This window comes from Rahnella sp. AN3-3W3, from assembly GCF_003263545.1.
Lineage (GTDB): Bacteria > Pseudomonadota > Gammaproteobacteria > Enterobacterales > Enterobacteriaceae > Rahnella > Rahnella variigena.
Genome location: NZ_JYDG01000051.1, coordinates 1 through 40678, shown reverse-complemented (window position 1 = coordinate 40678; position 40678 = coordinate 1). Strand labels below are relative to the sequence as shown.

The following is a 40678-nucleotide window of genomic DNA, read 5'->3' as shown; positions in this document are numbered from 1 at the left end:
GTCTTGCAGTTGGTGTGCAAGCCACATGCAATAAATGATTTAGATTTGGTGGGCCGTGCTGGATTGACTCGGTTTCACCTCGCCCTGCGGGCAACGCTTACGCGTTGTCGTCTCGCTTCGCTCGGCTCGAACCTGTGGTTCTCATCCTGCACTGCTTCACTACGTTTTCCACTTTAAAAGTGGTGGGCCGTGCTGGATTCGAACCAGCGACCAATTGATTAAAAGTCAACTGCTCTACCAACTGAGCTAACGGCCCTTCTAAACCTACTGCATATTGCCTAAATCTCTGACAGCGTTAGCCGTTTGGAGTTGTCTGGGCAACGGCGGCATATATTACTTATTTAACTTTTCAGTGCAACTTTAATTTTCAGAAAGAGTGCTAACTGATGGCGTTTCACACACTCAAGCCCAGAAAATGCACGATATGTACATTTTCCAGACCTGAATGAGGAACTACTTTGCAGATAAACGTTTTTGAGCTTGTTTTGCCGCATCGGTATTTGGGTACTGTTTTACAACCTGCGTGAAGACGGCTTTGGCTTTATCAGCCTGACCTTTCTCCTGCATGATCACCCCAACCTTAAACATCGCGTCAGAACTTTTTGGAGACTTAGGGTAATTTTTGACCACAACTGCAAAATAATACGCAGCGTCGTCTTTTTTACCCTTGTTGTAATACAACTGTCCTAACCAGTAGTTGGCGTTAGGCTGATAAGTTGAATCGGGATATTTTTTGACGAAACTCTGAAAGGCAGCAATTGCCTCATCATACTGTTTCTTTTCCAGCGCCAGTGAAACCGCAGCATTGTAATCGCTGTTCACGTCACCGGTGCTTGCAGGCGCTTGTGCAGCACCCGCGTCCGGCGTTGCGGCAGCAGAACCGGCTGCGTCACCTGTGGCTGCTGCAGCGCCCGTACTGGCGGCTCCGGCATTGCCCTGGCTTAAGCTGTCCAGTTGATTAAAAATTTGCTTCTGGCGATCACCAAGCTGACTCAACTGATACTGGTTCTCCTGGATTTGACCACGAAGAGTATCCATATCACGTTGGGTATCAGAAAGTTGTTGCTGGAGTTGAGTTAATAGCTGGCTGTGAGCGTTAGAAATACGCTCCAGAGAGGTGACCCGATCTTCAATCGAGCCTGAGCCGACATTACTGATTGGCGCTTGGGCAGTAGCGGCCCATGGGACCGCTACGCCAACCAGTAACGACAGACTCAACAAGTGAGTTCTGAAGTTACTGCTCATACTATTCTCTTAGTATACCAGTACTGCACGACGGTTTTTAGCGTATGCCGCTTCGTCATGGCCCAGTACAGCTGGTTTTTCTTTACCGTAAGAAACGATAGAGATTTGGTCGGCAGAAACGCCTTTGCCTTGCAGGTACATTTTAACAGCAGTAGCACGACGTTCGCCCAAGGCGATGTTGTACTCTGGCGTACCACGTTCGTCAGCATGACCTTCTACAGTCACTTTGTAAGACGGGTTGCTACGCAGGAATGCTGCGTGCGCGTCTAACATCTGAGCGAATTCAGAAGACACATCGTATTTGTCCAGGCCAAAGTAAACGATGTTGTTTTTCTGCAGTTCTTGCATCTGCAGACGAGCTTGCTCTTCTGAAGACATGTTTGCGTTTTCAGTGCCTGCGCCAGAGTTCAGACCCATACCATTAGATTGGTCGTTGTCTGCGTTCTTGTGAGAACTACAAGCAGCTACAGCCAGTACAGGCAACGCCAGCATCAGCCCTTTCAGCACTTTATTCAGTTGCATCTATTCGATCCTTTTATAATTTTTTGCCATACATAGTTTTCTATGCATTACAGATACGGCGACCAGGCAGGGAATTTGACCTGTCCATCAGTTGCCGGAAGACGCGCTTTGAAGCGCCCATCAGTCGATACCAACTGCAATACGGAACCCAGGCCCTGTGAAGAGCTGTAAATTACCATGGTGCCGTTTGGTGCGAGGCTAGGCGTTTCATCCAGGAACGTGTCCGTCAATGTTTGAACGGCTCCCGTTGCCAGATCTTGTTTAGCGATGTGCTGTGTACCGCTGGCGCTGCTCACCATCACCAGGAACTTACCATCTGCACTTACGTCAGAGTCCTGGTTCTGCGAGCCTTCCCAGGTCAGACGCTGAGGCGCACCGCCATTAATATTGACTTTATAAACTTGCGGACGACCGCCCTGATCCGATGTGAACGCCAGATTCTGGCTGTCCGGGAACCAGGTTGGTTCAGTGTTGTTGCTGCGTCCGTTGGTCACCTGACTAATCTGACCAGAAGACAGATTCATTACATACAGGTTCAGGCTGCCGTCTTTAGACAGAGCGAAAGCCAGTTTGCTACCATCAGGTGAGAACGCCGGTGCACCGTTGTGACGCGGGAATGAAGCAATCTGTTTGATCGCGCCATTAGCCAGAGTCTGAACAACCAGTGCTGAACGACCGCTTTCAAACGTGACGTACGCCAGTTTGCTGCCATCCGGCGACCAGGCCGGAGACATCAGTGGCTCTGGTGAACGGTGAACCACGAACTGGTTGTAACCGTCATAATCCGCTACGCGCAGTTCATACGGGAATTTACCGCCGTTGGTCTGCACGATATAAGCGATACGGGTACGGAATGCGCCTTTCACACCGGTCAGCTTTTCGAAAACTTCGTCACTGGCGGTATGGGCGGAATAACGTAACCACTGTTTGGTCACTTTGTACTGGTTTTGTGCAAGCACGGTACCTGGTGCGCCAGAGGTATCAACCAGCTGGTAAGACACCACGTAGCTGCCATCGGCTGCAGGCTGAACCTGACCGATAACAACCGCATCAATGCCCAGCGCAGTCCATGCAGCAGGAGTCACTTCTGCGGCAGAGGTCGGCTGTTGTGGCATACGTGATGCATCAATAGGATTGAACTTGCCGCTGTTACGTAAGTCAGCTGCAACGATACCACCCACATCTTCAGGTGGTGTACCCGGGCCAGCCCATTTGAATGGCACAACGCCAATCGGGCGAGCTGTATCTACCCCTTGGGTAATTTCAATGCGAACTTCTGCATGAACCACAGATGCCCACATCATCAAAAGGCCGAACGCTACTCGAAATGCCTGCTTCATTGTATCTCCCTTATCTGGACGTATCTGCCCGCGATAATTTAGCAGAATTTTAACAAACCAACGCATACAAAACTAGAATTACACCCTGCAATCTATCGTAAAATTCTGAAAAGAAATTATTTTCGTCTTTCTACGGTTTAAAATCTATCGGAGCATTTTTAAAGACTTCATAGACTGCTTCAGAAGGTGGTTTCGGGAACTTCGCCTGTCGGGCTGCGGCAAGCGCTGCCTGACAAAGTGCAGGATCCCCACCTTCCGCCGACACGCTGATAAGCGAGCCATCCGGGTTCATTTTAACGCGCAACGAACAAGTTTTACCCGCATACGATGACGCGTCATAGAATCTGCTCTCGATAGCTGCCTTAATCTGGCTGCCATAGTTAGCAATATCGGCACCTGATGCGCCTGCCTTTTTCTGAGTCCCCTTCCCTGCCGGAGCAGAAGCGCCGCCACCTGTTGCGCCTTTCGGTGCATTTTTGGAGTCAGCAAGACCATCAAATAAGTTATTCGCATCAGCTGCTTCTTTCGCAGCGGCGGCAGCGGCAGCTTTTTTATCGGCTGCGGCTTTCTTCGCTGCAGCTGCAGCTTCTGCTTTTTTCTCAGCGGCAGCAGCGGCTTTGGCATCAGCAGCCGCTTTCGCATCCGCTTCAGCCTGAGCTTTTGCATCTGCAGCGGCCTGCGCTTTGGCTTCTGCAGCAGCTTGTTTCTTCGCTTCTGCAGCCGCTTCTTTCTTCGCGTCAGCTTCTGCTTTTTTCTTCGCAGCGGCAGCAGCGGCGGTTGCTTCAGCCTCTGCTTTTTTCTGAGCATCAGCAGCGGCTTTTTTCTGCGCATCAGCTTGTGCTTTAGCCGCTTCTTTCGCGGCATCCGCTTTAGCCTGTGCCGCCGCTTTTGCTGCTTCGGCTTTCGCCTGTGCAGCGGCAGCTTCAGCCTGCTTCTGTTGTTCTTTCGCCTGTTCAGCGGCTTGCTCAGCTTGTTTTTGCTGCTGAGCCTGTTCCTGAGCCTGCTGCTTCGCATCCTGCTGCGCTTGCAGACGCTCTTTTTCAAGTTCTTTCAGGCGCTGTTGTTCGGCGGCCTGTTTCTGCTGAAGCTCTTCAGCCTGTTGCTCTGATTTTTTCTGACGCGCTGCAGCAGCGCGTTGGGAATCAGCCTGTTGCTGTTGCTGACGGTTGTACTGATCGACCACGGCACTGGGATCAACCATTACGGCAGAGATATCGCTGCCGCCACCGCCACCACTCATGCTGGTATCTTCGTCCAGCGATCCCAAAATCAGCAGGCCTATAATGATGATATGCAGAACGACCGAAACAATAACGGCGCGTTTGAGCTTATCGTTTTGTTCAGTTGCAGTTGCCTTTACCAAAATAGATTTCCCAAGACAGGATTACTAAAAACCCGGTTTCCTGTATTGCCTGTCATACTTTTAACAAGCCAGAGAATGCCGGGTTTCAAATAAGTGTTACAAATTACCTATCCTCAGATAGGTTGTGTCATCAATCCGACAGACTTCACGCCAGCCTGATGCAGCATATTCAGCGCCTTAATGATTTCATCATAAGGTACATCTTTTGCGCCGCCGATCAGAAATACCGTCTTCGGATTGGCCTGGATTCGGCTGGTCGCTTCCGCGATAACCTGCTGTTCAGGCAATTGTTCCATACGCTGATGATCCACCACTATGGTGTACTGACCCACGCCGGAGACTTCCACAATCACTGGCGGGTTATCATCGCTGGATACCGTTTTGGAATCCGTCGCGTCTGGCAGATCCACTTCCACGCTTTGGGTAATGATGGGAGCTGTTGCCATAAAAATCAGTAACAGAACCAGCAATACGTCCAGCAGCGGAACAATGTTGATCTCCGACTTACCTTCGCGACGGTTACGACGACCTCGTGAACGAGCCATACTCTCCCCCTTTAGTTACTGCTGGTTTCGCGAGAGAAAGCCTGACGGTGCAGGATGGCCGTAAATTCTTCCATGAAGTTATCGTAGTTTTGCTCAAGCTTGTTCACACGCTGGTTCAGACGGTTATACGCCATCACCGCAGGGATAGCAGCAAACAAACCAATCGCGGTGGCGATCAGTGCTTCTGCGATACCCGGCGCAACCATTTGCAGGGTAGCTTGTTTTACAGAACCTAAGCCGATAAAGGCGTGCATGATCCCCCAGACCGTACCAAACAGGCCGATATACGGGCTGATGGAACCGACGGTACCAAGGAAAGGAATGTGCATTTCAAGAGATTCGAGTTCACGGTTAAAGGAAATACGCATCGCACGTGAAGAGCCTTCAATCACCGACTCAGGCGCATGGCTGTTGGCACGATGAAGACGCGCAAACTCTTTAAAACCGGAATGGAAGATTTGCTCTGCCCCGCTCAGGGTTTCGCGACGGCCCTGGCTTTCCTGATACAAACGGGAAAGCTCAATACCGGACCAGAATTTATCTTCAAATGCTTCTGCCTCACGGGTGGCGGCATTCAGCACTTTCGTGCGTTGAATGATGATCGCCCAGGACGCGACAGAGAAGCACACCAGGATAAGCATAATCAGCTTAACCAGGATGCTGGCCTTTAAAAATAAATCAAGCATGTTCATGTCAGTCACTGCTTAAACTCCGCGACAATAGACTTAGGAAGCGCACGTGGCTTCATTTGGTGTGGATCAATGCACGCAATCAACACTTCTGCAGAACTCAGAAGGTTTCCATGCGAATCAAGAATTCGTTGTGCAAAAGTAAGAGAAGCTCCGCGAATGGACGTAATCTCACTCTGAACATCCAGCAGGTCATCTAGGCGAGCTGGTGCAAAGTATTCGACCGTCATGCGGCGGACAGCAAAAGCGACATGTTCTCCCAGCAGTTGTTGCTGGTGAAAATTGCGTTGGCGCAACATCTCTGTGCGAGCCCTTTCATAAAAGGCGACGTATCGGGCATGGTAGACCACACCTCCCGCGTCTGTGTCTTCAAAGTAGACACGAACCGGCCATCGGAACAACGAATTACTCACTCTACATCCCGTAATGCAATTTGACGGCACTACTATACTCAAGTGAGTTGGGGTTGGGAATGGGTTGCATTGCTGGAACGAAAATAATTATGGGCCAGAGCGGCCCATAGGACGATTACTGTAAATTTGTCTTTTATTTCAGCAAAGAATCAGCTGAAAAAGTAAAAAAGTCCTGCGGCCAGCGCAATCATGGCAAGTATCGGAGAGAAGAATGCCTTCCATACCGATTTATGCGGACGAAAGCCAAGGCCGTGGATCACACCGGCACAGACTGCCCATATCAGAATGATGCCGTGCCAGACTTCCAGCTGGCTGGTTGACGAGGCAAACAGGCCCGGTTTCCAGAATACGCATCCGGCAAGCACCAGTGACATCACAAGCGAAAGGGCCCGCAAGGGGCCCTTGTCTGTGATGGCGTAGAGTTTATCCACGATCACACTCATTATTACTTCTCTTCTTTAGCCGCTTTATTGGCTTCGCTGTGTTCAAACGCCAGCGCGGTAATGATACCGAATGAGCAAGCCAGTAAGGTGCCGAGGATCCAGGCAAAATACCACATGGTGTTCTCCTTAATACAACGAATGCTTGTTGTTCTCGATGTAGTGTTTATCGAGGCGACCGAACATCTTGTAATACGCCCATGAGGTGTAAATCAGGATGATTGGTACAAAGATACAGGCAACAACGGTCATCACTCTGAGCGTCAGCAAGGTGGATGTCGCATCCCACATGGTCAGGCTGGCGTTCGGCTCAGTGATTGACGGCATCACGAACGGGAACATAGTGATACCTGCAGTCAGGATCACACAGGCGATAGTCAGTGAGTTACTGATGAATGCCAGCGCCGCTTTGTTCATGCGTGAGAACAAAATGGTCAGCAGCGGCAGAATCACACCCAGTGCAGGGATCGCCCACAGACCCGGAGTCTTGTTGAAGTTAGCCAGCCATGCACCGGCTTCATGAGACACCGTTTTGCGCAGCGGATTTGACGGGCCGGCGTGATCCATAACAGACGTCACGGTGAAGCCATCAATCCCTTTCACTAACCAGATACCTGCCAGCAGGAAGCACACCATCATCACCAGTGCAGAAATCTGCGACGCGGTGCGGGTACGCAGGTGCAGTTCACCCACAGTACGCATTTGCAGATAGGTGGCACCTTGCGTGATAAGCATGGTCAGGCTGACCAGACCGGCCAGAATGCCGTAAGGGTTCAGCAGGCCAAACAGGTTACCGGTGTAGAACAGACGCAGGTCGCTGTCGATATGGAACGGAACACCCAGCAGCAGGTTACCGAACGCCACACCGAACACCAGCGCAGGGACGAAGCTGCCGATAAAGATGCCCCAGTCCCACATGCCACGCCAGCGCGGGCTCTCGAGTTTTGAACGATAGTCAAAGCCCAGCGGACGGAAGAACAAGGCGCACAACACCAGCACCATCGCGGCGTAGAAGCCGGAGAATGCCGCGGCGTAAACCATCGGCCATGCTGCAAACAATGCACCACCGGCGGTGATCAGCCAGACCTGGTTACCGTCCCAGTGCGGGGCGATGGCGTTGATCATCACGCGGCGGTCAGTATCGGTTTTACCGATAATGCGCACCAGAATCCCCACGCCCATATCAAATCCATCTGTGACTGCGAAGCCGATAAACAGCACGCCAATCAACACCCACCAGATGAACCGTAAAACTTCATAATCAAACATAAGTGGACTCCCTATTACCGAGCTTGCTCAAGTGGCGCTGAAGTTTGTTCATAATGATAACGGCCAGTTTTCAGGCTGCTTGGGCCCAGGCGCGCATATTTGAACATCAGGAACATTTCAGCGATCAGGAACAGGGTGTACAGGCCACAGATGAGGATCATCGAGGAGAGTACATCACCCACAGTCAGTGAAGAGTGCGCAACCGCAGTCGGTAACACCTCACCAATCGCCCAAGGCTGACGGCCATATTCGGCCACGAACCAGCCCGCTTCGACAGCAATCCACGGCAATGGCAGGCCGATGAATACCGCGCGGTGTAACCAGCGTTTCTGACCAATCTTGCCGCGCAATACGGTATAGAAGGACAGCGCAATCAGCACGAACATCAGAATGCCGCAGGCAACCATGATACGGAATGCGAAGTAAAGCGGCAGAACGCGCGGGATAGAATCTTTGGTCGCTTTCTGAATTTGTGCGTCAGTCGCACCCGCCGGGTTGTCGGTATAGCGTTTCAGCAACATACCGTAGCCCAGATCCTGCTTAGCATTTTCGAAATCGCTGCGTACTTTCGGGTCAGTGTTGCCCGAACGCAGTTCTTCCAGCAGGGTGTAGGCTTTCATACCATTGCGGATACGCACTTCGTGTTGCGCCATCAGGTCTTTCAGACCGGTGACCGGCGTATCAACAGAACGCGTGGCAATCAGGCCGAGCAAATATGGGATCTGAATAGAATATTCGTTCTCCATTTTGTCCTGGTTAGGCATACCAAACAGCGTGAAGCTGGCCGGTGCAGGTTGGGTATCCCACTCTGCTTCGATAGCTGCCAGTTTGGTTTTCTGCACATCACCCATTTCATAACCGGATTCATCACCCAGCACGATAACGGAAAGTACGGCAGCCAGACCAAAGCTTGCAGCAATCGCAAATGAGCGTTTCGCGAAACCGATGTCACGACCTTTAAGCAGGTAGTAAGAGCTGATAGCCAGGATGAACATCGCGCCAGTCACATAACCAGACGCTACGGTGTGAACGAATTTAACCTGCGCAACCGGGTTCAGGACCAGCTCAGAGAAGCTGACCATTTCCATACGCATGGTTTCGTAGTTGAAGGTGGAAGCAATCGGGTTTTGCATCCAGCCGTTCGCCACCAGGATCCACAAGGCGGACAAGTTTGAGCCAAGCGCCACAAACCAGGTCACTGTCATGTGTTGAACTTTAGAGAGACGATCCCAACCGAAGAAGAACAGGCCGACTAAAGTGGATTCCAGGAAGAACGCCATCAAACCTTCGATCGCCAGAGGCGCCCCGAAGATATCACCGACGTAATGTGAGAAATATGACCAGTTAGTACCGAACTGGAATTCCATGGTTAAACCGGTTGCAACGCCCAGTGCAAAGTTAATTGCAAAGAGTTTGCCCCAGAATTTGGTCATATCTTTATAGATTTGTTTGCCGGAAAGCACATAAACCGTTTCCATAATTGCCAGTAAAAACGCCATACCCAGCGTTAATGGGACAAATAGGAAATGGTACATGGCTGTTAAAGCAAACTGTAAACGCGACAGTTCAACGATATCAAACATCTTGACCCCTTGCTCCTCGGAGGAAGACCCCAAATTGCGATCTTTGACGAACCGGTTGCCGGAACGCCTCTTGACTACCAATATTCAAATGTGTGTAGAACAGAAATGCCCGCGGCAGGCACTCTGAACCCGGAAAGCGCACGGTCAGTAAGCCTCTAAGAGGCTGATGAGCAGGCGAAATCACGGGGAAAAGTAAACATACAAAAAACTGATGTTACAGGACCAATATGTTACGCCAGTAATCCCACACATTAAATAGGTTTTTTAGTGACCCAAAGCGGATTTCCGTGTACAGGTCAATTTAAGAACAAAACAGTGAAAATCGCTGTAATTGATCTGCCGCAATTTAAGCCTATCTCCTTGTTTATTTCTATATTACCCACATCAATTTCTGAAAAAATATTTCAGGATGTTAATCATTGGTTTCATTGGGCTTTAAGGGTGGACTTAATGTTAATTAATTGTGCTTATATGGTTGTCATTAATATCTATTTTGCTACCTGTTGAAACCTAATTATTAACCTTTTATTTCCAATGAACCTATCGTGCTGTGTTAATAAATATAGCTCAATTCAGCGAATGTTAAATATTTCGCTTAAAATAAAAAAGGCCACCCGAAGGCGGCCAACATGTCGAATCAGTTTCTTAAATAAATCGACTTACATCGCACCGGATTTTTTCCGGCGCGACGGGTATTACTTATTGCGGCAGAACAGATTTCACGGCTTCGCCGATATCTGCCAGGCTGCGAACGGTTTTAACGCCGGCCGCTTCCAGTGCTGCAAATTTCTCGTCTGCAGTGCCTTTACCACCGGCAATGATGGCGCCTGCGTGGCCCATACGCTTGCCTTTAGGCGCAGTCACACCGGCGATGTAGCCCACAACCGGTTTAGTCACGTGTGCTTTGATGTACGCAGCAGCTTCTTCTTCTGCGTTACCACCGATTTCACCGATCATGACGATCACTTCAGTCTGTGGATCTTCCTGGAACAGCTTCAGAATATCAATGAAGTTAGAGCCGGGGATCGGGTCACCGCCGATGCCGACGCAGGTAGACTGGCCGTAACCGTAATCAGTCGTCTGTTTAACCGCTTCATAGGTCAATGTACCGGAGCGGGAAACGATGCCCACTTTGCCTGGCAGGTGAATATGGCCAGGCATGATGCCGATTTTGCATTCGCCAGGAGTGATAACGCCCGGGCAGTTTGGTCCGATCATCACGGCATCGCTCTGATCCAGTTTCACTTTAACCACCAGCATATCCAGCGTCGGGATGCCTTCAGTGATACAGATGATCAGTTTGATACCCGCATCCAGCGCTTCCAGAATGGAGTCTTTGCAGAACGGAGCCGGAACATAAATTACAGACGCCGTTGCGCCGGTAGTTTCTACCGCTTCACGCACGGTGTTGAACACGGGCAGACCCAGGTGCTCGGTGCCGCCTTTGCCTGGCGTAACGCCGCCAACCATTTTGGTGCCGTAAGCGATGGCTTGTTCGGAGTGGAAAGTCCCCTGGCTACCGGTGAAACCCTGGCAGATAACTTTGGTGTTCTTGTTGATTAAAATCGACATTATTTCCCCTCCACTGCCGCGACAACTTGTTGAGCCGCATTCGTCAGGCTGGTCGCTGCAATGATGTTCAAACCGCTGTCTGCCAGTTTTTTGGCACCCAGCTCTGCATTGTTACCTTCAAGACGTACCACAACCGGTACGCTGACGCCTACTTCTTCCACCGCGCCGATGATACCGTCGGCGATCAGGTCGCAACGTACGATACCGCCGAAGATGTTAACGAAGACGGCTTTCACTTTTTCATCAGAAAGAATGATTTTGAAGGCTTCAGTCACGCGTTCTTTGGTTGCACCACCGCCAACATCCAGGAAGTTAGCCGGTTCGCCACCGTGCAGTTTCACGATGTCCATGGTACCCATTGCCAGACCGGCACCGTTCACCATGCAACCGATGTTGCGTCGAGGGCAACGTAGTTCAGTTCCCACTGCGCTGCCTGTGATTCACGGGCATCTTCCTGGCTGTAATCGCGCATTTCGCGCAATTCTGGCTGACGGAACAAGGCGTTGCCGTCCGCACCCAGTTTGCCGTCGAGGCAGATCAGGTCGCCAGCGGTAGTCACCACCAGCGGGTTGATTTCGATCAGCGCAAGGTCGCGCTCAAGGAAGATATTCGCCAGACCCATGAAGATCTTAGTGAACTGCTGAACCTGCTTACCGGTCAGACCCAGTTTGAAAGCCAGTTCGCGACCCTGGTAAGGCTGCGGACCTGCCAGCGGATCCAGTGCCACTTTATGGATCAGGTGTGGCGTTTCTTCTGCCACTTTCTCAATTTCCACGCCGCCTTCGGTAGAGGCCATGAACACCACACGACGGGAGCTGCGATCGACTACCGCACCGAGGTACAGCTCCTGATCGATATCCGTTGCCGCTTCAACCAGGATCTGGTTAACCGGCTGACCGCTGGCGTCTGTCTGGTAAGTCACCAGACGTTTACCCAGCCAGTGCTCAGCAAAAGCGCGAATTTCTTCTTTGCTTTTAACCACTTTCACGCCGCCCGCTTTACCGCGGCCACCGGCATGAACCTGACATTTCACCACCCACGGACCGGCACCGATTTTCGATGCAGCCTCTTCCGCTTCACGCGGGGTGGAACAGGCGAAGCCTGATGGTGCTGGCAGGCCGTAGCGCAGGAACAGCTGTTTCGCCTGATACTCGTGTAAATTCATGATGTTCTATCCATTCTTATTCGGTAAGTAGGAAGGCTTATCAGGGCACAGCGAACTGTGCCGCAGATTTTTCGATCTCTAATCTTTCGCTGCGCCGGGACTAGACGTCCAGCAGCAGACGAGCCGGATCTTCCAGCATTTCTTTAATGGTCACCAGGAAGCCGACCGATTCACGGCCGTCCACCAGACGGTGATCGTAGGACAGTGCCAGATACATCATTGGCAGAATCACTACCTGACCATTAACCGCCATAGGACGATCTTTAATGGCATGCATGCCGAGGATCGCACTCTGTGGTGGGTTGATGATTGGCGTGGACATCAGGGAGCCGAAGACGCCGCCGTTGGTCACGGTAAAGTTACCGCCGGTCAGTTCTTCCACTTTCAGTTTGCCGTCACGACCTTTGATCGCCAGCTCTTTGATTTGCTTCTCGATATCAGCCATGCCCAGCGTATCTACGTCACGCAGAACTGGCGTGACCAGACCACGTGGAGTGGATACCGCAATGCTGACGTCGAAATAGTTGTGGTAAACCACATCTTCGCCATCAATAGACGCGTTCACTTCCGGATAGCGTTTCAGCGCTTCAACCACGGCTTTCAGATAGAAAGACATGAAGCCCAGACGCACGCCGTGACGTTTTTCGAAACCATCACCGTACTGCTTACGCAGATCCATGATTGGCTTCATGTTGATTTCGTTGAAGGTGGTCAGCATCGCAGTGCTGTTCTTCGCTTCAAGCAGACGCTCAGCCACGCGCTTACGCAGACGGGTCATCGGCACACGTTTTTCGCTACGTGAACCCAGAGCAGGAGCGGCGCTGGAAGCTGCCGGAGCGGCGGCTGGCGCGGCTGCCGGAGCGGCGGCTGGCGCGGCTGCCGGTTTAGCGTCTTTGGCTTTCGCCAGATGCTGTTCGATATCTTCACGGGTCAGACGACCGCCGACACCGCTGCCTTTGATGGCGCTGGCATCCAGAGAATGTTCAGCAATCAGACGGCGGATAGCCGGGCTGAGTGCGTCATTATTCTCTTCTTCCAGTGCTGCTGTGTGGCGTGCCGCAGGAGTCGCTTCTTTTTCGGAGCTTTTCTCAGTGCTTGGCTTACCGGAGCTGTTGCCCGGACGGATACGCGCCAGGATCTGGCGGGAAATCACGGTAGCGCCTTCGTCTTCGATGATGCTGTCCAGAATACCGGCTTCACTTGCTGGCACTTCCAGAACCACTTTATCGGTTTCAATTTCTACCAGTACATCGTCACGTTCAACACTGTCGCCCGGTTTTTTGTGCCAGGTGGCAACCGTCGCATCCGCAACGGATTCAGGAAGGTCAGGGACCAGAATATCTACGCTACTCATTATAAATCCTTCTTATGTTCCATAGTGTTAACTCACGCCAACGCGTTATTTAACGTTAAGCGCATCGTTAACCAGATCTTGCTGTTGCTTCTGGTGAACGGACATGTAGCCGACTGCCGGGGAAGCAGAGGCCGGACGTCCTGCGTAACGTAAAGAAGCCCCGAAAGGAATCACTTCACGGAAATTGTGCTGGCTGCAGTACCACGCGCCCTGGTTGAGCGGCTCTTCCTGACACCAGACGAAGTCATGAACGTGTGAGAATTTCTCAAGCACTTCCTGAATCGCTTTGTGCGGGAACGGATACAGCTGCTCGATGCGGACAATCGCCACATCGGTTTGCTCGTTTTTGCGACGTTGTTCCAGCAGGTCGTAGTAAACCTTACCGGAGCACATCACCACGCGCTTAACCTGTTTTGGATCCAGTTCGTCAACTTCACCAATCGCTGGCAGGAAGCTGCCATCGGCCAGTTCTTCCAGCGTAGAAACCGCCAGAGGATGACGCAACAGTGACTTCGGTGACATCACGATCAGCGGACGGCGCATACCGCGCAGTGCCTGACGACGGATCATGTGGTAAACCTGCGCCGGGGTAGACGGGATACACACCTGCATGTTTTGCTCAGCGCAAAGTTGCAGATAGCGTTCCAGACGCGCGGAGGAGTGCTCCGGCCCCTGCCCTTCGTAGCCGTGCGGCAGCAGCATCACCAGACCACACATGCGGCCCCATTTCTGTTCGCCGGAACTGATGAACTGGTCGATAACTACCTGCGCACCGTTGGCGAAGTCACCGAACTGCGCTTCCCAGATGGTCAGGGTGCGCGGTTCTGCAGTCGCATAACCGTATTCAAACGCCAGTACCGCTTCTTCGGAAAGCACGGAATCCCAGACGTTGAACTCGCCCTGGCTGTTATGAATATTGGCCAGCGGCACGTACACGGAACCGTTTTTCTGATTGTGGATCACAGCATGACGGTGGAAGAAGGTGCCACGACCGGTATCTTCACCGGACAGACGAATCGGAATGCCTTCGTCCACCAGCGTAGCGTACGCCAGATTTTCTGCGCCGCCCCAGTCGAATTTCTTATTACCCTCAGCCATCTCGTTACGGTCGCCGTAAATCTTGGCAACGCGTGACTGCATCTCAATCGCATCCGGCACATGGCTGACGCGACGCGCCAGTTCCTGCAGACGTTTCAGCTCAACCTTATTCGGGTATGGCTCGTCCCACTCATGATTCAGATACGGCGACCAGGTGAAAGTGTGCATGTCATTCTGACGCCACTCTTCCACTACGCACTCACCGGCATCCAGCGCATCACGGTACAGATTGACCATTTCCGTCGCATCTTCGAGGCTGGCAACATTCTGCTCAGTAAGGACATCTGCGTAGATTTTGCGTGGCGTCGGGTGTTTCTTGATCTTTGTGTACATCAGCGGCTGGGTTGCGCTAGGTTCGTCGGCCTCGTTATGGCCGTGGCGACGGTAGCAAACCAGGTCGATCATGACGTCACGTTTAAAGGTGTTACGGAAATCCAGTGCCAGACGGGTCACGAAAGCAACCGCTTCAGGATCATCTGCATTAACGTGGAAAATCGGTGCCTGCACCATTTTCGCGATATCAGTACAGTAATCGGTAGAACGCGCATCTTTCGGATTCGAGGTGGTGAAGCCCACCTGGTTATTGATGACGATACGCACGGTACCGCCCACTTCATAACCGCGTGCCAGCGACATGTTCAGGGTTTCCTGAACCACACCCTGACCGGTAATTGCCGCGTCACCGTGAATAGTGATTGGCAGAACCATGTTGCTGCGCGCTTCGTCCAGACGGTCACGACGGGCACGAACAGAACCGATGACGACCGGGCTGACAATTTCCAGGTGCGACGGGTTAAACGCCAGCGCCAGGTGAACCATACCGCCTTCGGTTTCCACATCAGACGAATAGCCCATGTGGTATTTCACGTCACCGGTACCCAGGTGTTCTTTATGCTTACCGGAGAATTCGTCGAACAGGTCCTGAGGTTTTTTGCCCAGCACGTTGATCAGCACATTCAGACGTCCGCGGTGCGCCATACCCAGCACCACTTCGCGAGTTCCGTTTTTGCCGGCATGACGGATCATGTCTTTGAGCATAGGAACCAGCGCATCGCCACCTTCGAGAGAGAAACGTTTTGCACCCGGGAATTTCGCACCCAGATAACGTTCCAGACCTTCAGCTGCGGTCAGTTCTTTCAGGAAGGTTTTCTTTTCTTCATTGGTGAAATTCGCACGACCTGCCACGGATTCGATACGCTGTTGGATCCAGCGTTTCTCTTCGGTGTTGGTGATGTGCATGTATTCCGCACCAATGGATCCGCAATAGGTTTGCTTCAGGGCTTTATACAGCTCGCCGAGCTGCATGGTTTCCTTGCCAATGGCAAATGAACCGACGTTGAAGGTCTCCTGGAAATCAGCTTCTGTCAGATGATGGAACGCAGGATCCAGATCAGGTACTTCGTCCAGTTTCCATAGGCCGAGGGGATCAAGGTTCGCGTTCTGATGGCCACGAAAGCGGAAGGCGTTGATTAACTGCAGCACCTTGACTTGCTTGGCATCCGTTTCCGGATCGCTGATGGAGGAGTTATAACGTGACGCATCTTTCGCCAGTCGGCGGAAGTAGTCTCGTGTTTGAGAATGGAGTTGCTCTGGTTTCACACCCACTGTTGGTAGCTGTTTAAAAATCGAACGCCAGCTATCGTCAACGGAACCAGGATCGGTTAAGTAGTCTTCATAGAGTTGTTCTATGTAAGACTGGTTCGCACCCGCCAGATAGGAGGAATCCAGCCAGGCCTTCATTGCGCCGTTCTGCATCGTGATCCCTTAAGCTTTGAAGCTTTAGTTTTCGCCGTGGTTAATAATATTGACCGTGATACACCGCGGTAAAACGGTTTTCCTTACTAAAACAGTTCGCTGGTTGAGCGTTTGGCTCTTCAAGGAACCTTCAAAAATCATCCATCTGGCTGAGTGATTTTTGAAGTAGCCCTGCTTTTACTTCCCGACTCTTTACTGCCCTTTTATCCCCTGATATTGACCCGGCTATCTTACTCCAGTCAGGCGCAACTTTGTTGCACTTGTTGCTACTTTGTTATTAAAAAATTACTTATTTGCTATCGTCGCCTCAGTTACCGCATTTGTAACTAAAGAAAGTGCAAAACCGGTAGTAACTAAATAACAGCGGGAACCTGAGTTCCCGCTGATTGCGTCACCTAAACCACTCAGGCACCACGCTGCAGAAGCATGGATTTGATATGGCCGATCGCCTTGGTCGGGTTCAGCCCTTTCGGACACACACTCACACAGTTCATGATGCTATGGCAGCGGAATACGCTGAAAGCATCGTTCAGATCGTCGAGGCGCGATTGTGTTTCGGTATCGCGGCTGTCGATCAGGAAGCGGTAAGCGGCCAGAAGGCCTGCCGGACCGACAAATTTGTCCGGATTCCACCAGAACGAAGGACAGGATGTTGAGCAGCAGGCGCAGAGAATACATTCGTACAATCCGTCCAGCTTTTCACGGTCATCCGGCATCTGTAAATGTTCACGCGCCGGAGGATTTTTCCCATCATTCAACAGGTAAGGCTTAATCTTCTCATACTGCTTATAGAATTGTCCCATGTCCACAACAAGGTCGCGCACAACAGGCAAACCTGGTAACGGACGGATAACAATTTTCTTGCTGCCGTTACGCAACGTCGATACCGGCGTGATACACGCCAGACCGTTTTTACCGTTCATGTTCACGCCATCTGACCCGCAAACACCTTCACGGCATGAGCGGCGGAAAGCCAGCGTCGGATCCTGTTCTTTCAGCAAAATCAGCGCGTCGAGCAACATCATGTCGCGCCCTTCTTTCGCTTCCAGCACGTAATCCTTCATGTACGGAACGTCATCGACGTCCGGGTTGTAGCGATAAATCGAAAATTCAATTTTCATAATCTGTCTCCGCTCCGCCCTAGTAAGTACGCGCTTTCGGCGGGAACGCCGCGCGAAGCTTAGGCTGCATGTTCACCTCACGGCGGGTCATGCTTTCTGTTTCCGGCTGATACAGCGTATGGCACAACCAGTTCGCATCATCACGCTCAGGGAAGTCGAAGCGGCTGTGTGCGCCACGGCTTTCTGTGCGGTAGTTTGCGGAGACGGCAGTAGAGAACGCAGTTTCCATCAGGTTATCCAGCTCCAGACACTCGACGCGCTGGGTGTTGAATTCTGAGGAAGTATCATCCAGACGCGCTGATTTCAGACGCTCGCGGATCACTTTCAGTTCTTCCAGACCTTTCGCCATCGCATCACCTTCACGGAATACCGAGAAGTTGTTCTGCATGCACGATTGCAGGTCTTTACGGATTGCCACCGGATCTTCACCTGAACGGGTGTTGTTCCAGCGGTTCAGACGTTCCAGAGACACATCGATATCATCCTGAGACGCATCGCGGCTGTCGCCCTGCTCGGCAATGGATTCCTGCAGATGCATACCCGCTGCACGACCAAACACCACCAGATCCAGCAGTGAGTTACCGCCAAGGCGGTTAGCGCCGTGAACCGATACGCAGGCGATTTCGCCGACCGCGAACAGCCCCGGGATCACTTCATCCTGACCCTGTGCATTCACTCGCAGCGCCTGACCGGTCACTTTGGTCGGAATACCGCCCATCATGTAGTGGCAGGTTGGGATAACAGGAATTGGCTCTTTCACCGGATCGACGTGTGCGAAGGTACGCGACAGTTCGAGAATACCCGGCAGGCGGGATTCCAGAACGTCTTTACCCAGATGATCAAGTTTCAGTTTGGCGTGCGGACCCCACGGACCTTCACAGCCACGGCCTTCACGGATTTCGATCATGATGGAACGCGCCACCACGTCACGACCCGCCAGGTCTTTCGCATTCGGCGCATAACGTTCCATGAAACGCTCGCCGTCTTTATTAAGCAGATAACCGCCTTCACCACGACAGCCTTCTGTTACCAGAACCCCTGCACCGGCAATACCGGTCGGGTGGAACTGCCACATTTCCATATCCTGCACCGGCACGCCTGCACGCAGCGCCATGCCGACACCGTCACCGGTATTAATGTGGGCGTTGGTGGTGGACTGATAAATACGACCTGCACCGCCGGTTGCCAGCACGGTAGCTTTAGCTTTGAAGTACACCACTTCACCGGTTTCGATACAGATAGCCGTACAGCCGACGATGGCGCCGTCCTGGTTTTTCACTAAATCCAGTGAGTACCATTCGGAGAAAATCGTGGTGCCGTTCTTCAGGTTTTGCTGATACAGCGTGTGCAGCAAGGCGTGACCGGTACGGTCAGCGGCTGCTGCAGTACGTGCCGCCTGTTCGCCGCCGAAGTTCTTCGACTGACCACCAAACGGACGCTGATAAATACGACCGTCTTCAAGACGGGAGAAAGGCAGCCCCATGTGTTCCAGTTCCAGAATCGCTTCCGGGCCGGTTTTACACATATATTCAATGGCGTCCTGGTCACCGATATAGTCGGAACCTTTTACGGTGTCGTACATGTGCCATTCCCAGTCATCCTCATGGGTGTTACCCAGCGCGACGGTGATACCCCCCTGCGCTGACACCGTATGGGAGCGGGTCGGGAAGACTTTTGAAATCAGGGCGCAAGACAGCCCCATTTGTGAAATTTGTAACGCGGCACGCATACCGGCGCCACCTGCACCGATAACGACAGCATCAAACTCTCTGACTGGCAGATTCATTTACTACGCTCCCCAAACAACAATTGTTCCGTAAAGTAGGTAAATCACTAATGTCACGACAATGGCCAGTTGCAGCACAAGCCGGACAGCTACCGGTTTCACATAGTCCGTTAACACCTGCCACATGCCGATCCACGCGTGGATCAGAATCGACAGCAGCGCCAGCAGTGTGAATACTTTGGTGATGGAGGAAGAGAAGAAGCCATGCCAGACATCAAATGTCAGTTCCTGAGCCAGAACCACGAAGCCCAGAATATAGAGGATGTACAGGGTGAGGATAATTGCGGAAGCACGCAGTAACAGCCAGTCGTGCACACCATTGCGCCCTAACGCAGAAACGTTGCTTACCATACGAGGACTCCAGCCAGAATTGACAGCACGACGGTCAGACCGATTGCCACTTGGGCAGAACGGGTACCGGCAGCCAAACTCTCTTCGATATAGCCAAAATCCATCAGCAAATGGCGGATGCCACCGCAAACGTGATAGGCCAGCGCAGTGAGTATTCCCCAAAAGATGAACTTGACGAAGAAGCTATTCATGATGGCGGCAGCATGTGCAAACCCTTCAGGAGAAGAGAGAGACAGGCCTAACAGCCAGAGGAGGATACCGACGGCGACGAAGGTAATTACGCCAGAGACTCGGTGTAAGATGGACGCTATCGCAGTAACAGGAAACCGGATCGTTTGCAGATCCAGATTGACAGGTCTTTGTTTTTTCACGGTTTTGCCCACACAGCTCTTATTATTTTACTTCCTCCGGGCCGAGCAGTGTCAGACAGCACCCTTTCCTTCGTTCTTGTCGCTGTGGGTGCGTTGGCTGCGCGCGCTCACCCTAATCACTGACCTATGTCAGCTCATAGGGATTCGGTTGCTTGCCGCCTTCCCACAACACCAATAACTTTGGAAAGCTGAGCTAAAAGCTCATCAGTTTTCGCGCTCAAAGGACGACATCCAGTGTGCTTAAAAGGCGCGATAAACGTATTTTCGTAGCCGTAACATGAAGGGCGAAGAAAATGATGCTGGGTGCTCCTACTTCGGATTGTCCGGAGACCTTGTAGGAGTATAGGTTGATCACATTCTTATTACAATTGCCCTACAAATGCTTTATTCACATTTCTCTGAAACAGTGAGTTAGCTCTCACTTTTCATAAAAGACACAAAATAAATTATCTGGTTTGACAATTGATCAACATTTCCATTACAAATGAGTTATCTCTATAGGACTGTGATACTGAGCACATACCGGCTTTCGCCTGATGCACCAATAGGGTGAAAGTTTCTGAAGAATCAGTGGATCACACAATCGCAAATACGGGTCTTCCCTGATGGCTCAAGTTATGCAAAAGTGGTGATTGTGTAAATCCTCATGCTTCTCACAGGTACTGAGTGACAGAACAGTAATGATTTACCGAATCTTTAACAACGATGAAACGCCGCTTGTTTGTCACAGAGCAGTCTGAGACTGCAATTCGACTCAGCTCTACGTTCCCTTTTTCATTCGATCGAAGAGCTAAGGCTGACAATAATAATGACCTTACAAGGCGTCGCTTCCAGGCATTTCTGTTGTTAGGGATTTTTAAAAATAAGGCGCTAAGGAGACTGTAAATGGCTGATAAGAAAGCGACACTTACCCTACAAGGTCACGACCCGATTGAACTAAACGTGCTATCCGGCACGCTGGGCCAGGATGAAATTGATATCCGCCCGTTAGGCGCGAAAGGTTTTTTCACCTATGACCCCGGTTTTACGTCTACCGCATCTTGCGAATCTAAAATCACCTTTATCGACGGTGACGAAGGGATCCTGTTACATCGCGGCTTCCCGATTGATCAACTGGCGCAAGAATCTACTTTCCTGGAAGTGAGTTATCTGCTGCTCAACGGCGAAACCCCGACGCCGGAACAGTATGAAGAATTCAAAACCAATGTGACCCGTCATACGATGGTTCACGAGCAAATCACCCGCCTGTTCCACGGTTTCCGTCGTGACTCTCACCCGATGGCTGTGCTGTGTGGTGTGACCGGCGCACTGGCGGCGTTTTATCACGACTCGATTGACGTCGAAAATGAACGTCACCGTGAAATCGCCGCTTACCGCCTGCTTTCCAAAATGCCGACCGTGGCAGCCATGTGTTACAAATATTCCATCGGCCAGCCGTTTGTTTATCCGCGCAACGACCTGTCGTATGCCGGTAACTTCCTGCACATGATGTTCTCCACGCCGTGCGAAGAATACAAAGTGAACCCGATTCTGGAACGCGCCATGGATCGTATTCTGATCCTGCATGCTGACCACGAACAAAACGCCTCCACGTCTACCGTGCGTACCGCCGGTTCTTCTGGCGCTAACCCGTTTGCCTGTATCGCTGCGGGCATCGCATCCCTGTGGGGACCGGCTCACGGCGGTGCCAACGAAGCTGCGCTGAAAATGCTTGAAGAGATCAGCAGCGTTGATCACATTCCGGAATTCGTTAAGCGTGCGAAAGACAAAAATGACTCCTTCCGCCTGATGGGCTTCGGTCACCGTGTTTACAAAAACTATGACCCGCGCGCTACCGTAATGCGTGAAACCTGTCATGAAGTGCTGAAAGAGCTGGATCTGAAAGACAACCTGCTGGAAGTGGCGATGGAACTGGAGCACATTGCGCTCAACGACCCGTACTTCATCGAGAAGAAACTGTACCCGAACGTCGATTTCTACTCCGGCATCATTCTGAAAGCGATGGGTATTCCGTCTTCCATGTTTACCGTTATCTTCGCGATGGCGCGTACGGTTGGCTGGATTGCTCACTGGAGTGAAATGCATCAGGAAGGCATTAAAATCGCCCGTCCTCGCCAGCTGTATACCGGCTACGATAAACGCGATTTCCATTCTCAGCTGAAGAAATAACTCACCTTCAATATATAAGGCCTATGAATAATTCATCGGCCTTTTTTTATTTATTAATTCACACGACAACTTAATTATATATTAAGGTTTTTGAAAACATATAAAAACCAATGCCAATATTTGACGATTATCCCTCTGTGATATACCATCCCCCGAAATTCACTCGGCTACAAAAGCCATAGTCACCATTAACACGATTCATTGCAATCCGGTAATTAAAAGAACGGATAAATGAAACATGTAATATAAACACGCCATTATTAAACCAAGGACATTCTGACATGGAAGAATATCGGAACGGCTCACGATCGTTTAAAAGAACATTATTATCGAGCGCCATTTTTAGCTTTTTATTACCGTCATCGGTTGTACTTGCAACAACTACATTTTCTGGCGGGAATTCATCACCTTTTGACTATATGACCTATTCAACTACAGCTGACGAGGAACATGCCTATGTCATCACTGACGCGAATACAATAGTGACCGTCGATGGTGAAATTACGCTTGGCGAGATGACGGCGCCTTACCAATCTGTCGTCTCCACGACCGGCAACGAAGCCTATGCTTTCAATATTATTAATGAAGGCAAACTGGTACTTAATTATGCTGACGTCAGCACAACGAACTCTGGAAAAACATTTAACATTACTACCGGCGCTTCGGCTGAAATTAATAACGCCGATATAAGTTCAGGCAAACAAGATAGCAGTGTTATTTATGTCTCCGATAAAGGATCGGCTTTAACGGGCAATGATATTCGTATCACCAGTGATGCAGCTCAGGCCCGGGGAATTAATATCCGCTCAGGTGCGTCTGCTAATCTGAGCAATATTGATATTGCCTTAACCAATGGCCGAAACGCAATCACAGTATCGGACTCAATCGCGATCATTGAAAACCTCACCATTAGTCAAAAATCTGATAGTACTCAATCAGCTGTTTATGTATCAGGTTCCAGCGACACCAAAAAAGCCACCGCTGAGATAATAAACGGAAACGTTGAAATGACAGGTAATGGCGATATCATGGTGAACACAAACATTTACAGCGATGTCACGCTCAATGGCGGGAAATATAAAGCGGTAGGTGATAATAACACCGGATTTTTTACAGCGACTAAAGGCGCGAAATTAATCGCCAACGACCTTACACTCATCACCGATGGCACGTACTCCAATGCGGTGGATGCCCGGGGGGAGACAGAATTAAATAACGTCAGTATCACGACTCTGGGTAATCAGTCTTACGCTCTCTATGTCGATTCCAATGAAGCGACAAACGCGGGATTACCGCCCGTCATGCTGACTGCCAAAGATATGAAGATCAACACCACAGGTTCCAGCTCCGCTGCAGTCGTCGCTGCCCGCGCAGGGATTATGGATCTTGATGGCGCTGAGATCACAACTGAGGGAGCAAACAGTAATCTGCTGGTAGCAATGAATGATTCTACCCTGAGTGCCAACGCAGTTAAGGGGAATTCGACCGGTAATGGTGCTTCCGCTGTCCGTTCCTACGCCAACAGCCAGATGACCATCATCAACAGCGAGTTATCGGCCACCGGTGCATTAGCAAATGGCATCTTTACGCAGGGTTTTGATGCAGATCATCAGTCCGTCGTAACGCTGGATAACAGCCTTGTTAGCAGCGCCACCAGCGAGGGAATCCTGGCTGCAGGTGCCAATGCCCGGATTAACGTAAACAACGGGTCAACCGTGCAAAGCGGAAACGGTATTCTGCTGAGAGCCAAAAGTTATACAGATACGGGCGTGACCGCGCAAAGTCAGGTGAACTTATCTGCAAGTAACTCGCACATGGAAGGCGAAATAATTGTCGATACCGGCAGTGTTGTGGATGTGTATCTTAACAGTGGCTCTGAATGGCAAGGCATTACCGCAAGTACCAACAGCGTCAACATCGACGATTCCAGCCTGTGGACGCTGACGGGTGATTCCACGATTTCGCAGATGAATTCCAGCGGCACCACTCACTTCACTCACAGCGGTAGTGAATATTCTGAGCTGACCGTGAATGGCAATATGACCGGCGACGGTACATACCGTATCAATACTTATCTGGATGACAGTAATTCGCCGACAGATAAGATCCACGTAACGGGCGACATTACCGGTCAAAATACCCTGTTTGTCACCAGCACTGGCGGCAACGGTAATAATACGCTGGGTAACGGGATTGAAGTGGTTGTCGTGGAAGGAACAAATACGCAGGGAACCGATGCTTTCACGCTGGGGAATTCTGTTTCTGCCGGCGCTTTCAACTACGGCCTGCGCAAAGGCGATATCACCACCGGTGAGGGCGAAAACTGGTATCTGAGCACGTGCGCCAGTTACGATTGTTCAACGCCTATCCCGGATCCAGATCCTATTCCGAACCCAACGCCAGATGATAATCCGGACGACAATCCTGATGATGTTCCTGATAACATCCCTGACGATATTCCAGACAACAATCCGGATGTGAATCCAACCCCGACACCATCCAACGACATTCAGCCATGGCGTGAAGAAGTGCCGGGATATATCGCGGCGCCGGTGCTGAATATGCAGTATGGCTTTGATGTGATCGGAACTTATCATCAGCGTACAGGCGGTGATGTGCTGCATAAAGATGGAGCCTGGGGTCGGATTGTCGGTACTCACACTGAGAATGATGCAGGTCGTTACAGCTATGACACCGATACCTGGTATGCGCAGTTGGGTATGGATCTGATGTGGGATAAAAACGAAGAAAATACCGAACGCAGTGCCGGTATTCTCGTGACACTCGGACGTCAGAATACCGACGCGGAAGACAGCCTTCGCAGCAATAATCCGTTGTATTCCGTACAAACCGGCAGTATAGACAGTGACATCTACAGCTTTGGTGGTTACTACACACTCAAAGCGCAGGATGGCGGATACATTGACGCGGTGGGCATGGGCAGCTGGTATAAAAACAGCTATGACAGCACGCATGATGCCGATCAGGACGGTTATGGCGTCGCGTTTTCAGTAGAAACTGGCAAGCCATTTACCCTGCATGAAAATCTGAAAATTGAACCACAGGCGCAAGTGATCTATCAGTATCTGAACCTGGAAGATTTCAACGATGACGTCAGCCACGTCTCCGGCGTATCAACCAGTAATGCGCAGGCACGCGGCGGTGTGCGGCTGTTCCTGGATAATCCGTCCTGGACGCCTTATCTGACGCTGGATGCCGTCACCACTATCGGCGATGAACCTGATGTACAATTCGCGGATCAGCGACTGAAAGCGGAATTCAGCGACAGCTGGTGGCAGACTGGCGCAGGTCTGGCGGGCAAACTCAGTGAAAACACCACGATTTATACAGACGTCCGCTACCAGAAAGGATTCGATTCAGATCTGGAAGGCTACAGCGGCAATCTGGGTATCAAAATGAATTTCTGATCCTTATTAGACAGAGCAAGGGCACTCCGGTGCCCTTTTTTATCACTCATACCTGACACACCGGACACCAGAAAAACGGTCGCGATGACACACTGGTTTTCGCGATCGGATCACCGCATCGCTCACAAGGCTTACCCGTGCGGCCAAACACCTTGAAGCGAAACAGCGCGCCGTGATGCACATTTTCATCCATCGTGCCGCGTGTGGCATAAGATAACCGCGCAACAGACAAACAGGCATCCGCCAGCGCATCCAGTTCCGCTTCGTTCAGTTCTTTCGGTTTATGATCTGGCAATAGTTTCGCCAGCCAGAGAATTTCCGCCCGCAGATAGTTACCCAGCCCGGCCAGAAAAGCCTGATCCAGCAACATTCCGCCTAACTGCCGGTTGCAGAATTTAGGTGAGAGTAACCGCTCACGTACCTGTGCGACCGTCAACGTCTCATCCAGCACGTCGGGGCCGATACGTTGCAGGAACGGATGATTCTCGATTTCCGCCGTATCGTAAATACTGATCTCCGATGCGCTGTACAGCAGGATCGCCGCGCCGGTGGTCTGCAATTTTACCCGCAGCGAGCGTTTGGTTTCTTTCGCCACTTCACCGGCATTCACCACCCGCCAGACACCATAGAGCTGATTGTGGCTGTAGAGCGTCAGTCCGTTAGAAAAGTGCGTCAGCAGCGCTTTGCCACGCGTTTCAATCGAGGTGATTTTCGTTCCGCGCAGTGCAGACTGATAAGGTTTTAATGAGGGAAACGCAAACCACGCTTCCGTAAGCGGTTTATTGACCACCGCTTCTGCCAGTAAATCGGCAGCGCGGCGGATTTCAGGACCTTCTGGCATCAGTGAGTCGCACCCTCAGCAATTTTCAAATCTTGTTCCGTGTGCAGCGCAATAGCGATAGTCAGCTCAAGGGCGTTCAGGACAGTGTGTACTGACATACTCGGCGCGCCAGGATGCTTCGCCGCCTGTTCCGGCAGATAAGGAATATGGATAAAACCGCCCTTCACCACCTTGCATGACGGCTGCGCCAGACGGTGCATCAGCCCGTACATCACGTGATTACAGACATAGGTGCCGGCGGTTTGTGATACGCACGCCGGAATACCGGATTCGCGTAATCCGCTGACAATCGTTTTGATCGGCAGTGAGGAAAAATAGGCCGCAGGTCCGCCGGTGACAATGGTTTCATCCACCGGCTGATTGCCTTCATTATCAGGAATACGCGCATCATCGACGTTGATCGCCACACGTTCGAGACTGAAATCGACACGCCCGCCCGCCTGTCCGACGCAAATCACCATTTCCGGCAGGATTTCATCAATTGCCGCATTCAGCGCATCAATAGCTTTACCGAACACACAAGGCAACTGACGCACCACAATCTGCGCGCCGGATAACTCCAGATCGCCGAGCTGTTTGACCACTTCCCATGACGGATTCACACGCTCGCCGCCAAAAGGCTCAAAACCGGTTACCAGAACTTTACGCATTGAGATTCCCTAAGATCAGCCCGCGCTGATCTGAATGTTTTGCTCACCAAACGCTTCCCGCAACCGGCGGGCGAAAGTCAGTGCGTGCTCACCGTCGCCGTGAAGGCAGACAGTATCGGCACTGACCGGCACCCAGAGGCCTTCGCGGCTGAGAACTTTGCCTTGTTGCACCATCGCCAGCGTCTGGTCCAGCGCCAGTTCATCGCTTTCAATCATGGCATCCGGCTGACTGCGCGGCACCAGCGTGCCGTCACTTTGATACCGGCGGTCAGCAAACACTTCCTGACGCGTTTGCAGCCCGAGCCGCTCACCCGCGCGGATCAATTCACTGCCCGCCAGTCCGACCAGACGCAGCCCCGGGTTGATGGTATGCACCGCACGGGCAATCGCATCAGCCAGAATAGCGTCGGTCGCAGCCTGATTGTAAAGCATGCCGTGCGGCTTCACGTGAACCATTTGCCCGCCTTCCGCTCGGGTGATGGCGGCCAGTGCACCGAGCTGATACACCACCTGTGCGTACACCGTTTCAGGAGGCAACCGCATCGCAGTACGGCCAAAGTTTTCCCGGTCGGGAAACGACGGATGCGCGCCAATCGCCACGCCGTATTTCAGCGCCCAGCGCACAGACTGACGCATGGTCTGCGCGTCACCGGCATGGAATCCGCAGGCAATATTGGCGGAACTGACCAGTTGCAACAGTGCCTCATCGTTGGCACAGCCTTCGCCTAAATCCGCGTTGAGATCAACGACCATGCAGCCCCCGTTTTACCTGCTCAATAAACAGCGATTGCTCACGCAGCGCTTTCTGCGCCTCTTCTGGCGTACATTTCACAAAGTGAACGGGTTCGCCAAGGCGGATTTGCGCCAGATTGTATAAATCGGCTTCGATGACACAGGCGATACGCGGATAACCGCCGGTAGTCTGGGCATCGGCCATCAGCACAATCGGTTGTCCGCCGTGCGGCACCTGTACAACGCCCGGTAACAGGCCGTGCGACAACATTTCGCGGTCAGTTTCGCGCTTCAGGACATGCCCGTGCAGACGATAGCCCATACGGTTACTTTGCGGACTAAGCTGCCACGAGGCACGCCAGAATTCTTCACGCGACTGCGCGCTGAATTCCTGATATTCCGGTCCCGGCAAGGCACGGATACGGTTGCCGAACAACAACTGTTTAATGCCGCCGGAATGCTTAGGCTGCTGGTATGAGTCGCCGGTGGGCAGCTGATCGCCATCCTGCAACTGACGCCCCTGAAAACCGCCAAACCTGGCTTTCAGATCCGTACTGCGCGACCCCATGACGTGCGGCACATCAATCCCGCCGGAAATCGCCAGATAACTGCGCATACCGCGCGTCGGCATTTTCATCGTCAGAATCTGTCCCGGCTTCACCGGATAATTCCAGCCGGTCCAGAGATCTTTGCCATCGAGTTGCGCGTGACAGCCCGCGCCGGTCAGCGCAATCCATCCTTCACGGTGAAACTCTGCGCTGAACTGACCGAGCGTGATTTCCAGACCGGCGGCATTCTCATCATTGCCGACCAGCAGATTAGCAATCCGCAACGCCGGCGCATCCAGCGCACCGGACTGGCTCACGCCCTGCTGGCGATAACCGTTACGGCCTAAATCCTGCACGGTGGTCAACATCCCTGCGCGTAAAACCTTCAGCATACGCCCTCCTTTTGTGGCACGAAGCGCACGCTGTCACCCGGCAGGAGTAATGTCGGGATCTCGCGCAGCGGATCAAACATTGCCAGCGACGTTTGCCCGATCAACTGCCAGCCGCCCGGCGTGGCCAGCGGATAAATACCCGTCTGGCTGCCGCCGATACCGACCGAGCCTGCGGGTACAGAAAGACGCGGTTCACCACGACGCGGTGTGCTCAGTTTCTCCGGCATGCCGCCCAGATAAGGGAAGCCGGGCTGGAAACCGAGGAAGTAGACGGTGTAATCAATGCCACTGTGGCATTCGACCACCTGACGCGGCGTCATGCCGGTATGCTGCGCCACATGATCTAAATCCGGGCCCTGTGCGCCACCGTAAATCACCGGAATTTCAATCAGCCGTGATGCCGGCTCAATCGCTTCACTCTCTTCCCACCAGATTTGCAGGCGTTCAATCGCATCCAGCGCCGAACTTTGTGCATCGGTGAGTAACACCGTCAGATTATTCATACCGGGTATGACTTCGCGGACACCGGGATAGGTCGCCCGATCCTGTAAACGCTGAGCCAGTCCCCAGATACGCTGCTGGCTCGCCAGCGAAACCGGAGGTTCCAGTTCCAGCACTACTGCGCGTTCACCCAGCAGGTAACATCGTGCTCGTTGCACTCAGGCACTCCTCAAAGAAAGGTTGTGGATCATCAGGTTATTCACTAAATCAATAGTGTGAGATTTGTTATCAGTTATGCGTGAAATCGAGTGGTGATGTCAACTCATCTGCCCGTTTGCGCAGGACACTGAGGTTTCGCCCGCCGTCCGCAACTGGTACTCTCATAAAAGTTGCTGTTTTTTTAGCGTTTGGATAACGCCTTCGTTACACAATAGGGATGGCCTGTGAGAAAACCGTTAGCACTCTTCTTTCCGCTGTACACCACGACATTACTGATGCTGCTGGGCTCCGGCCTGCTGACTACCTACATTTCCCTGCGTTTGTCCGCTGTCCACGTCAGCGGAGCGATGATCGGGGCAATCATCGCGGCCAACTACATCGGGCTGGTGATCGGCGGTAAAGTCGGTCACATTCTGATCGCCCGCGTCGGGCATATTCGCGCTTACGTTTCCTGTTCCGGCATCATTACCGCCGCCGTGCTGGGTCACGGCCTGACCGACATTATCCCGATTTGGGTGGTGCTGCGCCTGATCATCGGCTTGTGCATGATGGTGCAATATATGGTGCTGGAAAGCTGGCTTAACGACCAGGCCGAAGCCAGTCAGCGCGGCGTGGTATTCGGCTTTTATATGGTGGCGTCTTATCTCGGGATGGCACTTGGTCAGGTGGTGCTGATGCTCAACAGCGATTTAGGCGTCAGTACGCTTATCGTTATCGCGCTGTGTTTCGCCCTGTGTCTGGTGCCTATTGCCCTGACGACGCGCACCAACGTCGGACATATGTCTCCGGCGCCGATGGAGCTGAAATTCTTTATCGGCGCGATCCCCAAAGTGCTGGCTATCACGTTGCTGATTGGCATGGTCGTCGGTTCGTTCTACGGGCTGGCGCCGATTTACACCAGCCAGCAATCGCTGAGCACACAACAAACCGGTCTGTTTATGGCGCTGGCGATTTTCGCCGGATTACTGGCGCAGTTCCCGCTGAGCTGGCTGTCGGATCGGTATAACCGCAACATGCTGATGCGCATTAACGCGATTCTGCTGGCCGTGGCGGCATTGCCGCTGGCGCTGCTCACGCATATCTCCTTCCCGCTGCTGCTTGGCATCGGTTTTATCGTCAGCCTGATGCAGTTCACGTTGTACCCGCTGGTCGTCGCGCTGGCCAATGACATGATCGAGCCGGAACGGCGTGTTTCGCTGTCCGCCTGTCTGCTGATGGCATTCGGCGTGGGTGCCTGTATCGGTCCGCTGGCGGTCGGTGCGTTGATCGAGCCACTGGGTGGCAATATTTTGTACGCATTTTTTGCTATTTGCGGCGGCGGCATTGTGGCGCTGAGCCGGACATCGAAAAAAGAAGAAGAGACGCAGATGGCGGTCGATGCACCGGTTCCGCACATCGCCATGCCGGACAGCCTCAGCAGTTCCCCGCTCTCTCCTGCACTGAATCCGGCGTTTGATGAGCAGATGATTCAGGACACCATGCCCGCGCCGGAAAACGTCGTTGAACCGCTGGTTGAGGAAAGCGAAGCCGCAGAGGTAGAAGAGGAAGAAGAGGAAAGCAAGTATCCACCGCAGGGCGCAGACCCCGAAGTGGATACCGGATTACAGCGGGCGTTTACCCTGCTGGAAGACAGCGTTTCTGAAGAGACAACTGATAAAACGATACATAAGTAAGGGGCGTAATCGTTGCAGGCAGTTTGGATTCGGCCAGCGCGCAGGGACAGGAGCGTACAATGAGTACGTGACTGTCACGAGCACTGCCCGGATTCAGAATGGCAAATAAGATAGCCCCTAGGCAGGGTTATCAATGTCGATAAACATGACGTCTAACCCATGTTCCGCTGCCAGCCATTCACCCAGTGCCTTCACGCCATAACGTTCTGTGGCGTGATGGCCGGCGGCGTAGAAATGCAGTCCCATTTCGCGGGCAATATGTATCGTCTGTTCGGACACTTCGCCGCTGATAAAGGCATCGACGCCATATTCCGCCGCTTTCTGAATGTAGCCCTGACCACCACCGGAACACCACGCCACACGGCGGATTTCAGCCGGTGCATTCTGTGAACTGTGAAGGACGTTGCGATCCAGCGTCACTTCGATGCGCTGGCGAAACTCTTCACCGGTCAGCGGTTTTTCCAGCTCGCCCCACGGCAACAGCACGGCAATTTCGCCCTGCACGTTAATTCCGAACAGCTTTGCCAGTTGCGCGTTATTGCCCAGTTCAGGATGGCCGTCAAGCGGCAGATGATAGGCGTACATGTTGGTATCGGTCGCCAGCAACGTCTTGAGACGGTTGCGTTTCATGCCACGAATTTCAGCCGGTTCGTCTTTCCAGAAGTAACCGTGATGCACCAGCACCGCATCGGCTTCCACCGCAATCGCGGCATCCAGCAAATCTTGCGACGCCGTCACACCGGTCACCACGCGCTGTACTTCGCGACGGCCTTCAACCTGTAATCCGTTCGGCGCGTAATCTTTGTAGTTGCTGATGTCCAGTTTCTGATTAATCAGGCGTTCAAGCTGGAGATTATTCATGGCGTTTCTCGTTATTAAATGAATGGTCTATTTGACCTCTAATTTATCACCCTGCGCCATTCTGACAAACTTCACGCCAAATTTATTGCCTTTCTCCAGCTGTGCCATGATCTCTTTTTCAGGATCCGCACCCGCTTTCAGGCTCGGTTTGACGTGGCTGATGATCACCGTCATATCTTTCAGCGAACCCTCGCCCCCTGCGTATTGCTGCAAAATCCCCAGTTCTTTGAGTAACCAGTCCGGTGTCAGGTGCCCGAACAGTTTGCTGTCAGGCACACCATCAGGATAAGAGGTCTCGATGATGATGCCTTTCAGCCGTTTGGCTTTCACCTCATCACCCAGCACGCGCCAGACGGTATCCAGGTTCTTCGATTTTTCGACTTCATCCGGGCCGGTATCGCCGAAGAAGGCAAACGACTCTTTATTGCGGCTCACCAGAATCATGCTCGATGGTGTGCCGCCATGGCTGAGCGGGTAAATATTGCCGTCCAGACCGGTCAGCCCGAGGGAGAAACGTTGTGCCGGACGCTGCTGATTCAGGCGATAAGTGCCGATGCGCAAACCGCTGCCGGAGTCGGTGAAGTTAGGCCAGACGCGGCCATTGAAATAATGCTGACGCAGCGTACCGATGGTATCCGCCGTGCCGTAAATCGGTTTTTTGCTGTCTTCCGGCGAGCTGATAATCAACCCTGCAAGATGGTCGAGATGACCGTGACTGATAAAGTATCCGCCAATCAGATTGCGGAAAACCGCGCCCTGCGGGGTCAGTGGCGCGGCATTTTCAGCAGTCACCTGCGGAAAACTGCCCTTATCCAGCGCCTTGCGGATGCCCGGCAAAACAGAACCGGCATCCAGCCCGAGATAGAGTTTTTGATCATCACTTCTGATCAGGTACGAGGTGAGATTGCCTTCTTCGACGCCGCCGTTCACGCCCAGCGCCACCACATCAAATCCTGCGGTGGCCTGTCCCGCCCAGCATGCCAGCATCAGTGCCAGCAGGTGCTTTTTCATCACATCGCTCCTTGTCGTGGTGAGAGTAAGGTCAGTCAGACCGGTTTTTTGCCGCCTCAAACGCCGCGAGCGTGTCTTTTCTCGCCCGCGCATGATCAATAACCGGCAGCGGGTAGTCTAGCACGCGATGTTGTTTTTCCGCCCAGCGATGGGGTTGATGAATGTCTCTTTCTGGCACATCCGCCAGTTCAGGCACCCAGGCTTTGATAAAGCGTCCTGCTTTGTCAAAACGTTCACCCTGCGTGGTCGGGTTGAAAATACGGAAATACGGTGCGGCGTCGGTGCCCGTAGAAGCGCCCCACTGCCAGCCGCCATTGTTGGCCGCCAGATCGCCGTCGAGCAGTTGCGACATGAAATAACGCTCGCCTTCGCGCCAGTTGATCAGCAAATCTTTCACCAGAAAACTGGCGACAATCATACGCAGGCGGTTATGCATCCAGCCTGTCGAATTCAGCTGACGCATTGCCGCATCCACAATCGGATAACCGGTTTTACCGTCTTTCCACGCCTGTAACTCTTCCGGTGCATGACGCCAGCGTACATTGTCGGTCCATTCCACAAACGGCTGATGCTTGCAAAGCTTCGGCCAGGCAACAATCAGATGACGGTAAAACTCACGCCACACCAGCTCATTTAGCCAGCCGAACGCGCCGCCGTCGGTTTTCTCCAGCACATCCGGGCATTCGGTGCGCAGACGGTTAAGACACTGACGCGGCGACAGCACACCAATCGCCAGATACGGCGACAGCGAACTGGTGCCGTCGACCGCCGGTAGATCGCGTTGTTCGAGATAATCCTGAACCTGTTCCCGGCAGAAACTGCGCAGCTGATGACGCGCAGCTTCTTCGCCAATCGCAAAGTCGTCACCAATATCCGCCAGCGGATAATCGAAGGGCATCAGCCGGTGCATCACCACTTTTCCGGCATTTTCCCGGGCTTGTGGCGCAGGCAGGGAACGGCTGTCGGACTCGGTCAGGCGGGATAAAAACGCGCGGCGAAAAGGCGTATACACCTTGTACATTTCATTATTGCCGGTCGTGACCGAACCCGGCGGCAGCAGCAGGCTGTCGTCAAACGCGTGGCAGATGACCGATTCACTGACCGCTTTTTCAACTGCTGCATCGCGCTGACGTTCATTGAATTCATACTGTTTGTTGTAAAACAGCGCATACACTTTTTCGGCTTTACAGAAATCCTTCAGCCAGTCCACGCTGTCAGCAAAATCATCACACTGATGGTAATGCAGTCCGATACCGCGCTCAGCCAGTGAATGTTGCAGTGCCTGAAGATGCTGATAAATAAACATCGCCTGCCGTGGTGCCATCTGATGCTGTTTCCACTGTTCCGGCGTGGCGATAAAAAGGGCAATCACTCGCGCCTGCGGGTCTTCACAGGCAGCATGCAACGCGCGGTTATCGGTTATCCGCAGATCATTACGGAACCAGACTAAATGCGTGGTCATAACACTCCTTTTAACGTCCGTATCGAAGTTTTAGTGCTTCCGGGTAAGGCTCGAAATAACGCTGATCAGCCAGATAAGCGTCCGGATATTCCGACATGTAATGCTTGAGCAAGGTGATTGGCGCCAGCAGCGGCTGCATGCCCTGACGGTAACGGTCGATCAGCCCGGCCAGTTCCTGACGTTGCGGCGAACTCAGCTGTTTGCGGAAATATCCCTGCACATGCATCAGCACGTTGGTGTGATTGCGGCGCGTGGCCTTATGACTCAGCAGATTCATTAACCGCAGGCGATATTCTTTAAAGTATTCTTCAAGGGAATCCCATTCGGCCATTGCGGCAACAAAGCGCCCCAGCTCGCGGTATTCCGGCTGCGAATGGGCCAGCAGAATGAGTTTATAACGGCTGTGGAAAGCCATCAGTTTGCCGCGCGTCAGACCGCTTTCCCGCAGCTGATTCAGTTCAAACAGCGTAAAAATGCGCTCGACAAAATTCTCACGTAACACCGGATCATTAAGACGCCCGTCCTCTTCTACCGGCAGCCAGGGATGCTGCTTCATCAGCTCGGCGGTATAAATTCCGACGCCGGATTTTTTGGCATCTTTACCGTTGGCGCTGTACACCCGCACCCGCTCCATTCCGCAGCTGGGAGATTTTGCACAAACGATATAGCCGCAGAGATGATCGAGCGGTGCAACGCGTTTTTCCGCGTAGGCCTGCATCTTCTCAGTGATATCGGTCGTGTCATCGTTGCTGAAACGCATGATCACGCCGTCATCGTGTTTAATCAGACGCAGTGCGGCACGAGGTGCCGGCAAGCCGATGGCCATTTCCGGACAGATCGACTCAAAGCGCACATAAGGCGATAACTGCTCGACGGCAAACGCCAGGCGTTTATGACCGCCATCAAAACGCACGTTGTCGCCCAACAGACATGCACTGATGCCAACTGGAATTGTTTTCGCCATGGTCAGCTCCCGGTATTAAGAAAAAAGAGGGGTGCCTTAACTTCATCACCTGCATGTATAACCTTAGCACAAGTTATACATAAAAATAATGTTGTACAGGTTTATCGACCAGCAATAAAAAACCCCGCGGGGAAACGGGGTTTTTGGCTCCTCCCCCTGCGAAGGGGGAGGATGGGAGGGGGTTTAGCAGACCGAATAACGGTTTACGCAGACTTCAAATCGGGTGTTTGAACTTAATACCCCACCCCAACCCTCCCCTTCGCAGGGGAGGGAGCTAAATTAATAAAAATCCTGGGTCGCCATCTCAGCATGACTCAGCCACACCGGCTTATCGCTGGTTTTCATCCAGACGCGGTGTAAATAGCTGTAAAAACGAGCGCGGTCAGCGCGGAACAGCATGACCGGCAGAGCCAGCACACCGGCTGCGATAACAAAAGCGCGGCGGGCCAGTATGCGGGTCATTGTATATGGCGTGTATTCATTCATCGCGTTGCTCCTGTGAAATTTGGAAAGTTTTCGGAAACTGTAAGTTGCGAAAAATATACTGCAATTGATGAAATTTTACTACTCATCTGACCACTTAAAAGTGTAAATATTCGCCAATTTTTCCCTGACACTGTAATTGAGTTACAGAATGGTTAAATAAATACGCAATTAAAGCTTCTTTATGGTTTCATTTTTGCGCATTTTTATACTTTTTTTTACACTGCGGTTATGTTTCTTTTCAGGATCTTTTCCCGCCTTTCCTTATTCTCGCCACAACATAAAAACACACCTGTGGAGGTGGATTGTGAGTGTTGGCGTAATCTGCGGCGCATTACTGGTTCTTCTGCTGCTCGGCTATCTGGTTTATGCCCTGCTGAATGCGGAGGATTTTTAAATGGCCGCAACCGGATTCTTACTGATTGCCAGTTTTATGCTGGTGCTTTTGCTGCTGGCAAAACCACTGGGTAATTTTATTGCTCAACTGATCGAAGGACAGCCCGGCGCATTTATTCAACGCATTGAAAACGGTGTTTTACGCACGTCTGGCAGCAGCCATGCTGAAATGAACTGGTGGCAGTACGCGCTGGCGATCATGGTATTCAACATTCTGGGCATTATTGTGCTGACGGGGATGCTGATGGCACAAGGCGCGTTGCCGATGAATCCGCAGCACTTTGGCGGACTGTCATGGGATCTGGCCTTTAACACCGCGGTAAGTTTCGTCACCAACACTAACTGGCAGGCTTACAGCGGCGAAAGTACGCTGAGCTATCTCAGTCAGATGGTCGGACTGACCGTGCAAAACTTCCTTTCTGCTGCCACCGGTGTCGCCGTAGCGTTCGCTCTGATCCGCGCTTTTGCGCGTCCTTCAGCGCAGACCATCGGTAACGCCTGGACTGATTTATGGCGCATCACGCTGTATCTGCTTCTGCCGGTGTCCTTCCTGCTGGCGCTGTTTTTCGTCAGTCAGGGTGTACTGCAAAACTTCGAAGCGTATCAGCACATCACCACGCTGGAAGGCCTGCAACAAACGTTGCCGATGGGGCCGGTGGCTTCTCAGGAAGCGATCAAAATGCTCGGCACCAACGGCGGTGGCTTCTTTGGCGCTAACTCCGCGCATCCGTTTGAGAACCCGACGGCGCTGACCAACATGGTGCAGATGCTGGCAATTTTCATTATCCCTTGTGCGCTGTGCTTCGCGTTTGGCCGGGTGGTCGGCGACAACCGTCAGGGACACGCGCTGGTCTGGGCGATGTCGGTGATTTTCGTGGTCTCTGTGGTGGTGGTGATGTACGCCGAACTCAAGGGCAATCCGCACTTCACGATGCTCGGCGCTGACAGCAACTTCAATATGGAAGGGAAGGAAAGCCGCTTCGGCATTCTGGCTTCCAGCCTGTATGCGGTGGTCACCACGGCGGCATCGTGCGGTGCAGTCAACGCCATGCACGATTCCTTCACCGCGCTCGGCGGCATGGTACCGATGTGGCTGATGCAGATCGGTGAAGTGGTGTTCGGCGGCGTGGGTTCCGGCCTGTACGGCATGCTGTTGTTCGTGCTGCTGACGGTGTTTATCGCCGGGCTGATGATAGGCCGCACACCGGAATATCTCGGTAAGAAAATCGACGTTTACGACATGAAGATGACCGCACTGGCGATCCTGGTTACACCGACGCTGGTGCTGCTTGGCACTGCGCTGGCACTGGTCACCGACGCAGGTCGCGCGGGGATTTTAAACCCCGGCGCACATGGTTTCAGTGAAGTGCTGTACGCGGTGTCCTCCGCCGCCAACAACAACGGCAGCGCGTTTGCCGGACTGAGTGTTAACACACCGTTCTACAACCTGTTGCTGGCAGCGTGCATGTTCTTTGGCCGCTTCGGGGTGATCATTCCGGTGCTGGCGATTGCCGGTTCACTGGTGGCGAAAAAGCGCCAGCAGGCAGGCAACGGCACCCTGCCGACGTCCGGCCCGCTGTTTATCGGCCTGCTGGTCGGCACCGTGTTGTTAGTCGGCGCGCTGACCTTTATTCCGGCACTGGCGCTGGGACCGGTCGCGGAACATTTGCAGGTCTGGTCAGCACAGTAATGCTGCGTAACTCGTTGAACTGATGAATATAGAGACTAAAAAGATGAGTCGTAAACAACGTGCGTTATTTGAACCCCGCCTGATCCGCACTGCCCTGCTGGATTCGGTGAAAAAGCTGGATCCCCGCGTTCAGTGGCGCAATCCGGTGATGTTCGTGGTGTATCTGGGCAGCATCCTGACCACCCTTATCTGGCTGGCGATCTTGCTGCACCGTACCGACGGCAGCGCGGCTTTTACCGGCAGCGTGTCGCTGTGGCTGTGGTTCACCGTGCTGTTTGCCAACTTCGCCGAAGCGCTGGCGGAAGGCCGCAGCAAGGCGCAGGCGCAGAGCCTGAAAGGCGTGCAGAAAACCAGCTGGGCGAAAAAAATCTACGAACCGCGCCCTGAATCACCGGTGATCAAAGTCGCCGCCGATACGCTGCGCAAAGGCGATTACGTGCTGGTCGAAGCAGGCGATACCGTGCCGTGCGACGGCGAAGTGCTGATCGGCGGTGCATCTGTGGATGAAAGCGCGATTACCGGTGAGTCCGCGCCGGTGATCCGCGAATCCGGCGGTGATTTCTCCTCGGTTACCGGCGGGACGCGCGTGTTGTCCGACTGGCTGGTTGTGGAGTGTTCAGCAAACCCCGGCGATACCTTCCTCGACCGCATGATTGCGATGGTCGAAGGCGCGAAACGCCGCAAGACCCCGAACGAAGTGGCGCTGACCATTTTGCTGGTGGCGCTGACGCTGGTGTTCGTGCTGGCAACGGCCACGCTGTATCCGTTCTCACTGTTCAGCGTGGGCGCAAGCCACGCCGGTATTCCGGTGACTGTCACCGTGCTGGTCGCGCTGCTGGTGTGTCTGATCCCGACCACCATCGGCGGTTTGCTGTCGGCTATCGGCGTGGCGGGGATGAGCCGTATGCTGGAAGCCAACGTGATTGCCACCAGCGGTCGTGCGGTCGAAGCCGCTGGTGACGTGGATGTACTGCTGCTGGATAAAACCGGCACCATCACGCTCGGTAACCGTCAGGCTTCGCAGTTCCTGCCCGCCCCTCAGGTGACGGAACAGGAACTGGCCGATGCCGCGCAGTTATCGTCTCTGGCGGATGAAACGCCGGAAGGCCGCAGTATCGTAGTGCTCGCGAAGCAGCGCTTTAACCTGCGCGAACGCGATATTCATTCACTGAATGCGACCTTCGTGCCCTTCTCCGCGCAAACCCGCATGAGCGGCGTAAACGTCGGCGAGCGCAGCATCCGTAAAGGTGCGGTGGATGCGATACGTCGTCATGTGGAATCCAACGGCGGCACCTTCCCGAAAGCCGTCGATGGTCTGGTGGAAAACGTAGCGCGCAAAGGCGGTACGCCGCTGGTGGTGGCCGAAGGCGCAAAAGTGCTGGGCGTGGTCGAACTGAAAGATATCGTCAAAGGCGGCATCAAGGAACGTTTCGCCGAACTGCGCAAAATGGGCATCAAAACGGTGATGATCACCGGGGATAACCGTCTGACAGCCGCTGCGATAGCCGCCGAAGCAGGTGTGGATGATTTTCTGGCGGAGGCCACGCCGGAAGCCAAACTGGCGTTGATCCGTCAGTATCAGTCGGAAGGCCGTTTAGTGGCGATGACCGGCGACGGTACCAACGACGCCCCGGCTCTGGCGCAGGCCGATGTCGCGGTGGCGATGAACTCAGGTACACAGGCGGCGAAAGAAGCGGGGAACATGGTCGATCTCGATTCCAATCCGACCAAGCTGATTGAAGTAGTGCATATCGGTAAACAGATGCTGATGACGCGCGGCTCACTGACCACCTTCAGTATCGCCAACGACGTGGCGAAGTATTTCGCCATTATTCCGGCGGCATTCGCAGCGACCTATCCGCAACTGAATGCGCTGAACGTCATGCACCTGACGTCGCCGTCGTCGGCCATTATGTCGGCGGTTATTTTCAACGCCCTGGTGATTGTGTTCCTGATCCCGCTGGCGCTGAAAGGCGTGAGCTATAAAGCCATGAGTGCCGCCGCCCTGCTGCGCCGTAACCTGTGGATTTATGGCGTCGGCGGACTGCTGGTGCCGTTTGCAGGTATCAAACTGATTGACGTGATCCTGACCGTTTTACATCTGAGCTGATTTTTGAGGAAGACCATTATGTCCGTTAAAAGAATATCCTATGTCCGCCCGGCTCTGGTGATGACGGTTCTGCTGACGCTGGCGACCGGCGTCGTTTATCCGCTGCTGACCACCGGGGTTTCCGAGCTGGTGTTCCGTACTCAGGCCATGGGTTCGCTGGTAAAAGACAGCGGCAACAAAGTGATTGGCTCAGAACTGATCGGGCAGAATTTTACCCGTAATGATTATTTCTGGGGACGTCCTTCTGTCACCTCCGACTCGCCATATAACCCGATGGCGTCCGCTGGCAGCAATCTGGCTGCCAGTAATCCGGCGCTGGATCAGGCGGTGAAAGACCGTGTGGCTGCGCTGCGCAAGGCCAACCCGCAAAGTCCGGCGGCGGTGCCGGTGGATCTGGTCACCGCCAGTGGCAGTGGTTTAGACCCGCAGATTTCGGTAGCCGCCGCCCAATGGCAGGCACCGCGCATTGCTGCCGCGCGTGGTCTGCCACTGGCGCAAGTGAATAAATTGATTGATGATAATACATCATCGCCGCTGATTGGTTTCCTCGGCCCCGACGTGGTTAACGTGCTCGGGCTGAATCAGGCGCTGGATGAACTGAAAACTAATTAACCAATTAACCAATT

General features: G+C 52.9%; 35 protein-coding genes, 1 tRNA gene, 1 other RNA gene and 1 pseudogene. 7 read left to right on the top strand and 31 right to left on the bottom strand.

Annotated features, from left to right (window positions below):
• Positions 1–46: 46 nt before the first annotated feature.
• From UC15_RS15025 to sdhC, 21 genes and pseudogenes are all read right to left on the bottom strand, one after another.
• Positions 47–166, bottom strand: a non-coding RNA gene (locus UC15_RS15025) — RtT sRNA.
• Between the two features lie 14 nt (positions 167–180).
• Positions 181–256: transfer RNA gene (locus UC15_RS15020), tRNA-Lys, on the bottom strand.
• A 197-nt stretch (positions 257–453) separates the two neighbouring features.
• Positions 454–1245 carry a cell division protein CpoB gene (gene cpoB / locus UC15_RS15015; RefSeq protein ID WP_112289188.1) on the bottom strand — a complete coding sequence of 264 codons (792 nt, stop codon included), beginning with the start codon at positions 1243–1245 and terminating at the stop codon, positions 454–456.
• A 9-nt stretch (positions 1246–1254) separates the two neighbouring features.
• Positions 1255–1767 (bottom strand): peptidoglycan-associated lipoprotein Pal, encoded by a 513-nt coding sequence (gene pal / locus UC15_RS15010; protein ID WP_013576426.1) that lies wholly within the window; start codon positions 1765–1767, stop codon positions 1255–1257.
• A 47-nt stretch (positions 1768–1814) separates the two neighbouring features.
• Positions 1815–3107 carry a Tol-Pal system beta propeller repeat protein TolB gene (gene tolB / locus UC15_RS15005; protein WP_112289187.1) on the bottom strand — a complete coding sequence of 431 codons (1293 nt, stop codon included), beginning with the start codon at positions 3105–3107 and terminating at the stop codon, positions 1815–1817.
• Positions 3108–3237: 130 nt separating this feature from the next.
• Positions 3238–4470 (bottom strand): cell envelope integrity protein TolA, encoded by a 1233-nt coding sequence (tolA, locus tag UC15_RS15000; RefSeq protein WP_112289186.1) that lies wholly within the window; start codon positions 4468–4470, stop codon positions 3238–3240.
• Between the two features lie 113 nt (positions 4471–4583).
• A complete protein-coding gene (gene tolR / locus UC15_RS14995; RefSeq protein WP_013576429.1) occupies positions 4584–5015 on the bottom strand; it encodes a colicin uptake protein TolR in 432 nt (143 codons plus the stop codon).
• A gap of 11 nt (positions 5016–5026) precedes the next feature.
• Entirely contained in the window at positions 5027–5716 is a 690-nt protein-coding gene (gene tolQ / locus UC15_RS14990; protein ID WP_056771666.1) for a Tol-Pal system protein TolQ, read from the bottom strand.
• Positions 5713–6117 carry a tol-pal system-associated acyl-CoA thioesterase gene (gene ybgC, locus UC15_RS14985; RefSeq protein ID WP_015698108.1) on the bottom strand — a complete coding sequence of 135 codons (405 nt, stop codon included), beginning with the start codon at positions 6115–6117 and terminating at the stop codon, positions 5713–5715. The genes tolQ and ybgC overlap by 4 nt, the downstream gene beginning before the upstream one ends.
• A gap of 149 nt (positions 6118–6266) precedes the next feature.
• Complete coding sequence (gene ybgE / locus UC15_RS14980; protein WP_112289185.1) at positions 6267–6560, bottom strand: cyd operon protein YbgE; 294 nt, start codon at positions 6558–6560, stop codon at positions 6267–6269.
• Between the two features lie 2 nt (positions 6561–6562).
• Positions 6563–6676, bottom strand: coding sequence for a cytochrome bd-I oxidase subunit CydX (gene cydX, locus UC15_RS14975; protein WP_013576433.1), 114 nt, complete (start codon positions 6674–6676; stop codon positions 6563–6565).
• Positions 6677–6686: 10 nt separating this feature from the next.
• Complete coding sequence (gene cydB, locus UC15_RS14970) at positions 6687–7826, bottom strand: cytochrome d ubiquinol oxidase subunit II (RefSeq protein WP_037037106.1); 1140 nt, start codon at positions 7824–7826, stop codon at positions 6687–6689.
• 14 nt (positions 7827–7840) lie between these two features.
• Positions 7841–9409: a cytochrome ubiquinol oxidase subunit I gene (gene cydA, locus UC15_RS14965; RefSeq protein WP_112289184.1), complete on the bottom strand. Its 1569-nt coding sequence runs from the start codon at positions 9407–9409 to the stop codon at positions 7841–7843.
• A gap of 699 nt (positions 9410–10108) precedes the next feature.
• Complete coding sequence (gene sucD / locus UC15_RS14960; protein ID WP_101077378.1) at positions 10109–10981, bottom strand: succinate--CoA ligase subunit alpha; 873 nt, start codon at positions 10979–10981, stop codon at positions 10109–10111.
• Positions 10981–12146 (bottom strand): annotated as a pseudogene (gene sucC, locus UC15_RS14955) (ADP-forming succinate--CoA ligase subunit beta). Before sucC ends, sucD begins: the two are co-directional and overlap by 1 nt.
• Positions 12147–12246: 100 nt before the next feature.
• Positions 12247–13500 (bottom strand): 2-oxoglutarate dehydrogenase complex dihydrolipoyllysine-residue succinyltransferase, encoded by a 1254-nt coding sequence (gene odhB / locus UC15_RS14950; RefSeq protein ID WP_112289183.1) that lies wholly within the window; start codon positions 13498–13500, stop codon positions 12247–12249.
• A 45-nt stretch (positions 13501–13545) separates the two neighbouring features.
• Positions 13546–16353 carry a 2-oxoglutarate dehydrogenase E1 component gene (sucA, locus tag UC15_RS14945; RefSeq protein WP_112289182.1) on the bottom strand — a complete coding sequence of 936 codons (2808 nt, stop codon included), beginning with the start codon at positions 16351–16353 and terminating at the stop codon, positions 13546–13548.
• Positions 16354–16757: 404 nt separating this feature from the next.
• The gene (locus tag UC15_RS14940) at positions 16758–17474 is read right to left on the bottom strand and encodes a succinate dehydrogenase iron-sulfur subunit (protein ID WP_013576440.1); all 717 of its coding nucleotides are present in this window, start codon (positions 17472–17474) and stop codon (positions 16758–16760) included.
• Positions 17475–17493: 19 nt separating this feature from the next.
• Positions 17494–19260 carry a succinate dehydrogenase flavoprotein subunit gene (sdhA, locus tag UC15_RS14935; RefSeq protein ID WP_112289181.1) on the bottom strand — a complete coding sequence of 589 codons (1767 nt, stop codon included), beginning with the start codon at positions 19258–19260 and terminating at the stop codon, positions 17494–17496.
• 3 nt (positions 19261–19263) lie between these two features.
• Positions 19264–19611, bottom strand: coding sequence for a succinate dehydrogenase membrane anchor subunit (gene sdhD / locus UC15_RS14930; RefSeq protein ID WP_112289180.1), 348 nt, complete (start codon positions 19609–19611; stop codon positions 19264–19266).
• Positions 19605–19994: a succinate dehydrogenase cytochrome b556 subunit gene (gene sdhC / locus UC15_RS14925; protein WP_015698116.1), complete on the bottom strand. Its 390-nt coding sequence runs from the start codon at positions 19992–19994 to the stop codon at positions 19605–19607. The genes sdhD and sdhC overlap by 7 nt, the downstream gene beginning before the upstream one ends.
• A gap of 873 nt (positions 19995–20867) precedes the next feature.
• Between sdhC and UC15_RS14920 the strand changes: the two genes are divergently transcribed.
• Complete coding sequence (locus UC15_RS14920; RefSeq protein WP_112289179.1) at positions 20868–22151, top strand: citrate synthase; 1284 nt, start codon at positions 20868–20870, stop codon at positions 22149–22151.
• Between the two features lie 419 nt (positions 22152–22570).
• Positions 22571–25579 carry an autotransporter outer membrane beta-barrel domain-containing protein gene (locus UC15_RS14915; protein WP_232829902.1) on the top strand — a complete coding sequence of 1003 codons (3009 nt, stop codon included), beginning with the start codon at positions 22571–22573 and terminating at the stop codon, positions 25577–25579.
• A gap of 46 nt (positions 25580–25625) precedes the next feature.
• On the opposite strand, the gene nei is transcribed toward UC15_RS14915, so the two are convergent.
• The 5 genes from nei to pxpB are packed head-to-tail and all read right to left on the bottom strand — an operon-like array spanning position 25626 to position 29401.
• The gene (nei, locus tag UC15_RS14910) at positions 25626–26420 is read right to left on the bottom strand and encodes an endonuclease VIII (protein ID WP_112289177.1); all 795 of its coding nucleotides are present in this window, start codon (positions 26418–26420) and stop codon (positions 25626–25628) included.
• Positions 26420–27070: a pyroglutamyl-peptidase I gene (pcp, locus tag UC15_RS14905; RefSeq protein WP_112289176.1), complete on the bottom strand. Its 651-nt coding sequence runs from the start codon at positions 27068–27070 to the stop codon at positions 26420–26422. Before pcp ends, nei begins: the two co-directional genes overlap by 1 nt.
• A 15-nt stretch (positions 27071–27085) precedes the next feature.
• A complete protein-coding gene (gene pxpA, locus UC15_RS14900; protein ID WP_112289175.1) occupies positions 27086–27823 on the bottom strand; it encodes a 5-oxoprolinase subunit PxpA in 738 nt (245 codons plus the stop codon).
• Positions 27813–28742 (bottom strand): 5-oxoprolinase subunit PxpC, encoded by a 930-nt coding sequence (gene pxpC, locus UC15_RS14895; RefSeq protein WP_112289174.1) that lies wholly within the window; start codon positions 28740–28742, stop codon positions 27813–27815. The genes pxpA and pxpC overlap by 11 nt, the downstream gene beginning before the upstream one ends.
• Positions 28736–29401 carry a 5-oxoprolinase subunit PxpB gene (gene pxpB, locus UC15_RS14890; RefSeq protein ID WP_112289173.1) on the bottom strand — a complete coding sequence of 222 codons (666 nt, stop codon included), beginning with the start codon at positions 29399–29401 and terminating at the stop codon, positions 28736–28738. Before pxpB ends, pxpC begins: the two co-directional genes overlap by 7 nt.
• A 276-nt stretch (positions 29402–29677) precedes the next feature.
• Here pxpB and UC15_RS14885 point away from each other — a divergent pair, with 276 nt between their 5' ends.
• On the top strand, positions 29678–31075 hold the full coding sequence (locus UC15_RS14885; RefSeq protein WP_369964389.1) for an MFS transporter: 1398 nt from the start codon (positions 29678–29680) through the stop codon (positions 31073–31075).
• A 117-nt stretch (positions 31076–31192) separates the two neighbouring features.
• Here the strand turns inward: UC15_RS14885 and UC15_RS14880 are convergent, their stop codons facing one another.
• The 5 genes from UC15_RS14880 to UC15_RS14860 form a co-directional block, all read right to left on the bottom strand.
• Positions 31193–31936 carry a type 2 GTP cyclohydrolase I gene (locus UC15_RS14880; protein WP_112289171.1) on the bottom strand — a complete coding sequence of 248 codons (744 nt, stop codon included), beginning with the start codon at positions 31934–31936 and terminating at the stop codon, positions 31193–31195.
• A 27-nt stretch (positions 31937–31963) separates the two neighbouring features.
• Entirely contained in the window at positions 31964–32947 is a 984-nt protein-coding gene (locus tag UC15_RS14875; protein ID WP_112289170.1) for an MBL fold metallo-hydrolase, read from the bottom strand.
• Between the two features lie 31 nt (positions 32948–32978).
• Positions 32979–34409 (bottom strand): deoxyribodipyrimidine photo-lyase, encoded by a 1431-nt coding sequence (gene phrB, locus UC15_RS14870; protein WP_112289169.1) that lies wholly within the window; start codon positions 34407–34409, stop codon positions 32979–32981.
• A gap of 10 nt (positions 34410–34419) precedes the next feature.
• A complete protein-coding gene (locus UC15_RS14865) occupies positions 34420–35373 on the bottom strand; it encodes a DUF523 and DUF1722 domain-containing protein (protein ID WP_112289168.1) in 954 nt (317 codons plus the stop codon).
• Between the two features lie 279 nt (positions 35374–35652).
• A complete protein-coding gene (locus UC15_RS14860; RefSeq protein WP_095921190.1) occupies positions 35653–35859 on the bottom strand; it encodes a YbfA family protein in 207 nt (68 codons plus the stop codon).
• 304 nt (positions 35860–36163) lie between these two features.
• On the opposite strand from UC15_RS14860, the gene UC15_RS14855 reads away from it, so the two are divergent.
• From UC15_RS14855 to kdpC, 4 genes are read left to right on the top strand one after another with little or no spacing between them, the layout of a single operon-like run.
• A complete protein-coding gene (locus UC15_RS14855) occupies positions 36164–36253 on the top strand; it encodes a K(+)-transporting ATPase subunit F (protein ID WP_071823630.1) in 90 nt (29 codons plus the stop codon).
• A complete protein-coding gene (gene kdpA / locus UC15_RS14850; RefSeq protein ID WP_112289167.1) occupies positions 36254–37942 on the top strand; it encodes a potassium-transporting ATPase subunit KdpA in 1689 nt (562 codons plus the stop codon). It begins immediately after the preceding gene.
• Positions 37943–37985: 43 nt separating this feature from the next.
• Positions 37986–40052, top strand: a complete 2067-nt coding sequence (gene kdpB, locus UC15_RS14845) for a potassium-transporting ATPase subunit KdpB (protein WP_112289166.1) — start codon at positions 37986–37988, stop codon at positions 40050–40052.
• Between the two features lie 18 nt (positions 40053–40070).
• Entirely contained in the window at positions 40071–40664 is a 594-nt protein-coding gene (kdpC, locus tag UC15_RS14840; RefSeq protein WP_112289165.1) for a potassium-transporting ATPase subunit KdpC, read from the top strand.
• Positions 40665–40678: the final 14 nt, after the last annotated feature.

Excerpts from the sequence above, each read along its gene's own strand:
- UC15_RS14940 (WP_013576440.1), bottom strand. The coding sequence starts at position 17,474 with ATGAAAATTGAATTTTCGATTTATCGCTACAACCCGGACGTCGATGAC.
- cydB (WP_037037106.1), bottom strand. The coding sequence starts at position 7,826 with ATGTTTGATTATGAAGTTTTACGGTTCATCTGGTGGGTGTTGATTGGC.
- kdpA (WP_112289167.1), top strand. The coding sequence starts at position 36,254 with ATGGCCGCAACCGGATTCTTACTGATTGCCAGTTTTATGCTGGTGCTT.
- phrB (WP_112289169.1), bottom strand. The coding sequence starts at position 34,409 with ATGACCACGCATTTAGTCTGGTTCCGTAATGATCTGCGGATAACCGAT.
- UC15_RS14915 (WP_232829902.1), top strand. The coding sequence starts at position 22,571 with ATGACCTATTCAACTACAGCTGACGAGGAACATGCCTATGTCATCACT.
- pal (WP_013576426.1), bottom strand. The coding sequence starts at position 1,767 with ATGCAACTGAATAAAGTGCTGAAAGGGCTGATGCTGGCGTTGCCTGTA.
- cydA (WP_112289184.1), bottom strand. The coding sequence starts at position 9,409 with ATGTTTGATATCGTTGAACTGTCGCGTTTACAGTTTGCTTTAACAGCC.
- UC15_RS14880 (WP_112289171.1), bottom strand. The coding sequence starts at position 31,936 with ATGAATAATCTCCAGCTTGAACGCCTGATTAATCAGAAACTGGACATC.
- UC15_RS14860 (WP_095921190.1), bottom strand. The coding sequence starts at position 35,859 with ATGAATGAATACACGCCATATACAATGACCCGCATACTGGCCCGCCGC.
- ybgE (WP_112289185.1), bottom strand. The coding sequence starts at position 6,560 with ATGAGTGTGATCGTGGATAAACTCTACGCCATCACAGACAAGGGCCCC.
- sdhA (WP_112289181.1), bottom strand. The coding sequence starts at position 19,260 with ATGAATCTGCCAGTCAGAGAGTTTGATGCTGTCGTTATCGGTGCAGGT.
- odhB (WP_112289183.1), bottom strand. The coding sequence starts at position 13,500 with ATGAGTAGCGTAGATATTCTGGTCCCTGACCTTCCTGAATCCGTTGCG.
- sucD (WP_101077378.1), bottom strand. The coding sequence starts at position 10,981 with ATGTCGATTTTAATCAACAAGAACACCAAAGTTATCTGCCAGGGTTTC.
- UC15_RS14885 (WP_369964389.1), top strand. The coding sequence starts at position 29,678 with ATGCTGCTGGGCTCCGGCCTGCTGACTACCTACATTTCCCTGCGTTTG.
- kdpC (WP_112289165.1), top strand. The coding sequence starts at position 40,071 with ATGTCCGTTAAAAGAATATCCTATGTCCGCCCGGCTCTGGTGATGACG.
- UC15_RS14920 (WP_112289179.1), top strand. The coding sequence starts at position 20,868 with ATGGCTGATAAGAAAGCGACACTTACCCTACAAGGTCACGACCCGATT.
- pxpC (WP_112289174.1), bottom strand. The coding sequence starts at position 28,742 with ATGCTGAAGGTTTTACGCGCAGGGATGTTGACCACCGTGCAGGATTTA.
- UC15_RS14865 (WP_112289168.1), bottom strand. The coding sequence starts at position 35,373 with ATGGCGAAAACAATTCCAGTTGGCATCAGTGCATGTCTGTTGGGCGAC.
- cydX (WP_013576433.1), bottom strand. The coding sequence starts at position 6,676 with ATGTGGTATTTTGCCTGGATCCTCGGCACCTTACTGGCTTGCTCATTC.
- pcp (WP_112289176.1), bottom strand. The coding sequence starts at position 27,070 with ATGCGTAAAGTTCTGGTAACCGGTTTTGAGCCTTTTGGCGGCGAGCGT.
- UC15_RS14875 (WP_112289170.1), bottom strand. The coding sequence starts at position 32,947 with ATGAAAAAGCACCTGCTGGCACTGATGCTGGCATGCTGGGCGGGACAG.
- sdhD (WP_112289180.1), bottom strand. The coding sequence starts at position 19,611 with ATGGTAAGCAACGTTTCTGCGTTAGGGCGCAATGGTGTGCACGACTGG.
- tolB (WP_112289187.1), bottom strand. The coding sequence starts at position 3,107 with ATGAAGCAGGCATTTCGAGTAGCGTTCGGCCTTTTGATGATGTGGGCA.
- pxpA (WP_112289175.1), bottom strand. The coding sequence starts at position 27,823 with ATGGTCGTTGATCTCAACGCGGATTTAGGCGAAGGCTGTGCCAACGAT.
- tolR (WP_013576429.1), bottom strand. The coding sequence starts at position 5,015 with ATGGCTCGTTCACGAGGTCGTCGTAACCGTCGCGAAGGTAAGTCGGAG.
- sucA (WP_112289182.1), bottom strand. The coding sequence starts at position 16,353 with ATGCAGAACGGCGCAATGAAGGCCTGGCTGGATTCCTCCTATCTGGCG.
- nei (WP_112289177.1), bottom strand. The coding sequence starts at position 26,420 with ATGCCAGAAGGTCCTGAAATCCGCCGCGCTGCCGATTTACTGGCAGAA.
- cpoB (WP_112289188.1), bottom strand. The coding sequence starts at position 1,245 with ATGAGCAGTAACTTCAGAACTCACTTGTTGAGTCTGTCGTTACTGGTT.
- kdpB (WP_112289166.1), top strand. The coding sequence starts at position 37,986 with ATGAGTCGTAAACAACGTGCGTTATTTGAACCCCGCCTGATCCGCACT.